The organism is Rhizobium sp. 18055 (genome assembly GCF_902706285.1).
In the GTDB taxonomy this organism is placed as follows: domain Bacteria; phylum Pseudomonadota; class Alphaproteobacteria; order Rhizobiales; family Rhizobiaceae; genus Rhizobium.
In genome coordinates, this window is the sequence record NZ_CACSKD010000004.1 from 288358 (window position 1) to 346028 (window position 57671).

The following is a 57671-nucleotide window of genomic DNA, read 5'->3' on the forward strand; positions in this document are numbered from 1 at the left end:
TCGCTGGAGTATGAAGGGCGCGTCTATCATTTCTGCTGCGATGGTTGCCGCACGAAATTCGAGGCCGCACCTGAGGATTATCTGACCGCCAGGGACCCTGTCTGCGGCATGGCAGTCGATCGCGCCAGCGCCCGGCATTTCCTGAGACACGAAGGCGACAAGCACTATTTCTGCTCGGCGGGCTGTAAGGCGACGTTCGAAGCCGAACCTGCGGCCTATCGCGATGGCAGCAAGCCGGCTGCCAAGCCCGCGCCTGCGGGCACGCAATACACCTGCCCGATGCATCCCGAAGTCATTCGCGATCAGCCCGGTGATTGCCCGAAATGCGGCATGGCGCTGGAACCGATGGGCATTCCGCCCGCTGACGAAGGCCCGAACCCGGAACTGGTGGATTTCACCCGTCGGCTGTGGATCAGCGCCGCCCTGTCGATCCCGCTGCTCGCCATCACTATGGGGCCGATGATCGGGCTTCCTATAGGTGGGTGGATCGGCGAGCCGCTATCGACCTGGATCGAACTGCTGCTTGCGACGCCTGTCGTGCTCTGGGCGGCACTGCCGTTCTTTCGCCGTGCCTGGGCTTCCGTCGTCAATCGCAGCCCCAATATGTGGACGCTGATCGGTCTCGGTGTCGGAGCCTCCTATCTCTACAGCGTCGTCGCGACGCTTGTGCCCGGCATCTTCCCGCATACGTTCCGTGGGCATGGAGGTGCTGTTCCTGTCTATTTCGAGGCCGCCGCGGTCATCGTGGCGCTCGTCTTCGTCGGTCAGGTCCTGGAATTGAAAGCACGCGAACGGACCGGATCGGCCATCCGCGCGCTGCTGGATCTAGCACCGAAAACCGCGCGGCGTCTGAGCGCAGATGGAACCGAAACAGACGTGCCGGTCGATGACATCGTGGTCGGCGATCGGTTGCGGGTCCGGCCCGGCGAACGTATTCCGGTTGATGGCAAGGTCAGCGAGGGCCGATCGACGATCGACGAATCGATGATCTCAGGCGAGCCGATGCCTGTGGAGAAGGATCAGGGCGACAGCCTCACCGGCGGCACCATCAACAGGAACGGCATGCTTGTGATGACCGCGGAAAAGGTCGGCGCCGATACCACGCTGTCGAGGATTGTCGATATGGTCGCCAAGGCGCAACGTTCGCGTGCGCCGATCCAGGGCGCCGTCGATCGCGTTTCCGCCTTCTTCGTTCCCGCCGTCGTCGCTGCAGCTGTCGCCGCTTTCCTGGTCTGGTCTTTCGTCGGGCCGGAGCCGCGGATGGTTCATGCGCTGCTGGCTGCCGTTGCAGTGCTGATCATCGCATGCCCCTGCGCGCTGGGGCTGGCCACGCCGATGTCGATCATGATCGCCACCGGCCGCGGTGCCCATGCCGGCGTGCTGATCAAGGATGCCGAGGCGCTGGAGCGTTTCGCAAAGGTCGATACGCTGATTGTCGACAAGACAGGGACGCTGACGGAAGGCAAGTCGAAGCTGACGGATGTCGTTGTTTTCGATGGTTTGGCCGAGGAACAGCTCCTGCAGCTTGCCGCCAGTCTGGAGCGGGGGTCGGAGCATCCGCTGGCCGAAGCCATCGTCGCCGGCGCAGAAGAGCGGGGCGTCACCCTGCTCGATGTGACCGGCTTCGAATCCGCGACCGGCAAGGGCGTCCGCGGCACGGTTGGAGGCAAGGGCGTCGCGCTTGGCAATGCTGCGATGATGGCTGATCTCGACATCGATGTCGCCGCGCATGGCGAGCGACTTCAGTCGCTGCGCGACGAGGGTCGGACGGTGATGTTCGTTGTCGTCGACCGTCGCCTCGCGGGCTTCGTGGCCGTTGCCGATCGCATCAAGCCGACGACGGCGGCAGCCATCAAGGCGCTGCACGACAGTGGCCTGAGGATCATCATGGCCACAGGCGATAATGAACGCACGGCGCGCGCCGTGGCCCGTAGCCTCGGGATCGATGATGTCCGCGCCGACATCCTGCCGGAGGGCAAGAAGGCGCTGATCGACGAGTTGCACGCCAGGGGTGCCGTGGTCGCCATGGCGGGTGACGGCATCAACGATGCGCCGGCGCTTGCCGCCGCCGATGTCGGGATCGCCATGGGCACGGGTGCCGACGTGGCGATGGAAAGCGCCGGCATCACGCTGGTGAAGGGCGACCTCAACGGCATCGTCAGGGCAAGACGGCTGGCGGATGCGACGATGCGCAATATTCGCCAGAATCTCGGCTTCGCCTTCGGTTACAATGCGCTCGGCGTTCCGCTGGCAGCCGGCGTGCTCTATCCGGTGTTCGGGCTGCTGTTGTCGCCGATGATTGCGGCCGCCGCGATGAGCCTGTCGTCTGTCTCGGTGATCAGCAATGCGCTGCGGCTGCGGTTCGCCAAGCTATAGGAGGATGCGATGAACATCGGTGAAGCATCGGAGCGCTCCGGCCTGCCGTCGAAGACCATACGATATTACGAGGACATCGGCCTGATCCGCCCCGACAGGGGCGGGAACGGCTATCGCGAGTATGCGCCTGCCGATATCCACAAGCTGCGCTTTCTGCAGAAGTCCCGCGGCCTCGGCTTCTCGGTCGAGGAATGTCGGCAGCTGCTTGCGCTTTACGAGGACAAAAGCCGCGCGAGTGCCGATGTGAAAGAGCTGACTCAGGCCAAGCTCTCAGAGATCGATCGCAAGATCCGTGAACTGACAGAGCTACGCCGCACGCTGGAGCATCTGGTTCACGCCTGCCATGGCAATGATCGGCCGGATTGCCCGATTCTCGAAGAACTTTCCACGACGGGCGGTGCCGCATAAAAATTTCGCGGCCGCGGGAATAAAATAACGCGTGGCTTCGTATACTCAATTATGGAACGGAAAGAACGCCCATTCGATGTCATCGGTCAGCTCGCAGCGCTCAGGCGCTACGCTCGCTCGCTTGTGCGCAATTCGGATGATGCCGAGGATCTGGTCCATGATGCCTTGGTCCGGGCATTCGAGAAGAAGCAGAGCTTCCGCAGCGGAGGTAACCTTCGTACGTGGCTGCTCTCAATCGTGCATAACGCTCACATCGACCGCGTCCGGCAGGGACGTTCGCTGACACGACGGCACGATGAGGCCGCCGTCGAAGCGGAGCAGTCCCTGCCGGCCGGCCAGGAACATGCCGTGCGCCTGCAGCAGGTGCGCAACGCCTTCTTCCATCTTCCGGAAGAGCAGCGCGAGGCGCTTCATCTCGTGGCGATCGAAGATTTGTCCTACCAGGAAGCCGCAGCAGCGCTTGGCGTTCCGATCGGCACATTGATGTCGCGCATCTCACGCGCCCGCGCTCAGCTCCGTGAGTTCGAGGAAAAGACGCCGCGTGCATCGCATTTGAGAGTGATCGAAGGAGGCGGCAGTGAAGCCAGTTGATCCAATCATCGACGCCGATCTCGACGCCTATGTCGATGGCGAGCTTGATGTTGCGCGCCGTATTCAGGTCGAATCCTACCTGTCCGAAAATCCCGAGACAGCCGCAAAGGTGATGGCTGATCTCAGCATGCGCGGTGAACTTCGCCTTGCGCTGGCCAACGAAAGTGCCTTCGGCCGGGCGGAAACGCGCGACGCGGCGCGCCGTCTCGAGCGTGGCCTCGCCTATGGGCGAATCTTACATGCGGTTCAGCGGATTGCCGCCGTTGGCGTTCTTGTCGCTGCCGGCTGGGTTGCGCACACGTCCTTCGGCGCGTTTACGGCGACCGAGGTGGCCGCCTCGGTGCCGGCCCCTGCCTATGTCGAAGACGCGGTCAGGGCGTACAGGACGACGCTGGTGCGCCAGTCGGCGCAGACGCCTTTGGTGGCAGACTACAAGCCTGAGGAAATCCGGGCAGCGACCGGCATCGTCATGCCGCAGCTTCCGCAGGACTGGACCATATCGGACGTGCAGATATTCCCGTCGGCCTTCGGGCCTTCGGTCGAGATGGCTATCGTCACGGCAGACAAGAAGCAGTTGTCGCTGTTTGCCGTTCGGCCGGGCGTCTTTGCCGTGAAGTCCGTCAGTCATATCGCACTGGATAATGCCGAGACCGCCTACTGGCAGATCGGCGACGTCGCCTATGCGCTGGTGACGGCAGACCGCTCCATCACACTGGATCAGGCAGCCGACCGGCTTGCCCGTACCCTTTACTAGTTCAATCGAGGAGAGCTCCATGAACCCGATCAATCAGCAGCGTTACGGCGCAGCCGTTGGCTCGCAGGCACTTTTTGACGAAGGCCTTCGCCAGCACATGCTGCGCGTCTACAACTACATGGGCATCGGTCTGGTCATCACCGGCATCGTCGCCTTCATCGTCGGCAGCACGCCGGCGCTCTACGTGCCGATTTTCCAGTCGCCGCTTAAGTGGGTGGTGATGCTGGCGCCGCTCGCCTTCGTGTTCTTCTTCTCGTTCAAGATCCAGACGATGTCGGCAGGCGCCGCACAGATGATGTTCTGGGCCTTCTGCGCCGTCATGGGCCTGTCGCTGGCCTCGGTGTTCCTGGTCTTCACCGGCACCAGCATCGCGCGCACCTTCTTCATCGCTGCGACGATGTTCGGCTCGACCAGCCTGTATGGCTACGCCACCAAGCGTGATCTGTCCCGCATGGGCTCGTTCCTGATGATGGGTCTGATCGGTGTGGTGATCGCCAGCGTGGTGAACATCTTCATGGGCTCGAGCGCGCTGCAGTTTGCGATCTCGGTCATCGGTATCCTCGTCTTCGTCGGCCTGACTGCCTACGACACGCAGAATATCAAGGAACAGTATTCCGAGAACTACGATCAGGAATCGAACCAGAAGCTGGCCGTCTTCGGCGCTCTGTCGCTTTACCTGAACTTCGTCAATATCTTCCAGCTGCTGCTGAACTTCACCGGCGAGCGGGAATAGAAATACGGCGCTTCTGGGGGCAAAGGAAGCGCCAGAACGCCCGGTCCTCACTCTGTGACAGGATGCGTGGATCGGGTGTTCACCAAAGGAAAGCGGCCGGGCTGATGTCCGGCCGCTTTTCTGTTTGCTGAAAGGCTCTAAATAATCCCCCAGGCACGGTAGCGTCCGCGTCCGGTGATCTCGCGGATGCCGATATCGTTCAGCAGATTGAGCGCCCCGCGGCTGCTGAGCCTCAACTCGCGCGCGACCATGGCCGACGATACCATCGGCCGCGACAGCACGAATTGTGCAAGCTCCGGCAGGCTGCTGTTGGAGCGCCTATCCTTGAAGCGCATTTCCATCTGGGTTTGAGCAAGCGACAGGCGGTCCATTTCCTTAAGGCCGAGATCGGCACTCTCCAGCATCGCCTCAAGGAAGGATTGCAGGCGTGTCAGACGCTGCCGGGAACGCCGTCGTTCGTGGCGAACGGTCTTGAGGCCTGCGAAGAATGAAAACAGATGCGAGGTGACCTTGCCGCGCTGCCTGAGATAACCAGCGACCAGCAGGCCGCCCAGCCAGTGCTGGCGCCGCAGCGGTTCGATCTGCTCCCACGCGTCAAACAGCAAGGCCGCACCGAGCGTTGGCGGCAATTCATCGGCGATCGCAATGACGCTTTGCCACTCGCGCAGGCGTGCGGCCTCATCCCATTCCTCGTCGTCGAACAGGCCCACTCTGTCCTGGTTCTGGTCCGGGCTTGGCTTCAGCGGTGCGACAACTACCTGCGGTAAGCCTCTTGCGAGATCATCCAGCAGGCGGCTCGACCGCGCCAGAACGGCATCGATTTCGGCCAGCTCCGCGGTTAGAAGTGCATCCGGCTCATGGTCGTCTTGGTCGTGATCGGGATAGGCACTCTTGGATTCCGGTGCTCTGTCCTGCTCGCCGCCGATCCCGGTCAGAACGCTGATACCCGCATCGCTCAAGGCCCAAAGTGCCTCGCTCGTCCATATCCTGCGGCGGGCGCGCAGGATCGCATGGGCAATCGTCAGTTCATGGCTTGGTGCGCGCACATCCATATGGGCATCGTGGAGCACCAGATCCTCCAGATGCACGAGTTCGCCGGCTACCCACATGGCGCCGATCGCATCGAAGAAATGACGGCGCTCGGAAAAGCCGGAGGCAATCGAGGATCTCAAGGCGCGCTCATCCAGCCGCGCCAAGGCGTCTTCGGCCCGGACGAACAGCGGCAACAGCGCTTTCAACAGCGCGGTGTCGATCTCGTAAGTCGTTGTCATGCTTTCCGGGCCGCAAGCATGTCCGGCTATTCCCACATTATGCAGCCGGCGAAGTGCCGTTGCTGATGATTTAGCGTTCGGTAGGCTATCCCCTGCAATTGCCGAGGGTATGCCGAAACAGCCGCCAAAAGATCGCATGATTCGAAAATCGCAGCAATCTTCAGCGTCGATCTGTCGCCGGTTGGCGAGCACCGACTTGATCCATGCCCTTGCAGCGCCGGGCTAGGTGCGCCAAAAGCAGGGGAAGTTGATCAGGAGAGCCGACGTGCGCCACATCTACATCATCGGCATCGGAACCGGAAATCCCGAGCACGTCACCATCCAGGCGATCGGCAAGATGAATGCCGCCGATATGATCTTCCTGCCGACCAAGGGCACGGAGAAGGAGGGGCTCGCTGCGGTTCGGCGCGAGATCTGCGATCGCTTCATCACCAGCGCGAAAACGCAGGTTGTCGAGTTCGCCATTCCTGTCCGTCAAACGTCCGACCGCAGCTATATCGAGAGCGTCGATCAGTGGCATGCGGCACTGGCACAGACCTATGTCGGACTGATCAATGATCTGCCCGAGGACGGCATCGGCGCCTTTCTGGTCTGGGGTGATCCGAGCCTCTATGACAGCGTCATCCGCATCGTCGAGCGTGCAAGGCAGCTTGATGCCGCGAGCTTTGATTTCAGCGTCGTGCCCGGCATTACCAGTATCCAGGCGCTGGCGGCGAGCCATCGTATTCCGATCAACATGGTGGGGAAGCCTGTCGAGATCACCACCGGGCGTCGGCTGGTCGAGCACGGCAATCGGGCCGAAAGCACCATCGTCATGCTGGATGGAGAGCAGGCATTTTCCAGGATCGAGGATCCCGACGCCGAGATATTCTGGGGCGCCTACCTTGGTACAGACGATGAGATCGTGCGCGCCGGGCGGCTTGGTGACGTGGCCGACGACATCATCAGGACGCGCGCGGAAGCGCGGGCGCGGCATGGCTGGATCATGGATATCTACCTGCTCCGCAAAGGCCGCGATTTCGACGACCTCTGATACCCAGGCGATGATTTTGCCCTGTGCGCCGCGATCATATAAGCACGGAGCGGAAGGAACCGATGAGATGGCACTCGGCAAGCAGATGGAAACGGACGTGACGGAGGCCGCTGCCCAGCCGTTTGCGCGGCGCGGCGCCTGCCCGACGCTCGCCCAACCGATGCAGACCGGCGACGGATTGCTGGCGCGCCTGCGTCCGCAAGGCGGCATCCTGACAATTCGCCAGTTCGAACAGCTTGCGCATGCGGCACAGCGATATGGCAACGGGCTGCTCGAGATCACGGCGCGCGGCAGCCTGCAGATCCGTGGTCTCAGCCAGGAGACCGTCGAGCCGTTCGCTGAAGCAGTGGACGCGGCCGGTATCATCGTGCCACCCAACCCGGTGATCGAACTGTCGCCGCTGCACGGTGCAGAGTTCGGAGATGTGGCAGGCGCGGCTGCGATGGAGCAACGGCTGCGCACGCAGCTGGCGGAGCTTCTGCGCTCGCCCGGGCTGGCGCCGAAGCTTGCGGTCATCATTGAAGGCGGCGGGCGTTTCGGCCTAGCTGACGTCAGTGCGGATATCCGTCTGCTGGCTGTGTCAGCAGATATCTGGCTGGTGGCTATCGCTGGAGACGGACACGGCGCCTGTCCCATTGCAGTCGGCTCCGCCGATGAGGCTATCGATACGGTGGGTACACTGCTCCGGCTGCTGCTCTCTATCGGCTGGCAAAGGCGTTGCCGTGATATCGAGCACGAGCAATTGCTGTCGGCATTTCCGCAGACGCGCGCCGCGCCGATCGCCGGTCCTGAAGCCGGCAAGGGGGCCTCGATCGGCATTCACTACACCGCCACCGATCAGGCGGTTATCGGGCTGAAGCCAAGGTTCGGGCAGCTGGCCGCCACTGATCTCCTGGCCTTCCTGAGTTCGGCTGAAGGCCTGGGCATCAGGGAAGTCCGGCCGGCTCCCGCCCGCGGTTTCTTCCTGAACGGCCTGACACGCGAGACCGTGGCGGTGGTTCGGCAACTGGCTGAACGGCACGGCCTATCGGCCAACGGCGAGGACATTTCCTCTCATATTGCGACCTGCGCGGGGGCGGGTGCTTGTGCGTCCGGTTTCTATGCGACGAAGGCTGTTGCTGAAGCGGTGATCGAACGATGCCCCGATGTGCTGGATGGCTCCCTTGTCCTGCATCTGTCAGGCTGTGCCAAGGGTTGCGCCCATCCGAAGCCCGCGCTCACGCTTGCCGGAACCTCTAACGGCTATAGTCTCGTCCTCGATGGCCTCGCCTCCGATGCGCCCGACACACAGATTGCTGGCAGTGAAATCAATTCCGCTATAGAGAGGCTCGCCCGCCTCATCAAAAACCAGAGACAGGCCGGCGAATCTGCTAGGGCCTGCCTCGGGAGGTTGGGCAAGGATAACGTCACGCGAGCGCTGCGACAGGAATAGGAATGCCAGACTACGATTACATCCACAGCGGCGACGCCATTTACGAGCGGTCCTTCGCGATCATCCGCAGCGAGGCCGATCTGTCGCGATTTTCCGCTGAGGAAGCCGATGTTGCTGTCCGCATGATTCACGCCTGTGGCCTGGTTGAGGCCGCGCAGCATTTTGTGTTTTCACCGCATTTCGTCAGCGCTGCCCGCTCTGCTCTGCATGCCGGCGCCCCGATCTTCTGCGACGCCGAGATGGTGGCGCATGGGGTTACCCGCACGCGGCTGCCGGCCAAGAACGCGGTGCTTTGCACGTTGCACGACCCCCGCACGCCTGAACTCGCCAAGGAGACCGGCAACACCCGTTCGGCTGCCGCCCTTCATCTCTGGAAGGATCGTCTCGCCGGCAGCGTTGTCGCCATCGGCAATGCACCGACAGCGCTCTTCCACTTGCTGGAAATGTTGCGCGACGGTGCGCCGAAGCCGGCAGCGATCATCGGCATGCCCGTCGGTTTCGTCGGTGCGGCGGAATCCAAGGATGCGCTGGCCGAAAATTCCTATGGTGTTCCCTTTGCGATCGTGCGCGGCCGCCTCGGCGGCAGTGCCATGACTGCCGCCACGATCAATGCCCTGGCGAGGCCAGGTCTATGAGTGGCGCTGGTCGTCTTATCGGTGTCGGCACCGGTCCCGGTGATCCGGAATTGCTGACGGTCAAGGCCGTCAAGGCGATCGAGGCCGCCGATGTGATTGCCTATTTCGCCAAGCGCGGCAGAGGCGGAAACGGCAAGGCGATCGTCGAGCATCTGATCAAGCCGGATGCGGTTCTCGTGCCGCTCTTCTATCCCGTCACCACGGAGATCGAGAAGAACGAAGCCGAGTATCGGCATCAGATTACCGATTTCTATGAGCAGTCTGCCGAGACTGTGGCCGCTCATCTCGATGCCGGACGCACGGTCGCCGTGCTGAGCGAAGGCGATCCGCTATTTTACGGCTCGTACATGCATCTGCATGTGCGCTTGGCCAATCGTTACCCCACAGAAGTCATCCCCGGCATCAGCGCCATGTCCGGCTGCTGGTCGGTTGCCGGCATGCCGATTGTTCAGGGCGATGATGTGCTGTCCGTTCTGCCCGGAACCATGGCCGAGGGCGAACTCGAGCGTCGGCTGTCCGATACGCAGGCTGCGGTGATCATGAAGGTCGGGCGCAATCTGCCGAAGATCCGCCGTGCGCTAGAGGCATCGGGGCGTCTGGCCGAAGCGGTCTATGTCGAGCGAGGCACCATGGCCAATGCGGCGATGGTCAAGCTTGCCGACCGCCCAGACGGCGACGCGCCGTATTTTTCGCTGGTGCTTGTGCCCGGCTGGGAGAGCAACCGATGAGCGGCCGGCTTTTCGTCATCGGGACAGGTCCGGGCAATCCGGATCAGATGACGCCGGAGGCCCTTGCCGCTGTTTCGGAAGCGACCGTCTTCTTCGGTTACGGACCCTACCTGGATCGATTGAGCCTCAGGCCCGACCAGACGCGCCAGGCATCCGATAATCGCGAGGAACTGGACCGCGCCGGCGCTGCATTGCGCGCTGCATCGAAGGGGTCTGTCGTCTGCGTCGTATCGGGCGGCGATCCCGGCGTCTTTGCCATGGCCGCTGCCGTCTGCGAGGCGATCGACAATGGCCCGGACGAATGGCGCGATATCGATCTCGTCATTCTGCCGGGGATTACCGCCATGCTGGCGGTGGCAGCCCGCGTCGGTGCGCCGCTTGGCCACGATTTCTGCGCCATTTCGCTGTCCGACAATTTGAAGCCCTGGGCGACGATCGAAAAGCGCCTCAGGGCCGCAGCAGAGGGCGGCTTCGTCATCGCTCTTTACAATCCGATCAGCAAGGCGAGACCCTGGCAGCTTGGAAAGGCTTTCGAGCTGCTGCGCGGGCATCTGCCGGAGACCGTGCCGGTGATCTTCGGCCGCGCCGCCGGGAGGCCGGACGAGCGCATTTCCGTTCAGCCGCTTGGTGCAGCCGATGCCGCAACGGCTGACATGGCGACATGCGTGATCATTGGTTCTGTGGAGACCAGGGTAATCGGACGCAACGGTAAAGCCGATATCGTCTACACGCCGCGGTTCAGCCTGGGGGGAGCAGGTGATTGATCGTCGCCAAAGCCGCCTCGACCGTTTCGACCGCAGGCATGGCGGGAGCCGCAGCGCGGCTGACCATGATCACCTCGATGCCAAGCGCGCGCGCCGCCGCGATCTTGGCATAGGTCGCCGCGCCGCCGCTGTTCTTGGTGATGACCGCATCGATCCGATGCTCTTGCAGCAATGCCGTTTCGCTTTCGACGTCGAAAGGGCCACGGTCGAGAATGTAGCGGGCGTTGGTCAGCACGATTTGAGGATCGACCGGATCGACGCTTCTGATCAGGTAGAAATGCTGCTGTGCAGTCTCCGCTCGGTAGGCTTCCTGGCGACCGATGGCGAGGAACACCCGACGATGGCTTCGTCCGAGCGCTGCGACGGCATCCTGAATGCTGGCGACGTGCCTCCAGTTGTCGCCCTGCTGCGCTATCCACGGCGCGCGGCGAAGGCAGAAGGCCGGAATGCCGGTCTTGGCCACTGCCTCGGTAGCATTCTGCGACATTCGTGCCGCGAAGGGATGGGTGGCATCGACAAGCAGATCGAATTGCCCCTGACGCAGGAAGGCCGCCAGGCCATCCGCTCCGCCGAAGCCGCCGATGCGGGTGGGCACAGGCTGGGGCGACGGTTTCTCGGTTCGTCCAGCCAGCGACAGCAGCACATCGTAGCCCGGATGGGCAGCAAGGGCCCTGGCCAGCGCGCTGGCTTCAGTGGTGCCGCCAAGCATCAGAATGCGGATATTGCCCATGCCTGATATGTCTTCCGCTCCCGGCCAATGCTGGCTGACTATTATCGGCATCGGCGAAGATGGTCCAGCCGGACTGGGCGATGAAGCGAAGCGCCTGATTGCCGCCGCGACCGTCGTGTTCGGCGGCGCTCGCCATCACGCATTGATGGGCGGGATCATTACCGGCGAATGCCTGCCATGGGAAAGCCCGTTTGAGCGATCGATCGAGGCGATCGTCGCACGCCGCGGTTCGCCCGTCGTCGTGCTCGCTTCCGGAGATCCGTTTCTCTACGGCGTTGGTGCCACGCTTTCGCGCAGCGTCAAGGCCGCCGAGATACGCTGCATTCCGTCCCCTTCCTCGTTCAGTCTCGCGGCGTCGCGGCTCGGCTGGCCATTGCAGCATACAACCTCTATTTCCCTGCACGGGCGCTCGCTCGACCTCATCCGTCCCCATCTGCATCACGGCCGCCGTATCATTGCGCTGACATCGGATGCGCAGACGCCGGCGCAACTGGCCGCGCTCATGACGGCCAGCGGCTTTGGCGGCTCGCAGGTGCAGGTTCTCGAGGCGCTCGGAGGCGACAGGGAGCGGCTGCGCGGCTGTCGCGCCGATGCATTTGAGCTGACGGAAATCGATCCGTTGAATGTCTGCGCCATCGATGTCGTGGCGGGGCAGGGCGCTCGGGTGCTCGCCTTTACCCCCGGGCTTGACGATGCGCTCTTCGAACATGATGGCCAGATCACCAAGCAGGAGATCAGGGCGCTCACCTTGGCAGCCCTGGCACCTCGCCATGGCGAACTGCTTTGGGACATCGGTGCCGGCTCCGGCTCGATAGGGATCGAATGGATGCTGTGCGACCCGTCCCTGCGCACCATCGCCATCGAGCAATCGACTGAGCGGGCTGAGCGCATAGCGCGCAATGCTGCTGCCTTTGGGGTGCCGGGCCTGTCGGTCATAGACGGTGTCGCGCCGCTGGCGCTTCAGACCCTGCCTGAGCCGGATGCCATCTTCATCGGTGGCGGGGGCAGCGAGGACGGCGTTCTCGCGGCAGCCGTTGCGGCGTTGAAGACCGGTGGCCGGCTGATCGCCAATGCGGTGACGCTGGAGATGGACGCCAAGCTGCTCGCCGCCCATGCCGAACTGGGCGGAACACTGACCCGGATCGATATTGCACGCGCCGCGCCGATCGGGAACATGACGGGATGGCGTCCGGCTATGCCGGTGACGCAGTGGCGCTGGACGAAAAGTTGAGGACAAAGACATGACCGTTCACTTCATCGGCGCCGGCCCGGGTGCTGCAGACCTCATTACCGTGCGCGGCCGCGATCTGATCGGCAAATGCCCTGTGTGCCTCTACGCCGGTTCTATCGTCTCGCCGGACCTGCTTGCCTACTGCCCGGAAGGCGCGCGCATCGTCGATACCGCGCCGCTGTCACTCGATGAGATCGAGGCAGAGTATCTGCGCGCTGCAAATGCCGGCGAGGATGTGGCGCGGCTGCACTCGGGCGACCTGTCGGTCTGGAGTGCCGTCGCCGAACAGATCCGCCGCTTGGACAAGCATGGCATCGCTCACACGATGACACCAGGCGTTCCCGCATTCGCGGCGGCTGCCGCCGCGCTCGGACGCGAACTCACCATTCCGGGTATTGCGCAGAGCCTCGTGCTCACCCGCGTCTCCGGCCGCGCGTCGCCAATGCCGAATGACGAGACATTGGCAAAATTCGGCGCGACGGGTTCGACGCTTGCCATCCACCTGGCCATTCACGCATTGGGTCAGGTGGTCAGCGAGTTGACCCCGCTCTACGGCGGGGAATGCCCTGTTGCGATCGTCGTCAAGGCGAGCTGGGCGGACGAGCGGATTGTTCGCGGCACGCTTGGCGATATCGAAGCCAGGGTTGTCGCCGAGCCGATCGAGCGGACCGCGATCATTTTTGTCGGCCCCTCATTGTCTGCGGCGGATTTTCGCGAGAGCTCGCTCTATGATCCCACCTACCAGCGACGTTTCAGGGGACGCGAATAGATCGCGGAGGCGCATCTCGCGTCCGTCACGCCTTGCGGGAAATTTTGACGACGACTGACAAGGGAATATGCGCAATTTTCGCGACGTGCAGATGCCGTTTGATCTGCAGCCCTGTGCCTCGGCCAGATTGACCCTGCATGAAGCCTGGATGACGATCGACATCAGCCAATTGGATTAAAATCGTCTGGTCATTTCAGTCCGGCTGGCATCGGGTCAACGCTGGTTTCCAGGCGACTGTATTGCATTGCATCGGAAAAAGACGATTTTACGCAAGTAAATCTCGAATTAAATCTCACGATATTAATTATTGTGACGAAAGCATATTCCATCAATTGGCGATTTTCCGGATTAATATTTATTCAAATATCTGATCTGTAGAAATAAATACTATTTATCATCAAGTAGATGTATAATACTATATACTAGGAGTTTGCGACTTAATACAGAAGAAATATTTTGTATTGATTATCATTACTCATATATGTAGGTTATTAATAAATAAGAAACCACGTAGCGCAAGTCGTTAAATGGGACGAACTACTTCAGTGAAATAATACACGTGAATGCCTCCCGAGTATCGCAAGTTCATTGCGAATGGTCACCTCTAACACTATTGGGTATGAGGCTGGTATGAATTACTTACCTTCGGAATTTGAGAGTGGGCGCACCCCTGTCAACAGATTGCAGGCCGTGGCCGGCTCATCATCCAGAGCACTGAGCGAGCGGGCGAACACAGCCGCCGCCGATGATACTGATCGGTGCTTGCTGATCATCGATTCGAGAACGCTCGAGCGAGAGTGCCTTGCCACCACATTGACACGCAATGGCCTTGGCATGACGGCGCTTGCCGTCGGCTCGGTCGCCGAGTGGCGTCGGAAAAAGGACCCGCGGCAGCGTGTGAAGGCTGTTCTCCTCAATATCGCGGGCCGAACCACAAGCGACGGTTTGCTGTGCGGAGAGATCGCGAGCATCGCCGCCGAGCTTGCGCCAGCGCCTGTCATAATCCTTGGTGACGGAGACAATCTCAGTCAGACGTTGAAGGTTATCGAACAAGGTGCCCGCGGCTTCATTCCGACATCGGTCGGGATCGAGGTTTGCGTTGAAGCGATTGCTCTGGCTGTCGCCGGGGGTACTTTCATCGTCGCGGGTAACAATTTCGCCGCATCGATGGCGGTCGATAGCGCGCCGAGACAGAGGGAGCTGTCGCGCATGTTCACGCTGCGGCAGGCCGAGGTCGTGCAGGCTTTGCGCAAAGGAAAGGCGAACAAGATCATCGCCTATGAACTCAATCTTCGCGAAAGCACGGTGAAGGTTCATATCCGCAACATCATGAAGAAGCTCAAGGCAACCAACCGCACGGAAGTGGCCTACAAGCTGAACGACCTGTTCCAGAGCGACACGCGCTGGAATGCGCCAGCCGAGTAGTGCCGATCGCATCGTCAGCGACGGCGTTTGTCGATTAGTCTGGCAATTGGCGATGGCTTTGCGCCTGGTCTGAATGGTGGGAGGTCTCCCTGCGGCCGAGGATCTGCCGAAACCCACGCGCGGAGAACGGCTGCAGTAACTGCGCCAGAAAGCCATCGGCGATGCGCCCGCTTATGCCGATGTCGGCTGGTGGCCGTCGTGCAGGGTTGAAATAGGTTCCGAAAACATGATCCCATAAAACAAGGTTCTCGCCGTAATTGGTGTTACCCTCTGCCAGAACACGCGAATGATGCCACCGGTGCAGGCTTGGCGTGCTGAATATCCAGTCGAGTGGCCCGGTTCGCACGTCGATGTTGCAGTGGGTGAGCAGGCCGATGAAGGCTGTAACCGCACCGATCCACAGAAAGACTGGCAAGGGCGCGCCTAGAAGATAGAGCGGAAGCTGACTCAGTGCGATCTTGAAGAGTGAATCAACGAGATGGAAGCGGCCGGTATTGATGACCCAAAGCCGCTCAACGCTGTGATGCAGCGCATGAAAGCGCCAGAGCGTGAGGATTTCGTGCGCAGCTCTGTGTGCGACGTAAAGGCCAAGCTCGGCAATGACCAGCCCCAGAACCACTTGTAGCGGCAGGGGCCAGCCCGTCGGCCAGAGCTGCGTCACGCCGGTCATCATCGGGTGAGCGACTGTTGCAACGGCCATTGGCGCCGTTGCGCCGAAGGCTGCGGCGATCTGGACGCCGCCTTTGTTGAGCAGCGTGTGTGCGAGGTCGTTCACCGTTTCGCCATCACGGCGCAGCCATTGCTGTTCGAAGGGCATCACTCGTTCGATCAGTGCAACCACTATCACAACAGACAGATAGACCGCGTTGAACCACAGGAGAGGCGTCGTCGTTGCGAACGACACGCCGGCCCCCACCAGTCCGGCGACAAACAGCGCTGGCCAGACAATCCAGGAAAGCATTGAATAAAAAGGCGCGGTGCTCTTGTTGGTCACGTACCACCTCCAGCAAAAATCAGCGTCCGTTTAGATACACCAAGATTGTCTCTCCGAAGCAACATCTGTCGATCGCCACCATAACAATGGCGTGTCAGCCAAATCTCGCATTGTCGTTCAGCCTGCTTCTTGCTAGGTGCTTTAGCGTCGTCAATCATGACGTGTCGCAGGCTGAAATGCTCTCTCGTTCTTCTGGTCAATCACCGAATCCGCTTGTCGGGATCGCTCTGTCGTGCTCCGGCTATTCGCTGTTCGCGATCCAGGATGCCATCGTCAAATGGCTCGTTGCAGACTATTCTGTACCGCAGATCCTTTTCATTCGCAGCGTCTTCATCGCCGCAGTCGCCGGTTTCATGGTTCGCCGGTTCAGGCACCCTTCCATTCTGAAGAGCGCGCACCGGAAATCCGTCATCCTGAGGGCGGGTCTGATGCTCGCTGCCTGGATGTCCTATTACACGGCGGCAAGGCATCTGGGTCTCGCCGAGATCACGACCATGTATTTTTCCGCGCCAATTATCGTGATTTTCCTGTCTATCTTCGTGCTGAAGGAAAATGTCGGCCCCATGCGCTGGTTTGCCTGCATTGCCGGCTTTATTGGCGTTCTGCTCGCTGCCAACCCAACCCATGCGCCGAGCCTGCTGCCGACGGCCATGGTTCTGTTCGCCGGTTTCTGCTGGGCCTGGAGTACTGTGCTGATCCGGCTCGTGAGCCGTACCGAAAGCACGTTGAACCAGATGATGGCGACAAGTTTCATGTTTGCCATCGCCTGCGGGGTCATGCTGCCATGGTTGTGGAAATCGCCGGATATGACCGGATGGGCTCTGATGTTGGGTCTTGGCGTCATCTCCGCGGCCGGCCAATATCTGCTGTATGAGGGTTTTCGCCATGCGCCGGCATCGACGCTTGCCCCGATGGAGTACAGCGGCCTGGTCTGGGCCTTTCTCTACGGCTATCTCATCTGGTCGGAAGTCCCGACCGTCAACGTGGTCGCTGGCGCCGTGTTGATCGTCTCTTCGAGCCTCGTGCTGGTGTGGTGGGAGCGTCGCCTTGTGATTGCCAACCGGCGTCTTGCGGCCTGAATTCAATCATCCGCCCAAGGGTAAGTCGAAGTATTGATGCGCCGCCTTGTCCGCATTGATTCGGCCCGTTTTGGGAATCACGACCATCTCTATATGCGCATGTTCTCACCTTTCCGCGGGATTTTCTGTGCCAGGGTGATCGTGTTTTGCGCGGTCGAGGGAGTTCGTCGGCGCATCAAGATCAACAGCGTAACGCGTTGATTGCTCATCGGCTTTGAGGCCGGGAGAACACGGCATCATTTTATATCGGTTTTAGTTAATTGCTGACTATTGCACCTGCGACTTTTTGCGCTTAGCTTTATTTCGTCGCAATAACAAAGCAGCTTAAGGAAATATCGTCTGGTAGGGCTTCCTCCGGCCGCAAGTATAATATCCGGAAAGTTTAATTATCCGGAACGTTAATATGCGCTAAGACGGGGACAAAAATGCAAATTGAACTGCAGTTTATGCCTGTCTCCACCGAAGTGGGGGCTTCGATACTTGAAAATGACAATCCGGTAGTAGGGTGGGAGTGGTGCAGGAGTTCTATTGGTGGCCCTGATTTCGGCTCTGGCAAGTATGCTTCCGCGGTGTTTCCTGCTGTTGACGACCTTCAAATCACCATCCAGCAATCATCCGAACTTTCGTTGCGGGCGGTCCGACATGCCCCCCTCCCTGGGTTGTGGGGTCTCCAGATCGCAGAGGCTGCCTTTGATGTTTTGAGCGCACCGAACCTGCCAGATGACACGTTGACGATTGCCTGCCGGTTTTGCGGGGAACCCGGCAGCCTTGCCGCTTGAAACAGTCCGGCGGCTGCAGACTGTGCAGGCGTATCGACGTGTCTAATCAAGCAGATGAATGAACAAATGCGGTTTGGCGACGAAGGGTTGCCCTGTGCGCCGACAATGAAAGGTCGAAGATGATGCCGTGGAAGAGTGAGCGGAAACGCAGCATCACATTTCGCAAGCGCCGTCTGCGTGACGAAGCGTTCGCCTGGAACATGCAACCTTACCGGGAAACGGGACCGCGAGTCATGACCTGCATGGCCCTTGTCATGCCGACGCAACGGGGCTCCGGGCTGGATCGTCTTCACAATTGGGTGGTGCTCGTCAGTACCGAAGGCAGGCAGGGTTACCAGCGCGTGAAGCGCAGCGCGGACATCCTTGATGAAGACGATAGCCACTTCGACGAATGAGTTACGCCGCGACGAACGGTTAAAGGCAGATGCCGAAACCCAGCGAAGGCAATGGCGAACTGCACGGATGGTATGACATTGCCACTGTAGGGCGTCATGTCGCCAATAGATGCCTCTTCTCCGAGACCAATCCAACGCCCTCCCCCCTGGTTTGCGCCGCTGCGTCAACACAGGTTCTTTCCGGAACCGTTTCGGTGTGTCACATAAGGTCGGCAACCCATAGCAATCGGGAGGATGATCGTCGGGATGAGGGGAATTCGCCAACTGGCCAAGCATCTCGATATTTCCATCGGGACCGTGTCACGGGCGCTCAATGGCAAGCCTGATGTCAACGAAGAGACGCGTAGGCGCGTGCTGGCTGCCGCCGAAGAGCTCGGCTATGTGGCGAACCAGTCGGGCAGGAGCCTGCGGCAGGGGACGACCAATGTCATCGGCCTGATGATCGAGTCGAGCAAGGAAACCGTCGAAAATTCCGACAACTTCTTCCTCGGCCTGACGGGCGGCCTCCAGAGCGTGCTGTCCCGCCACAAGCTCGATCTCGTGATGCTGCCGTGCCCTAGCGACGAAGACCCGCAGGAATATCTGAAGCGCATGGTAGCGCGCCGCGTCGTCGATGCGCTGATCATCTCCGCCACGCAGCGCATAGACAAGCGCATCGATTTCCTGGCCAAGGCCAAAATCCCCTTCGTCGCCCTTGGCCGAAGCTCGTCTGGCGGCAATTACAGCTGGATCGATCTCGATTTCGAGGGCGTGGCTGCCTGCGCGGTCGATCGGCTGGTTGCCAAGGGACATCGGCGCATCGCCATCGCGGCTCCGTCGAACGACGTCAATCTCGGCTATATCTTCGTCGATGCTTACCGTCGTTCGCTCGAGCGGCATGGCATCGCCTATGACCCGGCGCTGGTGATCCGGGTGAAATCGAGCGAGCAGGGTGGCTATCAGGCCGGTCATGAACTGGTTCGGCTCGATCCCCGGCCGACGGCGATCATCCTGATCTACGAACTGATGGCGATCGGGCTTTACCGGCGGATGGTCGAATCGGGCGTCGTGCCCGGTCGCGATCTTGCCGTCATCGGTTTTCGCGAGGAACCTCGCGCCAGGTTTCTCCAGCCGGCACTGACCTGCTTTCGCATGTCGCTGCGCGATCTCGGTGCGGAACTCGCCGAGACCCTCCTCGCCACCATGCCCGCCTATGCCGAGTTTTATCCGGCGGGTGCGCGCAACACCATCTGGCCGCTCGAACTCGTTGCCGGCGAAAGCGACGCCTTCAGCCTCGATACCTGAATTTCCCGAAAGCCATGCCCATGCAACCCCGCGATTTCCTGACCGATCTCTTTTCCGCCGCCGTTCGCGCTGCCGATCCGCTGACCGGTATCAAGGCCCACCTGCCAGCTAGGCCGAAGGGCAGAACCGTGGTCATTGGTGCCGGCAAGGGGGCCGCCCAGATGGCGCAGGCGCTGGAAACGGTCTGGGATGGCCCCCTCGAGGGCATCGTCGTCACGCGATATGGCTATGGCTGCGAAACCCGCAACATCGAGATCATCGAGGCGTCGCATCCTGTCCCGGACAGCGCCGGGCTGATTGCATCACGACGCCTGATCGATGCGGTCAGCAATCTCACGGAAGACGATCTGGTCATCGCGTTGATCTGCGGCGGCGGCTCCGCCCTGTTGCCGTCGCCGCCGCAAGGCCTGACGCTGACGGATGAAATTGCCATGAACGAGATGCTGCTGGCCTCTGGCGCCCCCATCTCGTTGATGAACGTGGTTCGCAAGCATCTCTCCACGATCAAGGGCGGACGGCTTGCCGCGGCAACCAAGGCCCGTGTGGTCAGTCTGATCGTTTCCGATATTCCCGGCGACAACCCCGCCTATGTTGCATCCGGACCGACAGTGGCCGATCGATCGACCCGGCATGATGCCCTGGAGATCATCCGGCAATACAAGATGCCACTCCCGCAAGTCGCTCTCGATTTTCTGGCCTCGCCTGCCGCCGATGCTCCGAGCCCCGATGATCCGATATTTGCCACCCACGAGCACCACGTGATCGCGTCGGCGGGCGTGTCGTTGGAAGCTGCAGCAGCGCAGGCGCGGGCGCAGGGAATAACACCTGTCATTCTCTCTGATGCCATCGAAGGTGAATCTCGGGATGTCGCGCTGGTGCATGCGGCGATTGCCCGCGAGGTGCTGGTGAAGGACAGACCCTTTGCAAAGCCCGTCGTGATCCTCTCCGGTGGCGAGACCACGGTGACGCTGCGGGCTAAGGGCGGCAGGGGAGGACGCAACGGCGAATTTGCCTTGGCCATGGCGCTGGCCATCGAAGGCCACGACATGCATCTCCTGGCAGCCGATACCGATGGCATCGACGGCTCCGAAAACAATGCCGGCGCCTTTGCGGACGGCAAGACGATCGAGCGCCTGCGCGCAGCAGGCCTTGATCCGCGCCGTCTGCTCGATGGCAATGACAGCTATAGCGGTTTCGCTGTGATCGGCGACCTGTTCGAGACAGGCCCGACCGGAACCAACGTCAACGACTTCAGAGCCATCCTGATCAGATAGGCACACGAAACCGGCCGCGTGGCGGTTCTTGCGGTTCAAGTCGTTCGGATGGCAAAAAGACGGCGAAGATTTTTTCCGCTGCGCTGCAACATGGGTGGCGTTAAAGCCCCGCATTTGCAGATGTTTTCCGCAGCAATTTCGGGTGAATCCGTCGGGATTGACAGCGAGAAACGTTTCCGCTTAGTATCGTAAACGTTTACGGGACATGTTTCGGGAGGAAAACCGGAAACTGTCCACGGGAGGAAATCGTGACATTGAATGCCGTTCTCTGCGGTTGTGGAGCCATGTCCAAGGGCTGGTTGCGCGCCATCAAGGAAACCCCGGCTCTCGCGGCCGAAATCGAGGTCAAGGGCCTCGTTGACGTCAATCCTGCGGCTGCCAAAAAGCTCGCCGAGGAATTCGGTTTGAGCGGCGCCGCTGTTGGCACCGACCTCGCCGACGTCATTGCCAGATCAAACGCCGATATCGTCTTCGACGTGGTTATTCCGACCGCGCGCTTCAATGTCGTTTCGACGGCACTGAAGGCCGGTTGCCATGTACTTTCTGAAAAGCCGATGGCGACATCGCTTGCCGAGGGTGCGGCGCTCATCGATCTCGCAGCCGATACCGGCAAGATCCACGCCATCATCCAGAACCGCCGTTTCATCTCGGGCGTGCGCCGAATGCGCCGTTTTGTCGAAAGCGGCGCCATCGGCGAGCTCACCGGCATCCACTGCGATTTCTTCCTGGCGCCGCATTTCGGCGGTTTCCGCGAGGAGATGGAAAACGTGTTGCTGCTCGACATGGCGATCCACACTTTCGACGCCGCCCGCTATGTCGCCGACAAGAAGCCGCTTGCCGTCTATTGCGTCGAGCGCAATCCGAAGGGCTCCTGGTACCAGCACGGTGCTTCGGCCAACGCTACCTTCGAATTCGCCGATGATGTGGTGTTCACCTATCGCGGCTCGTGGTGTGCCGAAGGCGAGCGCACCAGCTGGGAAAGCCAGTGGCGCCTTGTCGGCTCCAAGGGGATGCTGACCTGGGACGGCGAAGAGGGCTTCAAGGCCGCGGTGTCAGGCAAGGAGGCGGGGCTGTTGCACGGGCTCACGCCTGTCGAGGTGCCAGCCCCTGCCAACGACGAGGAAACCCACGGTCACGCCAGTGTCATCGCCAGCTTCGTGGAGGCGATCAGGACAGGCAAGCGGCCGGAAACGGCAAGTTCGGACAACATCAGAAGCCTTGCCATGGTCTTCGGCGCGATCGAAAGCGCCAAGACCGGCCAGCGCATTGAAATTTCAGCATAAGGATTGAGATTGTGAGCAACCCCGCCAAGTCCATTCGCGTCGGAACCATGGTCAGCGCCTCCAAGGGTGGCGCCGACAAGCGCATCGGCCAGATCGCCGACATGGGTTTCGAAAGCTTCGAGCCCTTCTTCTGGCAGACGACCAACGGTCAGGATCTTGCCGAACTCGGCAAGCGTTCGCTGGAGGCCATTGGCGACCGCGATATCACCATCTCGACGCTCGGCATGTTCGGCAATCCGCTTGAGACCACGGATATCGACCTCGACACGCTGCAGGGCTGGAAGGATTGCATCGACAACGCCCATCATTTCGGCGCCACCTGTGTAGCCGGCTTCACCGGCCGTATCCGCGGCAAGGTGCTGACCGATAGCCTGCCGCGCTACAAGGAGATCTTTAGCGAGCTTGCCAAGCGCGCCGCCGACAAGGGTGTCAGGATCGCTTTCGAGAACTGCGCCATGGATGGCAACTGGGCGACCGGTGACTGGAACATTGCGCACAACCCCGACGCCTGGGAACTGATCTTCAACGAGACGCCGGACGATAACATCGGCATCGAGTGGGAACCTTGCCACCAGATGGTCTATCTGATCGATCCGCTGCCGCAGATCCGCAAGTGGGCGTCGAAGATTTTTCATGTGCACGGCAAGGATGCAACAATCCGCTGGGATGTCATCAAGGAGCATGGCATCTTCGGTAAGGAGAAGTTCGTGTTCATGCGCACGCCCGGTTTCGGCGACAGCAACTGGACGGACATCATCTCCGAACTGCGCCTTGCCGGCTGGTCCGGTTCCATCGATATCGAAGGCTGGCATGACCCTGTCTATCGCGATGCGCTGGAGATGACCGGACAGGTCTATGCAATGAACCACTTGAAGCATGCCCGGGGTGGCGATTTCGTCGTCGATCCGGTTTGAGACTATCGCGGTCGGCGAGGAGGAATTGCCGGCTACCGATCAGGGATAACCACAAAGGAGGAGAACTATGGGTATCCGCAAATCTGCAATGGTCGGCGCTCTGGCGCTGGCAGGCGTGTCGCTCTTCGGTCTTGCCGCCAAGGCCGAAGATGTGACCTTGACGCTCTGGTCGCTGGATAGAGATATTCAGCCGGCGCCGAACCTGATCAAGGAATTCAACGATCAGAACAATGGGATCAAGATCGAATATCGTCAGATCCAGTTCGACGACGTCGTCAGTGAATCGATGCGTGCCTTCTCGACCGGCAAGGCGCCCGACATCATCGCCATCGACAATCCCAACCATGCGATGTTTGCGTCCCGCAAGGCATTCGTCGATCTGACGGATATGATCGCGAAATCGACGGTCATCAAGCCGGAGAACTATTTCCCGGGGCCGCTGAAATCCGCCACATGGGACGGCAAGATCTACGGCGTGCCGAAGGCGACGAACACCATCGCACTGTACTACAACAAGGACATGTTCAAGGCCGCAGGTCTTGATCCGGAAAAGCCGCCACAGACCTGGGACGAACTGGTCGCCGACGCCAAGAAGCTGACGGACCCGTCGAAGAACGTCTACGGCCTGACCTTCTCGGCCAAGGCAAACGAGGAAGGCACCTTCCAGTTCCTTCCCTGGGCGCAGATGGGCGGCGCAACCTACAAGACGATCAATGCCGATGGTGCCGTCAAGGCGCTGACTGTCTGGAAGCAGATCATGGACGAGAAGCTCGCTTCTCCCGATACGCTGACCCGCAGCCAGTGGGATTCGACAGCCACGTTCAATGCCGGCAATGCGGCAATGGCGATCTCCGGCCCTTGGGAAATCGACCGCATGCTGACCGATGCCAAGTTCGACTGGGGTACGGCGCTGCTGCCGATCCCGCAGGAAGGCGCGCCGCGGTCTTCGGCTATGGGTGACTATAACTGGGCGATTTTCTCCAGTTCCAAGCATCCGGCAGAAGCGTTCAAGGCACTCGAGTTCTTCGCCTCCAAGGATGACACGATGTATCAGAAGTTCGGCCAGCTTCCGGCCCGCTCCGATATCGCCATCCCGGCCACGGGCAACAAGCTGAAGGACGATGCGCTGAAGACCTTCGTCGAGCAGCTGAAGTACGCCCAGCCGCGTGGCCCGTCACCTGAATGGCCGAAGATCTCCAAGGCGATCCAGGATGCCATCCAGGCTGCGCTGACCGGCCAGATGGCGCCAAAGGATGCGCTCGATCAGGCTGCCGAGAAGATCAAGGCCGTCGAGAACTGAAGCATCCGGGACAAGCGATGCGCAAAGCCGTCAAGGCGCATGCGTCCGGTTGTCCCCATTCCGCCCCGATGGCCCGTCATCGGCCATCTCACCGTTTCCTCCCGGCAGGGGCTGTCTTCCGCGCAAGCGCCAGGCAGCCCCGTTCGGAGCTTCAGGGGTATTCATGAAGAGGCTCTTTTCCAGCATTACCGACGGACGTGGTTTCGACATCACCCTCGTCGCCTTTCCGCTCATCTTCCTGTTCGTGCTTGCAGGACTGCCGCTGGTCTACAACATCGTGATGAGTTTCCAGGAGGTTGACATGTTCAGCCTCGGTACCTTCGTGCGCCCCTTCGTCGGCTTCAAGAATTATATCGACCTTTTCCAGCAGCCGGAAACGCTGCCGATCATCTATAACACCTTGCTGTTCGTGGTCGGCTCGATTGCCGGTCAGTTCCTGATCGGCTTCGGTCTGGCGCTGTTCTTCTGGGTGAATTTTCCCGGTGCGTCCTGGCTGCGCGGCCTTTTCCTGGTGTCCTGGGTCATGCCTGGCCTCGTTGTCGGCGCCATCTGGAACTGGGTGCTCTCGGGCGACTTCGGGGTGCTGAACTTCATCCTGCGCGAAAGCGGATTGATCGAGGGAAACATCTTCTGGCGGTCGGACCCCAATTTCTCTCTCTGGGCGGTGGTCATTGCCAATATCTGGCTCGGCACGTCCTTCAACATGATCCTGCTGTCGGTCGGCCTTTCCGCCATTCCCGGCGATCTCTACGAGGCTGCCGAACTCGACGGTGCCAATGCCTGGCAGCGCTTCTGGACGATCACCCTGCCAATGATGCGCTCGACCATCGGCGCCATCGTCTCGCTCGGGTTGATATTCACCTTGCAGCAGTTCGACCTGTTTGCGGCGATCACCGACGGCGGTCCGAACAATTCGTCCAATGTCACCCAATACTGGGCCTGGGACCTTTCCTTCCGGCAATATGATTTCGGCAAGGGCGCCACGATCTCGGTCATCATGATCGTCTTCGTGATGTTCGCATCGATCGTCTATGTCCGGTCGACAAAACATGAGGTGCGCGGATGAGCGAGACGTCACGCAATCGCCTGATGCTGTTCATCGGGCTCGTCATGGCGGCGATCTACCTGTTCCCGCTCTACTGGATGTATATCACCGCGCTCAAAACCGGCTCGGAAATGTTTGCCAACCCGCCCAGCTTCTGGCCATCGTCGCCGCAATGGGGAACCTACGCCTATGTCTGGGAAAGCCGGAACATGGGGCGCTACCTCTGGAACTCGGTGGTCATCGCTTTCGGATCTGTCGCGCTGATCACCTTGCTCGGCGTAGGCTGTGCCTATGTGCTCGCGCGCTATCGCAATGCCTGGGTGGATATCGGGCTTTTCCTCATTCTTATGCTGCAGGTTCTGCCGGCATCATTGATGATCACGCCGATCTTCGTTGGCTTCTCGCAGTTCGGCCTGCTCGACTATCCGCGCTTTGCGGTCATTCTGGCCATTGCCGCCAAGAGCATGCCGTTCTTCGTCGTTCTGGTCCGCGCCACGTTCATGGCCGTACCCATGGAACTCGAAGAGGCGGCTCTGGTGGATGGCAACTCCCGTTTCGGCGCCTTCTTCAACATCGTGCTGCCGCTGGCCCGTAACGGTATCCTCGTCAGCGCCATCCTGATCTTCATGCAGGCCTTCGGCGAGTTCGTCTATTCCAAGTCGATCATCCAGGAAGCCGAGCTTCAGCCGGCAAGCGTTGGTCTGAACTCCTTCATGGGGCCAAACACCAGCGAGTGGAACAACATCATGGCCTATGCCACGATGTATGTGACACCCGTGCTTGCCATCTTCGTTCTCTTGCAGCGCCGCATCGTATCCGGCCTCACCTCTGGAGCCCTCAAATGACCAATCAGATCGAGCTCAGCGGCGTCAACAAGCATTACGGTGCCTTCCACGCTCTCAAGAACATCAACCTGTCGATCGCCAAGGGCAGTTTCGTGGCGCTGGTCGGCCCTTCCGGCTGTGGCAAGTCCACGCTGCTGCGGTCGCTTGCCGGCCTGGAAAGCATCTCCGAGGGCGATCTGAAGATCGCCGGTGAATTGATGAACAACGTGCCGCCGCGCAAGCGCGACGTCGCCATGGTGTTCCAGTCCTACGCGCTCTATCCGCACATGACGGTCGAGGAAAACCTGACCTACAGCCTGCGCATCCGCGGCGTTGCCAAGGCCGAGGCCAAGAAGGCGGCAGCGGAAGTGGCGGCAACAACCGGTCTGTCCGACCTGCTGAAGCGCTATCCGCGCGAACTGTCGGGCGGTCAGCGCCAGCGCGTCGCCATGAGCCGCGCCATCATCCGTCATCCGAAGGCGTTCCTGTTCGACGAGCCGTTGTCGAACCTCGATGCGGCGCTTCGTGTCCACATGCGCAAGGAGATTCGTCTGCTGCACGATCGCCTCGGTGCCACCTCCGTCTATGTCACCCACGACCAGATCGAGGCGATGACCATGGCCGATCATGTCGTCGTCATGCGCGAGGGAATCATCGAGCAGCAGGGCAAGCCGCTGGAGCTCTACGATACGCCGGCCAACAAGTTCGTCGCCGGCTTCATCGGCTCGCCGGCGATGAATTTTATCCCGGCTATCGTTGCCGAAGATGGCAAGAGCCTGGCGATCGATCTCGGGACGGTGAAGCACAAGCTCCTCAGCGAGCGGCAGCTACAGCCGGGCCGCAAGCTGATCGCCGGCATTCGCCCGGAGCATATCGGGGTGACCGGACCGGGACAGGGGACATTCGATATTCCGGTTGCGGTTGTTGAATCAACGGGCTCTGCCGCGTTTATAACCGCGGCCACGACACCAGAGCTGACGATCGTCGAAACCGGCCGCGGCACGGCGCGTGGCGGCGAGACGATCGGCGTGATCATCGATCCAGCGCAACTGCATCTCTTCGACGAAGCCAGCGGCATCCGCATCTGAAGGGACGGGCAGCGACCGCCCCAGCGGTCGCTGCCCGTGAGATTACCGCCCGCCTTCGAGTTTGCGGTGGCGCTGGTTGGTGCCGCCGGTTCCGTAGGGATAGTCGAACGGCTGCGGCGCACTGATATCGGTAAGCCTGCTCATCTCGTCGTCCGAGAGGCTGACCTTGGCAGCACCGAGATTGTCGGCAAGCTGCTCGGGCGTGCGTGCGCCCAGGATGACAGACGTAACCGCCGGTCGTGCAGCCGTCCACGCTAGCGCCACCTGCGCCATGCTGCAGCCACGTGACTTGGCGATTGCCTCGACCGTCTCGATGATCGCCCAGGTGCGCTCCATGGCGTTGCGCTGCTCGTAGGATTCCATCCCGCGCTTCGGGTTCTCCCCGAGGCGGGTGGCGCCGGTCGGCATCTGATCACGCCGGTATTTGCCCGTCAGCCAACCACCGCCGAGCGGCGACCATGGCAAAAGGCCCATGTCGGCATCCTGGCAGGCAGGTACGATTTCCAGTTCGATATCACGCACCAACAGGCTGTATTGCGGCTGCAGGGTCACCGGCCTTGTATAGCCTCGGGCCTTGGCAATCTCCGACGCCTTGGCGATGTGCCAGCCGAGATAGTTTGAGAAGCCATAATAGCCGATTGTGCCGTTGGCGACGGCGTCGTCCAGGAAGCGCAACGTTTCCTCGATCGGCGTCAGGGCGTCCCATGCATGCATCTGGTAGAGGTCGATGTGATCGACGCCGAGGCGCTTGAGCGAATCCTCCAGCGCGATATTCAGATGCCGCCGCGAGAGGCCAATGTCATTCGGCCCGGTGCCCATCGGGAACCGCCCCTTGGTGGCAATCACCGCCTGGCGGGCTTCGGTCGGGTGTGTCTTCAGCCAGCGGCCGATGATGTCTTCCGAGACGCCGGCGCTGTAGACGTCGGCGGTGTCGATGAAATTGCCGCCCCAGGCGAAGTAGTCGTCGAGTATCTTGTGCGAGGCCGCTTCATCGGCCTCGGCACCGAAAGTCATGGTGCCAAGGCAGAAGGGGGTAACGATTGTTCCGCTTGGTCCGAGCTTGCGATAATCCATTGAACATCCTCCATGTCGATATGGGTTTTCGGGTCGCCGGCCTTCAGGTCGCCGATCCGGCTGCTGTCGTCTCCTCCAGAACGGTTTCCGGAATGTCGTCGAATGATGCGTAGTTGAGGTCGTAGAGCCGCGCATAAAGCTTGCGGTTCGCCATCAGCTGCTGGTGGCTGCCGCTTTCGACCAGTTCACCGTTCTGCAGCACGATGATCCGGTCGGCTTCCCGGATGGTTGCCAGCCGGTGGGCGATGACCAGTCCGGTGCGGCCTTCAAGCAGTTTTACCAGCGCTTTCTGGATCAGCATCTCCGTATAGCTGTCGATATTCGCGGTCGCCTCGTCGAGCACCAGGATCTTCGCGTCGGCCACCAGTGCGCGGGCAAACGAGAGAAGTTGGCGCTGCCCGAGCGACAGGTTGCCGCCGCGCTCGCCGAGCATGCTGTCATATCCATCCGGCAGCCGCATGATGAAATCATGCGCGCCGACTGCTGTGGCTGCCTCGATCACCTTCTCCCGTGTTGCCTCCCGCTTGTGATAACGGATGTTCTCGAACACGGTTCCGGTGAACAGGAACGGCTCCTGCAGCACCATGGCGATCTGGTCGCCAAGCGAATCCTGCGTCAGGGCGCGGACATCGTGGCCGCCGACCAGAACCTGCCCCTGTTGAACGTCGTAGAAGCGGTGAATCAGCGACATGCAGCTGGACTTGCCCGAACCGGTCGGGCCGACAAGTGCGACTGTCTCGCCCGGGTTGACCTTGAAGCTGACATGCTTGAGCACCGGGTGCTTCGGGCTGTAGCCGAACACCACGTCGCGAAACTCGACCGAGCCGTCCATCTCCTTCGATAGGGCGATGGCATCAGGCGCGTCCTTGATATCGACAGGCACGTCGAGCACCTCGGTCAGGCGCTGGCCGGACGCCATGGCGCGCTGCATGACGGAGTACTGCAGGGTCAGCGACCGGATAGGGTCGAAGAAGCGCTGGATGTAGAACAGGAAGGCCACCAGTACGCCGACGTCGAGCGCCTGGTTCAGTACGCGGGCGCCGCCGACCACGATGACCAGCGCCATGGCAACGCCGGTGAGCGAATCGACGATCGGCACCATGACCTGCGCATAGCGCGCCGCCGTCAGGTGGGTCAGCAGGTTGGCCTTGGCCTTGTCGTCATAAAGGGTGAAGTTGACGCCCTGTCGATCCATGCTCTGCACTGCGCGCACGCCATGGATCGCTTCGGCGAGAGCACCCGCGGCGACCGAGTTCGTCTCATGCGCTGCCATGAACGACTTGCGCGCCAATGGCAGCCAGAAGAGGCGGACGATGAACAGGATGGGCAGCACCGATAGCGTCAGCAGCCCGAGCTTCGGGTCGAGATAGAGCATCACGCCGACGATGCCGAACAGCAGCGTGATATCGCCGACCGACAACACGGAGGTTTCCAGAAACTCCTGCATCGAATTGACGTCGCCCTGCAGGCGCGACATCAGGCGGCCAACCTCGGTCTTGTCCATGAACGACAGCGACACACGCTGCAGATGGGCGAACATCTGACTGCGGATATCAAAGAGCACATTCTCGGCGACGCCACCGACAAGCGTTTCCTGCGCATAGCTGGCCGCGTAGTTGATCAGGATCACCACCAGGAAAAGCACGATCGACCAGGTCAGTGCCGAATAGCTGCCATCGCGCTGCATGCCGTGGTCGATCGCATAACGGATGATCAGCGGAATCATCAGCTGCATCAGCGTGAAGGTCAGCACGGCGCATACCGACAGGATGACCTCGCGGCGATACGGCCGCACGAAGGCCCATATGCGCTTGACGACATTGCCATCGAAGGCCTTGCCGAACATCTCCTCCTCGACGCGGTGTGATCCGACGACGGCACGCGGTGGGCGGCGTCCATCCTCGCGAACGTCGGAACGTTCGGTTTCCAGTTCCTCGGCCATGCTGTCCTCCCTATGCACTCACGGCTTCGTCGCCGGGCCGCACCTGCAGATCGTAGAGCGCCTTGTAGCGCCCGCCAGCGGCCAGGAGCTGGTCGTGGCTGCCGCGTTCGACGATCTCGCCGTCCTCAACGAAAAGGATCTGGTCGGCATGCATCAGCGAGCTCAGCCGGTGGGCGACGATGATGGTCACCCGGTCGGCCGCATATTTGCGCATGGCAGAGCGAATCCGCTGTTCGGTGGCGGCGTCGATCGCCGCCGTCGAATCGTCGAACACCATCACGGCCGGCTTCAGCATCAGCGCGCGGGCAATCGAAAGGCGCTGCCGCTGGCCGCCGGACAGCGAAACGCCGCGCTCCCCGACGACGGTGTCGTAACCTGTCGGCAGGCCAAGCACGTAGTTGTGCAGCTGCGCGCTTTCGCTGGCGCCGGCGATCCGGCCCTCCTTTGCCCAGGGGTCGCCATAGGCAATGTTGTTTTCGATCGAGGTCGTGAACAGGAACGAATCCTGCTGCACGATCGCCACCGAGCGGCGCAGAGACTGCAGTGTCGCCTTGCGAACATCCTCTCCGTCAATGGTGATGCGGCCGCCGGTCACATCGTAGAAACGCGGGATCAGGTGCGCGAGCGTCGATTTTCCGCTGCCGGGTGGGCCGACGATGCCGATCGTCTCGCCCCGCTTGGCCTCGAAGGAGACGTTGCGCAGCGCCTGCTGCGTTGGCGTGCTCGGATAGCTGAAGCTTACATTCTCGAACCTCAGCGTGCCGTCTGCCACCTCGAGTTCGCGTGCATCCGGCGCATCGCGCACGGCGATTTCGAGATCGAGCAGTTCGAACAGTCGTGTACCGCAGGTCGATGCGCGGGCGAAGGCGTTGACCATCAGGCCAAGCTGGCGCACCGGCATCTGCAGGATGGTCATGAAGGTGAGGAAGGAAGCGAGCGTGCCGACGGTGATCTGGCCCGATATGACCTTGCCGCCGCCGACCCAGAGCACCAGACCCATGGCGGCGAAGAAGGAGAAGGTCATGGCGCTGGTGTTGATCACCCGGATGCCGACGCGCTGATGTGCGAGATCGAGCGCATTCTTCGATGCAGCTTCGAACTTGGTCATTTCGTAGACCTGCGCTGCAAAGGCGCGGACGACGCGGATGCCGCCGAGGTTTTCTTCCATGATCCGGGTCAGCACCGAGAGCCGCTCCTGCAGCACCAGCCATGTGGCCCGCAGCCGAAGCTGTGTGACCGAGGACCGCCAGCCGACAAAGGGAACGAAGCTCAGCGCCAGAAGGCCCAGGACCACATCTGTCGATAGCAGCATATAGGCGCCGATGCCGATCAGCATGGCGAGCAGTATCATGCGGACCAGTGCGGTCGAGAAGTACATCCGCACGCCTTCGAGATCGAGCAGGCCTATGGTGATCAGGTCGCCGGAATGAACGCTGTCGTGAAAGCTGAACGAGAGACGCTGGATCTTCTCGTAACAGGCAATGCGAAGCTCATAGCCCATGTGGTGGCCAACGCTTTCGCTGTAGTAGTTCTGCACCATGGTGAAGATGCCGCGCAGCACGCTGGCGCCAAGCAGCAGCAGGGCTGTCGTCAGCAGCGCATCCTGCGCTGCGAGGCCGGCGGCTCCGCCGGCGACAGCCGCCTGGGTATGATCGACAGCGCGGCCGAGCAGGCGGGGGATCATCAGCTGGAACGTCGATGCGACAAGCGTTGCGCCGATGGCGAGGCCCGATTGCCAGGGATGGCGAAAGGCCATGACGGTGATGCGAACCAGCGTCGAGAGGCCCTTGCCCCATCCCGCCGCAGTCGCCTTTGCCATCGAAGCCGAAGGCTTCGCTACACGGTTCAAAGCATCGCTGCTCACGGTTTCATTCCCAAATAGAGGTGGTGCCAGAATAGAGGTGTGATCGGCGCAGGTCCGAAGGGACGACAAATCCATGGTGGGATTGGTTAGCGTGCTTACCTTTGACGATTCGAACGGCGCCTTCAAGTAAACAATTCACCAACTGGTTATTTTATCGTGAGGGTTCTCGCGGCGTGTGGCCGGAAATGAAAATGGCCCGCTTTCGGCGGGCCACAAAGTCTTTTTTCTATCGAAACCTGCGGGAGGTCAGGAAGCCTTGATGGCGGCCTCGTCGGCTGCTTCGTCGGTTCTGCTCGAGAAGTAATTGGCCAGAAGTGCGCCGGATATGTTGTGCCAGACGCTGAAAATAGCGCTGGGAACGGCGGCAACCGGGGAGAAATATGCATTGGCAAGTGCAGCGCCAAGGCCGCTGTTCTGCATGCCGACTTCGATGGCGATTGCCTTGCGCTTGGCAAGCGACAATCCGAAGACCTTAGCGGCGGTGAAGCCGAGGAGGTAGCCGAGGCCATTGTGAAGAACAACGACGGCGAAGATCAGCAGGCCGGACTGCGCGATCGCGCCCTTGCTGGCGCCGACGACAGCCGCGACGATCAGCACGATGCCGATGACGCTGACCAGCGGAAGAACCGGCACTGCAGACTTGACGACCGATGGCAGGAGTTTCTGCAGGGCAAAGCCGAGCGCCAGCGGTACCAGCACGACCTTGACGATGCTGATGAACATGGCCATCCCATCGACTGGAAGATACTGGCTGGCGAAGAGCCAGACCAGGAACGGCGTGACGAGCGGCGCTGCTAGCGTGGTAACGCTGGTGCAGGCGACGCTGAGCGCGACGTCGCCCTTGCTGAGATAGGTCATGACGTTGCTCGATGTGCCGCCGGGGCAGCAGCCGACGAGGATGACACCCGCGGCCACTTCGGGCGACATCGGGATGACCTTGGTCAACAGCACGGCCAGAAGCGGCATGATCAGGAACTGCGCGACCACGCCGATGCCCACTTCGTAGGGCCGCTTCACGACTTCGCGAAAGTCATCGACGGAGATGGTCAGGCCCATGCCGAACATGATGATGCCGAGCAAGGTGACAATGTAAGGCGCCACCTGCTTGAACACGTCAGGAAAGACGTAGCCGAGCACGGCAAAGACGATGACCCAGATTGCGAACGTCTTGCCGACGAATGCAGATAATGATGAAAGAGCTTTCACGTTGACCTCCCAAGAAAAATATTCCCCGCCTTCAGGGGTGGCGTCCTCGCTGTCAAGGTCGCTACGGGTGATTTTAGTCCCGTTTGGGTATGACTGCGCTTGTTTGAGCAGCCGAAGTGGCGCGATCGGCGGCTTTCGCGGGTGATTGCGGTTGTGAGGCTGGAATTGCTTGCGCGCCAGCGCGAATGGCGGGCAGGCGATCGGAGGTCGTGACGGTACGTAATGGCGAATATTCATGCGGCGAATATTTCCCTTTACGTACACGTCATATGTTCGCCCAATTTATCTCGTTCAACGCGAACCGCTAGTCTGAGCTTGCCTCGCGGCACGGATCATCGTGAGCCCCCTGCGAGGCATCTCGGCTAGCACCACATTGACCATGATCCTTCAAGGGGTCTGTGATTGCGGGGCGCGTCGGAGAGATCGCTGGAGCATGGGCTGAGCCGGATGCTCAATCGGCCGCCTTCATCGCGGCCCGCAGGGTATCGTTGATCCGGTCCTGCCAACCGGGCCCATCTTCCTGAAAGTGGGCGAGCACATCGCTGTCGATCTTGATCGAAACCATTTCCTTGGTGTTTGGAATGGCAGGCCGTTCCACGGCAGGTGCCGCAGGTTTCTTCACGGGCTTGAACAGCGCCTCGGCAGCGTCCATCGCATTGACCGGGCGGCGTGGTGTCGTGGCCATCGTCAATTCCTTCTTGCGTTTGCAATTCTCGGTGCGTGGTGATGCCTGAGGCGACGGGAGCTGATGTGGAAACGCGCCGGCGTCGATTGCCTGAGGCCATACCGATATCATGGCTGTTTATCTTGCCGCCCGCGGCTGAGGAAGGGTGAATCGACCGACCATGCAGACTCCGCCTTCTCACAAGAAGGCATGAAGGGGTACCTACGCAACAAAAAAGGCCGCGCCCGGAAGGCGCGGCCGATATCGATACCGTCTTGATCAGGCAGCTGCTGGATAACGCGAGGCGTACCAGTTGCGGAACAGCTTGTACTGGTTTTCAAGGTGGCGGCGCTGGGAAGCGCTGAGCACGTCGCTCTCATTGAAGTGGAGCGAATAGCGGTCGTCGCCGTTCAGCACCATCAGATACTTGTAGTGCAGCACCAGATCCGGGCCTTCGTCGTATGTCGACAGCACCATCAGGGCTTCTTCGAGTTCCAGCGCTTCGCGGCGTGCTTCAGCATTGCCCGTGGCTGCCTTTTCGCACAGCGCCACGAGATGCAGGACTTCCTTGGGAAGCGCATTGCCGATGCCGGTGATCGCGCCGCCGGCACCGCAGTTGACGAAGCCGTGGTAGACGCCGGTATCGACGCCGATCATCAGGGTCAGGCCATCGTCACCAGCGGTGATGTTCTCGGCGGCATAGGTCATGTCCTGCTTGCCACCGAACTCCTTGAAGCCGACGAGGTTGGAAAAGCGCGCGCGCAAGTCGAAGAAGAGGTCGGCGCGGGTGGCGAAACCGTAATAGGGGCTGTTGTAGATGACCGCGGGCAGATCCTTGCCGGCTTCGAGAACAGCCGAGAAGTGGTCGCGCTGGGCTGCAACCGACGATCCGCGCGACAGGACGCGTGGAATGACCATCAGGCCCTTGGCGCCGACCTTGGCGGCATGCGCCGCATGGCTGACGGCCGACTGGGTGTTGATGGCCCCGGTGCCGACGACGACAGGAACACCGGCTTCGGCTAGGCGCTTGACGCCTTCCTGGCGCTGTTCGTCGGTCAGGAGCGGCCAATCGCCCATCGAACCGCAATAGACCACGCCGGACATGCCCTGTGCGACAAGCTCCTTGCCCTTCTCCACCAGCGCATCGAAGTTGGGGCTGCGGTCTGGATTGCAGGGCGTCATCAGCGCCGGGATGCAACCTGTAAATACTGAACTCGTCATCGTCTGTTCCTCGCCATCTATAGCCACAAAACCAGGTGCGCACCACAATCGCCGCCCTGTTGAAAGCACATCTAGCACCTCGCCGACTGTTTGTCGACAAATAAAATACAAAGCTTCCGAAGCGCACAATGTTACGTCTGCCCTCAGACGTTCCGGTGACCGCGGTTCGGCATGCTATAGCGTCAGTCGCGCCGTCTGCCGGCTATCGGCGGTGATATAGGAACGGATCTGGCTGACGATCTGGTCGGCATGGGCTGCGGCAAGCGCATCGGCGCCATCGATGTCGCGGCTGATGATTGCCTGGATCATATCCTCGTGCTCGCCAATATATTGACGGGGAAGCACATCGCTGAACGAGGAATAATAGAGCCGCAGAATCCGGCGTCCCTCGTCCAGCAGGCGCGTGAACAGCTCGGTATAGTAACGGTTCCGGCCCGCCTGGGCGACGGCGACATGAAAGTCACGATTGGTCGCGATCATGCCCAGCACGTCGCGGCTCTCGACCGCATTCTCGAAACTCTTCTGCAGCATCCTGATCGCCTCGATGTCGCCGGCAACATGGTTGGCCGCGGCAAGCCGCGTGGTTACCCGATACATCAGCGTCAGGGCATCGAAGAATTCCGACAGGCCAAGGAAATCGATGTTTGAGACGATCGTAGCCCGGTTGGTCAGCGTCGTGATCAACCCCTCGGCCGCCAACCGTACCAGTGCCTCGCGGATCGGTGTTCGCGACAGCGAAAACCGATCGGACAGCTGTTGCTCATCGATCGGGCTGCCGGGCGAAAGCTTGAGCTCGATGATCTCGTTGCGCAGCGTCTCGTAGACTGTCGACACGCCATAGCCGCGCTTGTGTGTCAGCTGCTTGTCCTTATCCTCCGCCAAGCAAGTCCTCCTCCGCCAGATGTGGACCATATGCGGGCTTTGCTGATCTCCGGCCTAACGCAAACGGGACGTAGGTTCAAATAGTATATTCTCTGTAGACAACTGAAGCGGCGAAGACATCCTCTTGAAGAGAACGACGACCGAGTGGGCTCAGACGCCACCGGGGTTCGCAACCCATATCCACTCTATGGCTTGATCTTGAAGATCTCGTCGCCGACGAAGACGATGATGTAGCGGCCCTGTTCGGCAGCCTCGACGGCCCATTGCCGCAGTTGCGTGGCATAGGGTTCCTGCTTCCAAGCCGCGGGGTAGGCGGGATCGACAAGCACGGTGATCTGCTGGCCCTGGCCATAGACCATCATGTTTGCAATCGCCGGCTCCCATTCGGGGCCAAGCTGCAGATTGATCATCCAGGAACAGAGAAAGTCGCGACAGAGTTGCGGTCGGCTGTCGTAGATCGAACAGCCTTGGCCGGCTGTACAGTTTACGCACCAGGCGTTCGCCGGTTTCGAAAGCTCATCGATTTCGGGCAGCCGGCAGCACAGCGTGCAGGTGCCGCATGTGCGCTCTTGTAGCGCGGCAGTTGGCGCGGGGCTACCGATCATCGCTTCGGGGCCATCGTCACGGCGGCACCATAGGCCTCACGCAATGTGTTCGCCTCTGCCGCGCTTCGGTCGGCTGCCTGGTGCAGAAGCGTGGAGGTGTAGCCGTGCGCGTGCGTTCCTTCGATCAGGGTGACGTCGGAATTACCGGGATTGTCAGAGCGTTCGAACCATTCGACCGGATGCTGCAGAAAGTTCATCTCGAATGCTCTGTTGGTGACGCCGTGGCCGACGATGATGATGTTGTCGTTGCCATTGCCGGCATCATGCATCAGCGACTGCAGGAATAGACGCACCCGTTGGGCGACATCCGCACGGCTCTCGCCGTCGGGCGGTCGTGCGTAGAACTTGCCGCTATTGCTGCGCAGCCTTGCCCACTTGTCGAATTCGTCGGGAAACTTCTGTCGCTGTTCGGCGCGATCGTAGATTTCGGTGAACAGGCCGAAGTCCTGTTCCCGCAGCAGATAGTCCTCGCTGATGTTGCCAACGCTTTCGGCCGGCAGCGCTTCGAGCAGGGCGTCCTTGCTCTGCCGTGTCCTCAGGAAGGGCGAATACCAGATCCGCAGCTTCTGGAAACCCGCGCGCGGTACTCCCTCCAGATGCAATGCAATGGCGCGACCGGCGGCCAGCGCCTGCCGATGGCCCCATAGCGTCAGCGGTACGTTGTGGTCGCCGAACTGGCCGTAGGCCTGCTCGTTGAGATTGCCGAGGGATTCGCCATGGCGAACCAGAAAGATACGCATCCGCCATCCCGTGTTGCCAGATATGGATTCGTCCTCATCATGAACGCCAATGGCACTTCGGGCAACGTTGTCGAATGTCAGGCGTGAACGGTCGGTCCGCAGCCGGCATCAAGTCCGGCGCCGCCGCAACTCGCTGCGCAGTACCAAGATGAGAAGCCCTGTCAGCATCGCCGCAAGCACAAACCATGTGATTGCATATTGAAGGTGGCTGTTCGGGAAAACCACCTGCGTCAGGCCGCCTGTCGGCAGTCCGCCCGGATTGACCGTTGCATCGGCATCGATGAAATAAGGTGCAATGTCGGGAACGCCGCGCTTTACTGCCATGGCCGCAACGTCACGCGAGTACCAGCGGTCGTTGGCCGGGTCGTTCGACTTGATGAACGTGCCACCCGGCTCATCGAGACGCAACAGGCCGGTGATCTTCACCGCTCCGCCTGTCTGGCCTTCGAGGCGTGAATTCGGATCGCGCTTGTCTGTCGGAACGAAACCGCGATTGATCATCACCGACGTGCCGTCGGCGAGCGTCAGCGGAGTGATCACCCAATAGCCGGGGCCGAGCGCCGTCGATGCGTAGACCAGGCTCTCCTTGTCGTTGCGCAGGGTCCCCTCTGCCGTCACGCGGCGGTATTCGTCGTTCTCACGGCTGATGTTGCCCCAGTCCGCGCGGGGAGGGGCGGAAACGGGCTCGGCATGAACGCGCTGATCGACGCGCGCTATCAGGTCCAGCTTCCATGCGCGACGCTCGACCTGCCAGACGCCGAGTGAAAACACCGCGCAGATGACAAAAATGAGGAAGCCGCAGAAGATCGTCAATGCGATCGCTGAACGCTGTTGTGGAGCTTTGTCTGAGGGGGAATTGGTCACGATATAAAACCACAACGGGCGGCGTTTCCGCCGCCCGTCCATTGTGCCGGTTAAGGCATGTTTTTCATCATTTCAGGGTTCATCGGCATCATGTTGGTGTTCAGATGATGCATGACCCAGAGCGAACCGGAGAGCGCAATAACGACAAGCAGGATCGTGAAGATCAGCGCCATCATCGTCCAGCCGCCTTCCGAGCGCGGGTTCATGTGCAGGAAGAAGATCATGTGGACCACGATCTGCACTGCGCCGAGACCCATGATAAAGGCAGCGGTGATCGCATGGCTTTCGAAGACGTCGGCCATGACGAGCCAGAATGGAATGGCTGTCAGGATGACCGACAGGACAAAGCCGATCATGTAGCTCTTGAAGGAACCGTGCGCTGCTTCATGCCCGTGGCTGTGACCATGATGGGCTTCGTGAGCATCCTCATGTGCGGGTGCGTGCGAACTCATCCGAGTACTCCCATAAGATAGACGATGGAGAAGACGCCGATCCAGACAACGTCAAGGAAGTGCCAGAACATCGACAGGCACATCAGTCGGCGCTTGTTTTCCGGGATCAGGCCATGCATCGAGACCTGCGTCATCAGCGTGATCAGCCAGATGATGCCGAAGGTTACGTGCAGGCCGTGCGTGCCGACCAGCGTGAAGAACGCCGACAGGAATGCACTGCGGTTCGGGCCGGCACCTTCATGGATCAGGTGGACGAACTCATAGAGTTCGAGCCCGATGAACACCGCGCCGAACAGGCCGGTGATCGCAAGCCAGAACAGCGTTTCCGCCTTCTTGGCCCGCTCCATCTGCAGCATGGCGAAGCCATAGGTGATGGAGGAGAGCAGCAGCATCGAGGTGTTGATTGCCACCAGCGGCAGATCGAAGAGATCTGCCGGCGATGGACCGGCCGCATAATTGCGGCCGAGAACGGCGTAGGTTGCGAACAGGATCGCGAAGATCAGGCAGTCGCTCATCAGGTAGAGCCAGAAGCCCAGCATGGTGCTGCCTTCAGGATGGTGCTCTTCCGTCATGTAGAATACAGGCTTTTCGGCCATATCGATTGCAGTCTTGCTCATGGTCTTACACCTGCTCGGCAAGCAGCGTGGTGCGCTTGCCTTCCGTTTCAACGACCTCTTCCACAGGAATGTAGAAGTCGCGCTTGTAGTTGAACGTATGGCCGATCGTCACGACGAGCATGGCGACAGCGGAGACCACGACGAGCCACCAGATGTACCAGATCATCGCGAAGCCGAAGACCACGCTGAGTGCACCGAGGATGACACCGGTTCCGGTGTTCTTCGGCATATGGATCGGCTTGAAGCCTTCGATCGGACGAACGTGACCGCGAGCCTTCATGTCGTACCACGAGTCGTGGTCGTAGATGATCGGCGTCAGGGCGAAGTTGTAAGCCGGCGGCGGCGAAGATGTCGACCATTCCAGCGTACGGGCGTTCCATGGATCGCCTGTGGTGTCGCGCAGTTCCTCACGCTTGAGATAGCTGACGACGAGCTGGATCAGGAAGGAGCCAATGCCGAGGGCGATCAGGAACGCACCGAAAGCAGCGATGATGAACCAGATCTGCAACGACGGGTCTTCGAACTGCGACATGCGGCGGGTGACGCCCATCAGGCCGAGAACGTAGAGCGGCATGAAGGCGAGGTAGAAGCCGACCAGCCAGAACCAGAAGGACATCTTGCCCCAGAACGGATCGAGCTTGTAGCCGAAGGCCTTCGGGAACCAGTAGGTCACGCCAGCCATCAGACCGAACACCACGCCGCCGATGATGACGTTGTGGAAGTGGGCGATCAGGAACAGCGAGTTGTGAAGCACGAAGTCGGCAGGCGGGATCGCCAGCATGACGCCGGTCATGCCGCCGATGACGAAGGTCACCATGAAGCCCAACGTCCAGAGCATGGGCACTTCGTAGCGGATACGGCCGCGATACATCGTGAACAGCCAGTTGAACATCTTCGCCCCTGTGGGGATGGAGATGATCATCGTGGTGATCCCGAAGAACGAGTTGACGCTCGCACCCGAACCCATCGTGAAGAAGTGGTGCAGCCACACGAGGTAGGACAGAATGGTGATGACGACGGTGGCATAAACCATCGAGGCATAACCAAACAGGCGCTTGCCGGAGAACGTCGCGACGACTTCGGAGAAGATGCCGAAGGCAGGCAGGACGAGGATGTAGACTTCCGGGTGACCCCAGATCCAGATGAGGTTCACATACATCATCGGGTTGCCACCAAGGTCGTTGGTGAAGAAGTTCGTGCCGGCGTAGCGGTCGAGCGACAGCAAGGCGAGGGTCGCGGTCAGGATCGGGAAGCTGGCGACGATCAGGACGTTTGTGCAAAGCGACGTCCAGGTGAAGACAGGCATCTTCATCAGGGTCATGCCAGGTGCGCGCATTTTCACGATCGTCGCGATCAGGTTGATACCTGACAGCGTCGTTCCGATACCGGCAACCTGCAGGCCCCAGATATAATAATCGACACCGACGCCGGGGCTATACTCGACGCCTGAAAGCGGCGGATAGGCCAGCCAGCCGGTGCGGGCGAACTCGCCGACGAACAGCGACAGCATGATCAGGATCGCGCCGGCGGTCGTCATCCAGAACGAGAAGTTGTTCAGGAACGGGAACGACACGTCGCGGGCGCCGATCTGCAGCGGAACCACAAGGTTCATCAGACCGGTCACGAACGGCATGGCCATGAAGAAGATCATGATGACGCCGTGCGCCGTGAACACCTGGTCGTAATGGTGCGGCGGGAAGATGCCGGGATTGCCGTTGAAGGCCATCGCCTGCTGTGCGCGCATCATCAGCGCATCGGAAAAGCCGCGCAGGAGCATGACCAGAGCAAGAATGACATACATGATGCCGATCTTCTTGTGGTCGACGCTCGTCAGCCATTCCTTCCAGAGGTAGGTCCAGAGTTTGAAGTATGTGACGATACCGAGGACGGCGATCCCCCCGAGCATCACGGCGCAGAAGGTCGCGACGAGAATAGGCTCGTGGTAGGGGAAGGATTCGATCGTCAACCGGCCGAAGATCAACTTCAGAAGGTCAGGATTGGAAAACATGGAGTAACCCGTTCATTGGTGTCTTTTAGACGCAAAGCGCCAGGTTGAATTATTTGGTCGGCGCAGGCGTGCTCGCGTCAGATGCTGGCATCGTGTGGCCGTCGTGCTGCATGGTCATGCCGGGCATGGTCGCCATGCCGGGCGTGGCTTCCATGCCGGGCATGTTTTCCATGCTGTCGGCGCCATGAGCCGGCGTTGCGCCTGCGTCAGCTGCTTCAGGAAGGTGGATGCCGTCGATCGGCTCGCCTTCGAATTTCAGCTTGTCGCGGTTCTCATGGCTTTCCTTGCCGGCGCCGCCCATCATGTCGATATGCATCATCTCGTTCATGCACATCTTGCCTGGGGTGGCGCACATGTTCAGGATGGCGTTGAACAGATCCTTGTCGGCCGTCGCGAAATAGTGAACCGGCTCACGCTCGCTCGGACGCTCGAGCTTGAGATAGGTATCGCGGTTCAGTGCGGTGCCCTGGTTCTTGACCTGAGCAACCCAGCTGTCGAAGCCCTGCTTGTTCATGCCGTGGAACTTGAAGCGCATGTGGGAGAAGCCGGCGCCGCTGTAGTTCGCGGAGAAACCGTCATACACGCCTTCATTGTTGATGACTGCGTGGAGCTTCGTCTGCATGCCGGGCATGGCATAGATCTGGCCTGCAAGGGCCGGGATATAGAATGAGTTCATCACTGACGATGCGGTGATCTCAAAATTGATTGGAACATCGACGGGCGCCGCCAGCTCGTTGACGGTGGCGATGCCGAGTTCGGGATAGAAGAACAGCCACTTCCAGTCGAGCGCCACGACCTGAACGGTCAGCGGCTTGACGTCGGCAGGGATACTGCGCTCAGCATCGATCCGGTCAAGCGGACGGTAGGGGTCGAGCTTGTGTGTGGTGATCCAGGTAATCGCACCAAGCACGATGATGATCGCGAGTGGAGCGGACCAGATGACCACTTCGAGCCGCGTGGAATGATGCCATTCCGGATCGTAGGTGGCGGCTGTGTTCGACTGGCGATAGCGCCAGGCGAAGAACAGCGTCAGACAAATCACCGGAATGATGATCAACAGCATCAGCAGCACTGATACGATGATCAGGTCGCGCTGTTGCATGGCGATATCGCCGGAAGGCGACATGACCACCAAATTGCACCCTGCGAGCGCCAGAAGCAGCGGCAGAATGACGAGATGGCGGGAAAACTTTGACAGTTTTTGCACGTCTTTATTGCTCTTGTTGTTTCGTCCCATCCGCGACTAAAGCACTGTAACTGGTAGCAACATGAGGTGTTTGGTCGCAGTGCAGCAGAATTGCCGCAACGCGGGATACGACGGACCGAGCCGTAAGTCAAAAAATTGAATCAGTGGCACACGCATTTTGTTCATCGAACCACATTTGCGTAGCCAATATAGCCTCGCTACCGGCTTCGACCACCTCTCTCGTGGGAATTTCAGGTGTCTGCGGTCGATTTTTTCAAATAGTTCTAATTTTCGGACGTGGTGATGAACTATTTGCATCGCCCGGACTTGATAAGCGTGGCAGTTCGTTCAAAATCTCTGTGAGGCGCTTTGCCGCAAGCGCCTTAACGAGGGAGGCGTTTTGAATAATGGCTAATGCACCAAACTATGGCCCATCGTCCACATCGATGGAACGCGACGCGAGACAGATACATGCTGACAAACCGGTATCGCCGGGCAGCATCGCAATCGGCGTCGTCATTGGGCGTACGTCCGAATTTTTCGATTTCTTTGTATACGGACTTGCATCCGTATTGGTTTTTCCGCAGCTCGTTTTTCCGTTCGCACCAGATCGGTTGACGGCTACGCTTTATTCCTTTGCGGTATTCTCACTGGCATTCTTGGCCCGTCCGGTCGGTTCGGTCGTGTTCATGACGATCGACCGTTTGTACGGTCGGGGCACCAAGCTGACCATCGCCCTGTTCCTGCTTGGCGGATCGACAGCATCCATTGCGTTCTTGCCGGGCTATAATGAGATCGGCGTATGGTCGATCGCGCTTCTGGCGCTATTCCGGCTGGGGCAGGGCTTTGCGCTCGGCGGCGCCTGGGATGGGCTGGCGTCTCTCTTGGCACTGAACGCACCAAAGAACCATCGTGGATGGTACGCGATGATCCCGCAGCTCGGCGCACCGATCGGGTTTGCGCTGGCGAGCCTGCTCTTCGGCTATTTCGTCGCCAACCTGTCCCCAGAGGATTTTCTCAGCTGGGGCTGGCGCTATCCGTTCTTTGTGGCTTTTGCCATCAACGTCGTCGCGCTCTTTGCTCGTCTGCGCTTGGTCATGACCACGGAGTTCGGCACGGCGCTTGAACAGCATGAACTGGAGGCCGCGCCGATCCGTGACGTCATTCGCGTTCACGGCAGGGACATCCTCATCGGTGCCTTCGTGCCGCTGGCAAGCTTCGCGATGTTCCACCTTGTCACCATCTTCCCGCTCGGCTGGATGAGCCTCTATGGCGATCAGCCGATCGGTGCCTTCATGCTGGTGCAGACTGTGGGCGCGATGGTGGGGATTCTCACGATCATTGCCTCCGGGCTGATGGCCGACCGTATCGGCCGGCGCGGGCAGCTGGCGGTCTGTGCCGTGCTGATCGCAATCTTCAGCTTTGTGGGGCCGATCATGCTCGGCTCCGGTTCCAATGGTCACGATGCCTTCGTCATTATCGGCTTTGGCGTTCTCGGCCTTTCCTTCGGCCAGGCAACCGGCTCGATATCGTCGCGCTTCGGCCGGGGATACCGTTACACCGGCGCCGCGTTTACCTCGGATCTGGCCTGGCTGGTCGGTGCCGGGTTCGCGCCGCTTGTCGCGCTCAGCCTCTCCAGCCGCTTCGGCCTGACCTTCGTTGGCTACTACCTGCTGTCGGGTGCGATCTGTACGCTGGCTGCCCTGGCTTTCAGCAGGGCGCTTGAACAACGCGATTAACGGGGCTCAAGACAAACGAAAACCCGCCTGAAGGTCGTTCGGGCGGGTTTTTTTGTGTTCGACGGGCAATCTCAGATTGCCGGCTCCGGCTTCTTGGCAGCGCGTGCCGCTGTGAGTTCAGCCGTCGTGTGGTTGAGGCGATCGGCCAGAACGCGCATGATCTCGACGGCCATCTCTGGGAAGTCGCTCAGCAGCTTCAGGAAGTGCTCCTTGCTGATACGCAGCACTTCCAGCGCGGAGGTGGCGCGCACGGTCGCCGTTCGCGACACGTCACAGAGGATCGCAATCTCACCGACGATGGAATTGGGTTCGACATCGGCAACCTTGATATCGCCGGCGGGGGAGCGGACAAGAATGTCTGCAGTGCCTGATAGCACCACGTAGGCCGCATCACCCGGATCGCCCTGGCGGAAAAGATCCTGACCGGCACTGTATGTCATGCGGTCGGAGGTGAATGCCAAAAGCTTGAGCTTGGCCGGTGCAATCCGCGAAAAGATTGGCACGCGCCGCAGCATTTCGACTTCGTCTCTCAACAGCATGAGCTTATTGACTCCCTACGCATCTGAGATGCGCTCGCTAGAATTGTATGCGTCCCTTGGCAGGACGTCACTGTTGTAGCCCCTGTACGATATTACGATAACAGTTCCTTGAACATACCGTTTTGTTCCGAAAGTTCCGGAAAATTGCCCGCTTCGACCAGGCTTCCCCGGTCGAAAAGCAGGATTCGGTCGAACAACGCCGCAAGCTTGGCGTTGGACAGCACCCAGACGATGGCCGGGCGCTCGCCTTCGTGATGCAGCCCGTTGACGACGTTGTTGGTGATCTGATCCTGCACACGCTGGTCTAGCGCCGACAGCGGCCGGTTGAATATGATGTAGTCCGAGCGGCGCAGCAGTGCGCGCGCCATGTTGAGCTTCTGCCGCTGAACCATCGTCAGGCGCTTTCCGCCCGATCCGACGTCGAATTCAAGGCCGATCGACAAAACATCGTCGAACAGGTCGAGAGAGTCGAACAGATCGCCCATGATCGCCCGGATGCTCTCCGAAGCATCCGCGCGCTGGTAGGCGATGCGACCGAACAGAACGTTGTCCATCAGGCTCGCGGACGAGATGAAATGCGCCGGATCGTAGCGCTCGATCACAGCTGCGAGATCATCCGGAATGTTCTCGTGGAACTGCTTGCGCGCGCTGACGATCTTCGCCGTCAAATCGTCGGTCAGAAGACCGAAACGGTGCCGGGGTTCGATATAGGCAAAGCTCAGCCGGATAATCGCCGAGCGGTCTTCCGGCGTTGCATCGTCGAATTTCCGGCTGCTGAGTTTCTGGAGCAGCGCCTGATAGGTCGGAATATCGTCCGCCGTCATGAAAGTCAGCTGCTGGAAGAAGGGATGGTCCGGCGGCAAATCATGGAAGAGTTCGACGGCGTTCTCTGCAATCTCGAGACCCATGGCGTAGAGGTCGTTGCTCAATCCCGTCTTGCGGAACAGCGCCTGGAAATATGGATGAGCGGCCAGGCGGCGATTGTTCATCACCGGTCGCTTCATCGAGCCGAACAGCAGATTCTCGCCGACCGTTGCCTGTGGGTTGTAGGCATCGAAGTCGAATGGCACGACGATATTGCCGAGTTCCGACTGCTGCATCTTCTCGCGAAGCGCCGCGCGCAGATCGACAATGTGTTCGGCAAGCTTCAGGTGGACGCCTGTATCGACCGTCGAGCGGAGGGCGAGATCAAGGATATCCTGCGAAATCATCACGGCATCGAGAACCGGACGGATCGTCGTCAGGATGTCGTCTGGACCGGTCGCGCCTGCTGCGTGGTAGTCGACCCAGTCGCTGTTCGGATCAAGCGTCGGGTTGCCGGCCTTCACCGCTTCGATTGCGTGCCACTTCGCTTCCAGGGCGGTCTGCTCGTCGTAGTCAGGCTGGATCAAAGGCGCATGCTTGAGGCCATAAAGAAGGTTGTCGCGCAGCGTGCCCTGGAAGAAATAAAGGTCCGATGAGGCGTAAGAAATCCGTCGACCGGTGACTGATTCTGGCAGTTCGAGCAGATCCTTGCCGTCGATTGTGATGCGGCCGGAATCCGGCCACACAACCCGCCCCAGCGCCTCGGCAAAGGCTTCGGCACCGCTCGAGTTCGGGCCGACCACCGCAACCGTCTCGTTCGGTTTGATCTCCGCCGACACGTGATCGATCAGTTTTGCACCACTGTCGTCGCTGACAGCAAGGCTGGTAATGATGATCGGCGCTCCAAGCCGGACAACCCCGTCGAGTGCAACTTCCTGAATACGGTCGTCGATCAACGGCTCCACGTTGAACTGCTCGTAAACCTGCTGGTACTTGACCTGCACGTCCTGGCGCATCTGATCCCAGTCGATCAGCTCTTTCAGCGGACCGGGCAGGTCCTTGTAGGCGCTGATCACGGCCACCAGCTGGCCGATATCAAGGCGACCTTCCAGCGCGAGATAGCCGCCGATCGCATAAAACAGGAAAGGGGTGACCTGGGCCAGGAAGTTGTTGAGGAACTTGACCAGGAATTTCCACTGGTAAAGGTCGTAGCGGATCGAGAAGATCAGCCCGAGCCGGGCTGCGATATCGGCGCGCTCGAGGTTCGAGGTGTCGTTCCCGTGGATCGTGCCGATGCCATCGACGATTTCGCCGACACGCCCGGAAAGTTCGCGCGCCGTCAGCTGGCGCTGGCGGCCAAGTTCGAGCAGGCGCTTGCGCATCCTGGGGATGACGACGGCCTGAACACCGACAATGCCGGCCGCGATCATGCCGAGCCAGAAATTCTGTACGATGATGAAGGCCAGCGCCGTCAGCGCCTGGCCGCCGAGAAGTGCGGGCGCCACGAAGGCATCGCCGGTAAAGCCGCCCATCGGCTCCACCTCGTCCTTGATCATCGTGGCGATCTCGGCGGATTTCACGCGCTTGAACTGGTTCGGAGGAAAGCGCAGGACGCGATCGATCAGCTGAAAGCGGATCCGCCGCAGCATGCGCTCGCCAAGCCGGCCCTTGTAGGTGTTGATGTAGAACTTGAAGAGGCCGTTCAGGACCACGAGCGCCAGGAACACCAGGCTCAGCGCCATCAGCATCTGCTCTCTGCCAAGCTGCAGGCCCTGGAAGAGCTCGACTTTTCCGATCAAAGGAAAGGTATAGGACAGATGCATAAAGGTTTGCGTGGCGCCTTCACCCTCAAAGCCGGAACCCTGAATTGGCCCGTTGACGATCTGCTTCGGCAGATCGAACGACAGGAAGTAGGGGATCATCGAGAAAGCAACGACGGTCAGAATCCACAGCTGCTGCAGCCGCGTGTTCGACCAGATGTAGCGCGCGAGGCTTTTTTCCATTGCTAACCGTCAATTGTCTGGAAAATTTGAAACATCGATCCTGCACGAGGGGTAATGTGTACCGAGAACAGGAGGATGCTACCGGATCGCATAACAAAAACAACGCGAACCAGCGTGCATTGTTCAATGCCGATTCCCGCGCGAGTCTGTTTTATATCATAGGAATTTCATAAAGGGCGAGAGTTTCAGACAAGTATCGCGCGAATGATTTGCGCCGTTTTTCGCGCGCCATCGAGATCGAGACCGGCAACGGCGCGCCTTGGCGAGGCCAAGGCCGTCTTGACGGCTGCTGCCACAAGCTCGTCTGTTAGCCCCTCTTCAGGCAGCAGATCTGCCAGACCAAGCCTTGCAAGACGCTCGGCTCTGACCGTCTGCTCCGTCTCTCCACCTGCTACAAACGGAATGAGAACAGGGCGGCAATCGGTTCGCAGCAAATCGCCGACGGTGTTGTAACCGGCCTGCGAGATGGAGACGCGCGCGCTGCCAAGCAGCGATGGGAAATCCTTGCGAAACCGGACAAGCGTGACGTTTGACGGTATCGTCTCGGAAAGCGCGGCAAAATTGGTTTCCGGCAGGTTCGGGCCGCTGATCAGAAGCCAGCGAAGATCGCCTGGCAGCATCTTCGCCGCTCCAGCGGCAGCTCTGAGCAGATCCATGCCGACCGCACCGCCACCAGCGGATGCGATGATATCGAAGGTCTCGGATGCGTCTGCCGGTGGCGGCGGCGCCACGATGCCGGTGTAGGCGATCTTGTCGGCGATCTGCGACGTCAGCGGGAAGGTATCCTCCAACCGAACGAAGGTTGGATCACCATGAACGAGGACGGTATCGAAATGCGCTTGCACCAGCCCAACGGTCTCCGCGTCGCGACCGGCCTTGCGGTTCTCCTGGAGAATATCGCGCACCGAGCTTAGAAGCTTGGGCCGCGGCTGCGCCGCCTCGATCGCGCTGATGAGCGGCAGGAGTTCAAAGCGCATCTGCCGCCGACCGAAGGGGAAAGCCTCGATGATGACGACGTCGGGCTGTGCGTCACGGAATGCCTGCAGCAGCAGATCGCGGCGCCGGTTGAGGAAGTCTTCACCGACGGCCACGCCATGCTCGTCGGCAAGACCCGAGAAGCCGGCATTGCTGGCAACCACGGGCGGGAGCGCCACCGTCTTTAGCCCGGCGGCCGGAAAGCCGGCGACGGGCAGGCCGCCGGTCACCACAGTCACATCGAAACCGTCATCCTGCAGCGCATTGGCGATCCGGCTGGCGCGTGCGATATGGCCGATGCCGAGTAGGTGCTGGACATAGAAGAATATCCGTGGCGCGCTCATGATGCCTTCTGCCATTCAGCCTGGAACAGCTGGCTTAGCTGGCCGATGCTTGCGTGGTAATCAAAATGGCCGCGAACCCGCGCCTCGGCAGCATCGCCCAGTCTCCGCCGCAGTGCCGGGTCGCGAATGGCTGTTTCGAGCGCTGCGGCAAGAGCGTTGGGATCGTCTGGCCCGACCAGAAGCCCGTTTTCACCATCAACCAGCAATTCTGGAACCCCCGAGACGGAGGTCGAGATGCACGGCAAGCTTTGGCTCGACGCCTCGACCAGCACATTGGGCAGGCCGTCCCGGTCGCCATTGGCGGCGATGCGGCAGGCGAGCGCGAACAAATCGGCGCGGCGGTAGTGGTCGAGCACCTCCTCCTGGGCCAGCGCACCTTTCCAGGTGATCCGCTCGGAAAGGCCGAGTTTTCCGGCCAGTGCTTTCAGCTTCGGCAACTCATCGCCGCCGCCGATGTGCTCAAAACGCCAGTTCAGATCGTCAGGCAGGAGTGCCAGGGCCCGAAGCAGCGTGTCGTAACCCTTCTTCTCCACCGCGCGCCCGACGCTGAGCAAGAAGACAGGTTTGTCCGGATCGCTGCCATTCTGGCCCGATCGTTCTCCGGCGAAATGGCCGAAGCGTGCAAGGTCGAGACCGTGATAGCTCAGGTGTACCGCATCCTTTCGCGGCGTCAGCGTGCGCATGTGCTCGTAGCCGTTGCGCGTGCAGGTCACGGCCCAGCGAGCGCTTGCCAGCTTCTCGGTGAGTTCCCAGTCGGGCGACGTCCAGATGTCCTTGGCATGCGCGGAGCAAGTCCATGGCACGCCGGTCAGCAAACTTGTGTATTCGGTCACGGATGCCGGGGTGTGGATGAAGTGCGCATGCAGCCACTGGCCTTGGTCAGGCCATTCGTGCGCCAGCACCATCGCCTGACCAAGGCGGCGGAAGCGATTGCGCGAGATGTCGCGCGGCAGATCCCTGAAGAAGCGCCTCATGAGCGCGCCGAAGCCCGGCTTGCCGAAGCTGGTGGCCAGGCCCTTGAGCACGCGCAACGGCTCTTCGTGGAGATACTCCGGAAGATAAACGACGCGTGCCTTGATTTCGTCGTGTACCGGATGGCGCTTCTTGTCGGTCGGCCTGCGCATCGAGATTAGCGTGAGATCGAAGCCGGCCTTTTCCAGCCCAAGCAGTTCCTGCGCGATGAAGGTTTCCGAAAGGCGCGGATAGCCCTTCAGCACGACCAGTAGCTTGCGACGGTCCGACAATGATGCGACCTTCACTCGGCGCTGACGACGGATAGGTGGCTGCCGCGGTTATCCAGCCAGCTGCCGACGGTTTCGGAAATATGGTTCAGCCCTTCAAGGCGCATGCTGGAGCCGCTCTTCGATGGCGGTTGCTGCTGCGGAAGTCGCTTCAGAGCCGCGGCCATGACAGCGGCGTCGGCGGACGCATCGGGCAGCAGCATTTCCACCAGACCCAGTTCGCTGGCTCGCTGGGCACGCAACAGCTGCTCCTCGCGCGGCTTGACGCGGGGCACGATCAGCGCCGGCTTGTCGAAGGAGAGAATTTCGCAATAGGTGTTGTAGCCACCCATCGCCACCACGCCAGCTGCGCCGGCGATCAGTTCCTCCATGTTGTTATCGAACTCGATAACCTTGATGTAGGGGATCTTCGCACCCTTCTGGGCCAGCGTCGTCCGCTCTGCAGCCGGCATGTAGGGGCCCAGCACCACCAGTGCCTTCTGCTGCAGCGTCGGGTCCTGTTCATAGGCGTTCATGACGTCGTGAACGAGATCCGAACCATCGCCGCCACCGCCCGTCGTCACCAGGATATAGTTGTCGCTGCGGGCATTGATCGAGGTGTTGTTGGTGGACACGCTGCGCTGCAGGAAGCCGACGAAGTCCATCTTGCGGCGAACGCTTGGCGGCACATCGAGGCCGACCAGCGGATCGTAGAAGTCGGGCGGGCCGTAAACCCAGATCGAATCGTAATAATGATCGATCTTCTGCATGATTCCGTTCTTCTTCCACTCGGCATCGAGCAGGTGCGGCGCATCCATGATTTCGCGTAGGCCAAGCACCAGCGTCGTGCCGCGGGCCTTCAGATAGCTCAGCGTCTCCTCGACTTCGCCCTTGAGGCCCATCGGCTCCTTGTCGACGATGAAGATGTCAGGCTGGAACGTTTCGGCCGTGTGGCGAATGATCGATTCGCGCATCTTCAGTGTGTCCTGAAGATCGATATGGCTGGCCAGGGAGGTGTATTCACCGTTGCGCAGCTTGATGACGCTCGGCACCTTCACGAAATCGACGCGCGCGCGATAATCGAAAGCACCGGCGATCGTAGCGCCTGAGACGATCAGGATGTTGAGACCGCGATAATCTTCGACCAGCGCATGGGCGATGGTGCGACAACGGCGCAAATGGCCGAGCCCGAACGTGTCGTGGCTGTACATCAGGATTCGTGCATCTTCCAGGCGTCGCGCCATGGACATTCCTTCCGGGCTATTCATCATCTAGCACCGCCGCTTTCAACGACGTATCGGACAGATCGCATGGGACCAACCGCTTGCCGTTATTTGTAGGGGTCTGCCGCATCGCGCAAGCCGTCTCCCAGAAAGTTGAACGCCAAAATCACCAACACCACAGGTATAATCGGGAAAAGCAACCAAGGATAGAATGCAATAACGCTTACGCTCTTTGCCTCCGTGAGCAGGATACCCCAGCTGGTGATCGGCGGTCGAAGTCCGAGCCCGAGGAAACTCAGCGCCGTCTCGCCAAGGATCATGCTGGGGATGGAGATCGTGGCCGAGGCAATCAGGTGCGACATGAAACCGGGCACGAGATGCCTGCCAATCACACGCGAGGTACTGGCGCCCATCAACTGGGCTGCCTGCACATAGTCTTCCTCGCGCAAAGCCAGCAGCTTCGAACGAACGGCGCGAGCCAGACCAGTCCAGTCGATGATCCCGAGGATCACCGTGATCCCGAAATAGATGACGATCGGGCTCCACGTCACGGGCATGATTGCCGCCAGCGCCATCCACAGCGGCAGGCTCGGCAGCGACTGCAGCACCTCGATCAGGCGCTGAACGATCAGATCGAACACGCCGCCCCGGTAGCCGGCAAGCCCGCCGATGACGATCCCCAGGCAGAAGCTGATGGAGATGCCGATCAGGCCGATGGTCAGCGAAATGCGGGCGCCGTAGAGGATGCGCGACAGCACATCGCGCCCCAACCGGTCCGTTCCGAGCAGGAACATCTGGCCACCGACCGCCGGGCAGACGAAATGCAGGTTCGAGTCGATCACGCCCCAGAATTTGTAGGCGTCGCCGCGGCAGAAAAAGCGGATCGGCTGCACGTCGTCGGGCTTGTCGTTGTAGAAGCGATGCAGCGTGTCGAGATCCAGCGACATGGCGCGGCCATAGACGAATGGACCGACGAAGCTGCCATCGTGGAACAGGTGGACGCGCTGCGGCGGCGAGTGAATGAAATCGACATTCTTGGTGTGCAGGCCGTAAGGCGCCACAAACTCGACGACCACGATCATCAGGTAGACCGCAATCAGGAAAATGCCGGAGACCAGGGCAAGGCGGTGCTGCTTGAACTTCCACCACATCAGCTGTTTCTGCGATGCGAGGTGGATGCGCGATTGCGCCGAAGTCATTGTCTCTGTCGCCATCGGATCGAACGGCGCGGTCGAAACATAATGCGGCATCGGTCCGCCGGGTGGGGGCAAGGGCGACATTATTTGGTGCTCCTGCCTTGCAGGCGAATACGCGGGTCAAGGAAACCGAGGGCAATATCGGAAATCAGCACGCCGATCACGTTCAGGAAGGCCAGGAACATCAGGAACGATCCGGCAAGATACATGTCCTGGCTCTGCAGCGCCTTGATCAGCATCGGCCCGGTGGTCTCGAGCGACAGCACGATGGCAACGATCTCGGCGCCCGAAATGATCGACGGCAGGATCGAGCCGATATCGGCGACGAAGAAGTTCAGAGCCATGCGCAACGGGTATTTCAGCAGGGCGCGCAACGGATGCAGGCCCTTTGCGCGGGCCGTCACCACGTACTGCTTCTGCATCTCGTCGAGCAGATTGGCGCGAAGTCTTCGGATCATGCCGGCGGTGCCGGCAGCGCCGACGATGATGACAGGGATCCACAGATGCGACAGGATCGAGCGTGCCTTTTCCCAGCTCATCGGCTCGGACAGGAACTTCTGGTCCATCAGGTGGCCGATCGAGATACCGAACCAGATATTGGCGAAATACATCAGGATCAGCGCCAGCATGAAATTCGGGATCGCAATGCCGAGCAGGCCGACCAGCGTCAGGCCGTAATCGCCCCAGCTGTACTGATGCGTGGCCGAATAGATGCCGATCGGGAATGCGATCAGCCAGGTCAGCAGAATGGTCGAAAACGAGACCAGGATCGTCAGCCACAACCGGTCGCCGACCACTTCAGACACCGGCAGCTGATATTCGAAGGAATAGCCGAAATCGCCGTGCAGCATGCCGCCGACCCAGTAGAAATAGCGCACCACGGCCGGCTTGTCGAAACCGTATTGTTTGCGAAGCTCCTCGATTTCCTGCAGGTTGGCGCTTTCGCCCTGGGCGCGCAGCTCGGCAATCTGGCTCTCGAAGAAATCGCCCGGCGGCAATTCGATGATGGTGAATACCAGCGCCGAAATAATGAAAAGCGTGGGCACCATAGCGGCGATACGCCAGAGGATATATCTCAGCATCGCTCAGGCCTCCTTGAACCAGAAGGTGTCAGGCATGTAGATCCCGAGATAGGAGGTCGGGTCGAAGCCATAGAGGCCGTGCTCCGGCACGTTCTGCAGCCTCGCCGATTTGAGGATCGGCTGCAGCGTGCTGTTGATCAGGCCGATGGAAAACACCTGCTGGGTATAGAGCGACAGCATCTGATGCCAGATCGCCTCGCGCTCCTCAAATCGCGCAGTAGCACCCCATTTGTCCAGCAACGTGACAAGCTGCTCGACTTCGGGCAAGTCAGGCGCGGTGCCACCCTGTCCCGCCGAGAGGTAGTACATGCCCCAAAGCGGCCATTGCAGCTGATCATCGACCGTCGGCGCCAGCTGGCCCGGCGACATGTCGGCCGTGGCAACGCCATTGTCGATGCCGAACCAGATCGACATCATGATCCGCCCGCTCATCGCGCGATCACGGAACACGTCGCGTTGAGAGGTGCGGGTATAAAGCGCAAGGCCAACCTCGCGCCAGTGATCGCGTACCAGTTCCAGCACGTCGGTATCGAGGTTGCTTTCGCCGGCTGTTTCCACTGTGATTTCAGCCCTGCGCCCGTCAGGGAGCAAACGGATACCTTCGTCATCGCGTTCGGTCAGCCCCAACTCGTCGAGCAGCCTGTTCGCTTCAACAGGATTGTGGTCGATGAAGGCATCGGCATACTCCTGTTTGAACAGCGGGCTCTCGGGCAATACGGTGTCGGCACTCGGCTTGCCGAGGCCGTAGAAGGCGACCATGTTGATCTCATGCCGGTTGACGGCAAGCGAAAGCGCCCGTCTGAAGCGCGTCTCGCGGAAAAGCTTGCGCCAGACGTCGTCGGCACAATTGAGGTTGGGCAGCAAAGCGACGCGAGACCCGCGCACTTGCTTCCAGAGGTTGACCTTCACCGGAAAGCGCTTTTCGGCATCCTTCAGATAGGTGTAGTCGTTGAAATCGACGCCCGTTGCCTGCAGGTCGGATTCACCGGCCCCCGCCTTGGCGGCGATGATCGATGACGAGCTGACATTCATGATGAACCGGTCGATATAGGGCAACTGCACGCCGTTTTCGTCGATCCGGTGAAAAAACGGATTGCGAACGAACACAAACTGTTCAGCCGGCGGTGGCGTCGTGTTGACCCACGGATCAAGCGAAGGCAGTTCCGGATTTTCAGGCCGGGAAGCGCGCGACATCTTGATATGGAGGTCCGCCCACTTCTTGACCCGGTTTTCCTTCATCAAGGCGGAAAGACGGAAGTCGTCCTGGTACTTCTTGTGAAACTGCTTGAGGTAATGCCCGGGTCCGGAAATCATCAACGGCAGCGGGCCGGCAATCGCCGGCAGGAAATTCGGGTTCGGCCGGTCCCAGCTGTAGCGCACCGTCAGTGGATCGAGCACCTCGAAGCGCGGAAGGTTGCCATGCGGCCGCAATTCGCGCGCGCCGCCGCCCGGTGTCAGGTCCTTGTTGAGGATCACATCTTCCCACCAGTACCTGAAGTCGTCGGCGGTGAATGGCGAACCGTCCGACCAGCGATGGCCTTCACGCAGGTAGAAGGTGAAGACGGCGTCGTTCTCCGACGTGAAACCCATCAGAATATCGGGCTGGAACTGCAGCCTGGTGTCGTAGCCGACAAGCCTGGAATACCCATAGACGGTCATGTAGCGGATGTCTTTTGCGCTGCCGATGATGGTGCGCACGGTTCCGCCGTAGACGCCGGGCTGCATGCCCATCTCTTTCATATTGATGATCCGCGGATGCGTCGGCAGGCGCTCCACCATGGCTGGAATGCGGCCGGCCCGCAGCCAGTCGCGCAGGAATTCGGGCTCGATGTCCCTGTCAGCCGCGCCCTTGGCCAATGACGGGGCAATCGCGGCGCCGACCAGTCCGCCGATGAAGGTACGCCGCGTTACCATGCGCGCAACTCCTTGGCGTCGGCGCCCTTGCGGGCGCGCACGAAATGGCCGTTGCCGAGGTCGGCGTAGTCGAGTTCCGATGCGTCATCATGTTCGGCGGTGAAGGTGACGCCCCAGTTTTGCTTGTCGGCAGCACCATTCTTTCGCAGCGCCTCGAAATCGAGAGGGCGATCGAGATCAGGAAACGGCACTGCTGCCAGCAGCGACTTCGTATAGGGATGAACAGGATCGCGCAGGATAATCTCCCGTGGCGCGATTTCGACAATGCGGCCCTTGCACATCACCGCGATGCGATCAGCCATGTAATCGACGACGGCCAGATTGTGCGAAATGAACAGGTATGTGAGCCCCAGTTCCTTCTGCAGGTCCTTCAGCAGGTTGAGGATCTGCGCCTGTACGGAGACGTCGAGCGCCGAGACCGGTTCATCGAGAATAATAAGCTTCGGCCCGAGCGCCAGTGCCCTGGCAATGCCGATGCGCTGCCGCTGGCCACCGGAAAAACTGTGCGGATAGCGGTTGAGGTAGCGCCGATCGAGCCCGATGGCGCCCATCAACGCTTCGACCTTGCGATGGCGTTCGGCACTGTCGCCGCGGTCGTGGATCTCCAGTGGTTCGCTGAGGATATTGCGGACCGTCATGCGCGGTGACAGCGAGGAGACCGGGTCCTGGAACACCATCTGGATCTTGGTGCGCAGTTCCTGGAGATCGTCGCCGCTCACCGACAGGACATCGACGACATCCTTGCCATCATTGAAAATCACCGAGCCGCTGTCCGGCGTCATCGCCCGCATCAGGATCTTGCTGACCGTGGTCTTGCCGCAGCCGGACTCGCCGACCAGGCCGAGACATTCTCCGTTGCGGATGTCGAAGCTGACATCGTCCACCGCGCGCACGCCCACCGGTTCGCTGGTGCCGAACAGGCTGCGGTTGCGGGTCTTGAAGGACTTGGTCAGATTGTTGACCGACAGCAGCACCTCCGGCCCCTCGACCTCGCTCTTGGGCTTTTTCTTGCCGATCAGGGATTCGAGATTGACCGGCACATCGCGCAGTGCCTTCAGCCGTTCGCCGTCCTTCATGTCGAAATGCGGCACGGCTGCCATCAGGCCCTTGAGATAGGGATGTTGCGGATTTCGGAAGATCGATTCCACCGGTCCTGCTTCCATGATCTCGCCGTGATAGATCACCACGACTTCGTCGGCCATGTTGGCGACGACACCGAGATCGTGGGTGATCAGCAGCATCGCCATGCCGAGCTTGTGCTGCAGATCGCGAAGCAATTCGAGAATCTGGGCCTGGATCGTCACGTCAAGCGCGGTCGTGGGCTCGTCGGCAATCAGCAGTGCCGGCTTGCAGATCAGCGCCATGGCGATCATGGCGCGCTGGCGCATGCCGCCTGACAGCTCGAACGGATACATGTCGAACGTCCGTTTCGGGTTGGCAAAGCCGACCAGACCGAGCATCTCCTCCGTCTTCTGCCGGGCTTCCTTCTTGTTGGCGTCCGTATGGATCAGCAGCGACTCGCTGATCTGGTTGCCGACGGTGTGCAGCGGCGACAGCGAGGTCATCGGCTCCTGGAAGATCGTTGCCATGCGTCGGCCGCGCAAATCCCGCATCTCGGCACTGTCGCGCGAGTATTGCAGAATATCCGTGGCCTTCCCGTCCAGCGGGTCGGTGAACAGAATGCTTCCCGACGCCTCCGCCGGATTTGGCAGAATGCCCATGATGCTCTGGCTGATCACCGACTTCCCCGAGCCGGATTCGCCAACCAGCGCCGTCACCTTGCCGGGAAGAATGCGCAGATTTGCGTTCTTGACGACACGCAGTTTGTCGCCGAAAACCGAGAAGGAGATGTCAAGATTTTCAATGCGCAGCAGATCGGACGCGGACGCCATACCAATGAATTTCCCCAGTTTTCTTTGTTCCCGTTGCCATGACACTAGCGTACGGCAATCAGGGTGTCCAGTTGATGACGGACACGTTGAATCTGAGGGTATTTCAGCGGCTTCCGCTGTCCATCACCGGCTTTCCGGTGCTGCGTGTTCTACTGCATGAACTTATCCACAGCCGGCGGCTTGGCCTGCTTGCGAGCATCGCGGTGCAGCAAAATAACCTGTTCGGCTTCCGAGAGTGCATCCTGCGGCACCTCATGGAAGTTTTGTTCGGAATGC

The 57671-nt window shown here is 60.4% G+C and carries 52 protein-coding genes (2 of these 52 only partly in view); 25 read left to right on the forward strand and 27 right to left on the reverse strand.

What is annotated here, in order from left to right; translation table 11 throughout:
- The 5 genes in view from GVL52_RS09975 to GVL52_RS09995 are tightly spaced (at most 51 nt apart) and all read left to right on the forward strand, a layout consistent with a single transcriptional unit that may run on beyond the window.
- Positions 1 to 2376, forward strand: the 3' portion of a protein-coding gene (locus tag GVL52_RS09975; protein ID WP_160006362.1) for a heavy metal translocating P-type ATPase. It extends 120 nt beyond the left edge of the window; the window shows 2376 of its 2496 coding nt (coding positions 121–2496); the start codon falls outside the window, past its left edge; the stop codon is at positions 2374 to 2376.
- 9 nt (positions 2377 to 2385) lie between these two features.
- Positions 2386 to 2784, forward strand: a complete 399-nt coding sequence (gene cueR, locus GVL52_RS09980) for a Cu(I)-responsive transcriptional regulator (protein WP_160006364.1) — start codon at positions 2386 to 2388, stop codon at positions 2782 to 2784.
- 51 nt (positions 2785 to 2835) lie between these two features.
- Positions 2836 to 3375: a sigma-70 family RNA polymerase sigma factor gene (locus GVL52_RS09985; RefSeq protein WP_160006366.1), complete on the forward strand. Its 540-nt coding sequence runs from the start codon at positions 2836 to 2838 to the stop codon at positions 3373 to 3375.
- Positions 3362 to 4129, forward strand: coding sequence for an anti-sigma factor (locus tag GVL52_RS09990; RefSeq protein WP_160006368.1), 768 nt, complete (start codon positions 3362 to 3364; stop codon positions 4127 to 4129). The genes GVL52_RS09985 and GVL52_RS09990 overlap by 14 nt, the downstream gene beginning before the upstream one ends.
- A gap of 19 nt (positions 4130 to 4148) precedes the next feature.
- Positions 4149 to 4862, forward strand: coding sequence for a Bax inhibitor-1/YccA family protein (locus GVL52_RS09995; RefSeq protein WP_160006370.1), 714 nt, complete (start codon positions 4149 to 4151; stop codon positions 4860 to 4862).
- Positions 4863 to 4999: 137 nt separating this feature from the next.
- Here the strand turns inward: GVL52_RS09995 and GVL52_RS10000 are convergent, their stop codons facing one another.
- The gene (locus tag GVL52_RS10000; protein WP_160006372.1) at positions 5000 to 6133 is read right to left on the reverse strand and encodes an RHE_PE00001 family protein; all 1134 of its coding nucleotides are present in this window, start codon (positions 6131 to 6133) and stop codon (positions 5000 to 5002) included.
- Between the two features lie 265 nt (positions 6134 to 6398).
- On the opposite strand from GVL52_RS10000, the gene cobF reads away from it, so the two are divergent.
- The 5 genes from cobF to GVL52_RS10025 all read left to right on the forward strand — a co-directional run bounded on the left by cobF (position 6399) and on the right by GVL52_RS10025 (position 10725).
- Positions 6399 to 7166 (forward strand): precorrin-6A synthase (deacetylating), encoded by a 768-nt coding sequence (cobF, locus tag GVL52_RS10005; protein ID WP_160006374.1) that lies wholly within the window; start codon positions 6399 to 6401, stop codon positions 7164 to 7166.
- Positions 7167 to 7233: 67 nt separating this feature from the next.
- Positions 7234 to 8598: a precorrin-3B synthase gene (gene cobG / locus GVL52_RS10010; RefSeq protein ID WP_160006376.1), complete on the forward strand. Its 1365-nt coding sequence runs from the start codon at positions 7234 to 7236 to the stop codon at positions 8596 to 8598.
- 2 nt (positions 8599 to 8600) lie between these two features.
- Positions 8601 to 9233, forward strand: coding sequence for a precorrin-8X methylmutase (locus GVL52_RS10015; RefSeq protein WP_160006378.1), 633 nt, complete (start codon positions 8601 to 8603; stop codon positions 9231 to 9233).
- Positions 9230 to 9961 (forward strand): precorrin-2 C(20)-methyltransferase, encoded by a 732-nt coding sequence (locus tag GVL52_RS10020; protein ID WP_160006380.1) that lies wholly within the window; start codon positions 9230 to 9232, stop codon positions 9959 to 9961. The genes GVL52_RS10015 and GVL52_RS10020 overlap by 4 nt, the downstream gene beginning before the upstream one ends.
- Positions 9958 to 10725 (forward strand): precorrin-3B C(17)-methyltransferase, encoded by a 768-nt coding sequence (locus tag GVL52_RS10025; RefSeq protein ID WP_160006382.1) that lies wholly within the window; start codon positions 9958 to 9960, stop codon positions 10723 to 10725. The genes GVL52_RS10020 and GVL52_RS10025 overlap by 4 nt, the downstream gene beginning before the upstream one ends.
- Here GVL52_RS10025 and GVL52_RS10030 read toward each other — a convergent pair.
- Positions 10700 to 11455, reverse strand: coding sequence for a cobalt-precorrin-6A reductase (locus GVL52_RS10030; protein WP_160006384.1), 756 nt, complete (start codon positions 11453 to 11455; stop codon positions 10700 to 10702). The genes GVL52_RS10025 and GVL52_RS10030 overlap by 26 nt on opposite strands.
- Here GVL52_RS10030 and cbiE point away from each other — a divergent pair.
- The 3 genes from cbiE to GVL52_RS10045 all read left to right on the forward strand — a co-directional run bounded on the left by cbiE (position 11454) and on the right by GVL52_RS10045 (position 14880).
- Positions 11454 to 12686, forward strand: a complete 1233-nt coding sequence (cbiE, locus tag GVL52_RS10035; RefSeq protein ID WP_160006386.1) for a precorrin-6y C5,15-methyltransferase (decarboxylating) subunit CbiE — start codon at positions 11454 to 11456, stop codon at positions 12684 to 12686. The genes GVL52_RS10030 and cbiE overlap by 2 nt on opposite strands.
- A 10-nt stretch (positions 12687 to 12696) precedes the next feature.
- Positions 12697 to 13455 carry a precorrin-4 C(11)-methyltransferase gene (cobM, locus tag GVL52_RS10040; RefSeq protein WP_160006388.1) on the forward strand — a complete coding sequence of 253 codons (759 nt, stop codon included), beginning with the start codon at positions 12697 to 12699 and terminating at the stop codon, positions 13453 to 13455.
- 630 nt (positions 13456 to 14085) lie between these two features.
- Positions 14086 to 14880 (forward strand): response regulator transcription factor, encoded by a 795-nt coding sequence (locus tag GVL52_RS10045; protein ID WP_160006621.1) that lies wholly within the window; start codon positions 14086 to 14088, stop codon positions 14878 to 14880.
- A gap of 34 nt (positions 14881 to 14914) precedes the next feature.
- Here the strand turns inward: GVL52_RS10045 and GVL52_RS10050 are convergent, their stop codons facing one another.
- On the reverse strand, positions 14915 to 15874 hold the full coding sequence (locus GVL52_RS10050) for a sterol desaturase family protein (RefSeq protein WP_160006390.1): 960 nt from the start codon (positions 15872 to 15874) through the stop codon (positions 14915 to 14917).
- A 176-nt stretch (positions 15875 to 16050) separates the two neighbouring features.
- Here GVL52_RS10050 and GVL52_RS10055 point away from each other — a divergent pair, with 176 nt between their 5' ends.
- The 11 genes from GVL52_RS10055 to GVL52_RS10105 all read left to right on the forward strand — a co-directional run bounded on the left by GVL52_RS10055 (position 16051) and on the right by GVL52_RS10105 (position 27139).
- Entirely contained in the window at positions 16051 to 16953 is a 903-nt protein-coding gene (locus GVL52_RS10055) for a DMT family transporter (protein WP_160006392.1), read from the forward strand.
- Between the two features lie 425 nt (positions 16954 to 17378).
- The gene (locus GVL52_RS10060; RefSeq protein ID WP_160006394.1) at positions 17379 to 17732 is read left to right on the forward strand and encodes a hypothetical protein; all 354 of its coding nucleotides are present in this window, start codon (positions 17379 to 17381) and stop codon (positions 17730 to 17732) included.
- Between the two features lie 119 nt (positions 17733 to 17851).
- The gene (locus GVL52_RS10065; protein WP_160006396.1) at positions 17852 to 18127 is read left to right on the forward strand and encodes a hypothetical protein; all 276 of its coding nucleotides are present in this window, start codon (positions 17852 to 17854) and stop codon (positions 18125 to 18127) included.
- A 246-nt stretch (positions 18128 to 18373) separates the two neighbouring features.
- Positions 18374 to 19411, forward strand: coding sequence for a substrate-binding domain-containing protein (locus GVL52_RS10070; RefSeq protein ID WP_160006398.1), 1038 nt, complete (start codon positions 18374 to 18376; stop codon positions 19409 to 19411).
- A gap of 14 nt (positions 19412 to 19425) precedes the next feature.
- Complete coding sequence (locus GVL52_RS10075) at positions 19426 to 20685, forward strand: glycerate kinase (RefSeq protein WP_160006400.1); 1260 nt, start codon at positions 19426 to 19428, stop codon at positions 20683 to 20685.
- Between the two features lie 248 nt (positions 20686 to 20933).
- Positions 20934 to 21968, forward strand: a complete 1035-nt coding sequence (locus GVL52_RS10080; protein WP_160006402.1) for a Gfo/Idh/MocA family protein — start codon at positions 20934 to 20936, stop codon at positions 21966 to 21968.
- Positions 21969 to 21979: 11 nt separating this feature from the next.
- Complete coding sequence (locus GVL52_RS10085) at positions 21980 to 22882, forward strand: sugar phosphate isomerase/epimerase (protein WP_160006404.1); 903 nt, start codon at positions 21980 to 21982, stop codon at positions 22880 to 22882.
- 67 nt (positions 22883 to 22949) lie between these two features.
- A complete protein-coding gene (locus GVL52_RS10090; protein ID WP_160006406.1) occupies positions 22950 to 24182 on the forward strand; it encodes a sugar ABC transporter substrate-binding protein in 1233 nt (410 codons plus the stop codon).
- A 163-nt stretch (positions 24183 to 24345) separates the two neighbouring features.
- Positions 24346 to 25248 carry a carbohydrate ABC transporter permease gene (locus GVL52_RS10095; RefSeq protein WP_160006408.1) on the forward strand — a complete coding sequence of 301 codons (903 nt, stop codon included), beginning with the start codon at positions 24346 to 24348 and terminating at the stop codon, positions 25246 to 25248.
- A complete protein-coding gene (locus tag GVL52_RS10100; protein ID WP_160006410.1) occupies positions 25245 to 26072 on the forward strand; it encodes a carbohydrate ABC transporter permease in 828 nt (275 codons plus the stop codon). The genes GVL52_RS10095 and GVL52_RS10100 overlap by 4 nt, the downstream gene beginning before the upstream one ends.
- Positions 26069 to 27139: an ABC transporter ATP-binding protein gene (locus GVL52_RS10105; protein ID WP_160006412.1), complete on the forward strand. Its 1071-nt coding sequence runs from the start codon at positions 26069 to 26071 to the stop codon at positions 27137 to 27139. The genes GVL52_RS10100 and GVL52_RS10105 overlap by 4 nt, the downstream gene beginning before the upstream one ends.
- Before the next feature lie 42 nt (positions 27140 to 27181).
- On the opposite strand, the gene GVL52_RS10110 is transcribed toward GVL52_RS10105, so the two are convergent.
- The 14 genes from GVL52_RS10110 to cyoA form a co-directional block, all read right to left on the reverse strand.
- Positions 27182 to 28213 carry an aldo/keto reductase gene (locus tag GVL52_RS10110; protein WP_160006414.1) on the reverse strand — a complete coding sequence of 344 codons (1032 nt, stop codon included), beginning with the start codon at positions 28211 to 28213 and terminating at the stop codon, positions 27182 to 27184.
- A gap of 43 nt (positions 28214 to 28256) precedes the next feature.
- A complete protein-coding gene (locus GVL52_RS10115; RefSeq protein WP_160006416.1) occupies positions 28257 to 30155 on the reverse strand; it encodes an ABC transporter ATP-binding protein in 1899 nt (632 codons plus the stop codon).
- A 10-nt stretch (positions 30156 to 30165) separates the two neighbouring features.
- Positions 30166 to 31974, reverse strand: a complete 1809-nt coding sequence (locus tag GVL52_RS10120; RefSeq protein WP_160006623.1) for an ABC transporter ATP-binding protein — start codon at positions 31972 to 31974, stop codon at positions 30166 to 30168.
- Between the two features lie 291 nt (positions 31975 to 32265).
- Positions 32266 to 33225, reverse strand: coding sequence for a bile acid:sodium symporter family protein (locus GVL52_RS10125; protein ID WP_160006418.1), 960 nt, complete (start codon positions 33223 to 33225; stop codon positions 32266 to 32268).
- Positions 33226 to 33676: 451 nt separating this feature from the next.
- Positions 33677 to 33910 (reverse strand): BrnA antitoxin family protein, encoded by a 234-nt coding sequence (locus GVL52_RS10130; RefSeq protein ID WP_160006420.1) that lies wholly within the window; start codon positions 33908 to 33910, stop codon positions 33677 to 33679.
- Between the two features lie 258 nt (positions 33911 to 34168).
- Positions 34169 to 35110, reverse strand: coding sequence for a dihydrodipicolinate synthase family protein (locus tag GVL52_RS10135; protein ID WP_160006422.1), 942 nt, complete (start codon positions 35108 to 35110; stop codon positions 34169 to 34171).
- A 174-nt stretch (positions 35111 to 35284) separates the two neighbouring features.
- Positions 35285 to 35992, reverse strand: a complete 708-nt coding sequence (locus GVL52_RS10140) for a GntR family transcriptional regulator (protein ID WP_244619138.1) — start codon at positions 35990 to 35992, stop codon at positions 35285 to 35287.
- A gap of 185 nt (positions 35993 to 36177) precedes the next feature.
- Positions 36178 to 36402: a hypothetical protein gene (locus GVL52_RS30845; protein ID WP_244619139.1), complete on the reverse strand. Its 225-nt coding sequence runs from the start codon at positions 36400 to 36402 to the stop codon at positions 36178 to 36180.
- 191 nt (positions 36403 to 36593) lie between these two features.
- Positions 36594 to 37337 (reverse strand): histidine phosphatase family protein, encoded by a 744-nt coding sequence (locus GVL52_RS10150; protein WP_160006428.1) that lies wholly within the window; start codon positions 37335 to 37337, stop codon positions 36594 to 36596.
- A gap of 108 nt (positions 37338 to 37445) precedes the next feature.
- Positions 37446 to 38201, reverse strand: coding sequence for an SURF1 family protein (locus tag GVL52_RS10155; RefSeq protein ID WP_280179099.1), 756 nt, complete (start codon positions 38199 to 38201; stop codon positions 37446 to 37448).
- 50 nt (positions 38202 to 38251) lie between these two features.
- Positions 38252 to 38653, reverse strand: a complete 402-nt coding sequence (gene cyoD, locus GVL52_RS10160; RefSeq protein WP_160006432.1) for a cytochrome o ubiquinol oxidase subunit IV — start codon at positions 38651 to 38653, stop codon at positions 38252 to 38254.
- Positions 38650 to 39270, reverse strand: coding sequence for a cytochrome o ubiquinol oxidase subunit III (cyoC, locus tag GVL52_RS10165; RefSeq protein ID WP_160006434.1), 621 nt, complete (start codon positions 39268 to 39270; stop codon positions 38650 to 38652). The genes cyoD and cyoC overlap by 4 nt, the downstream gene beginning before the upstream one ends.
- 4 nt (positions 39271 to 39274) lie before the next feature.
- Positions 39275 to 41278, reverse strand: a complete 2004-nt coding sequence (gene cyoB, locus GVL52_RS10170) for a cytochrome o ubiquinol oxidase subunit I (RefSeq protein ID WP_160006436.1) — start codon at positions 41276 to 41278, stop codon at positions 39275 to 39277.
- A gap of 49 nt (positions 41279 to 41327) precedes the next feature.
- Entirely contained in the window at positions 41328 to 42485 is a 1158-nt protein-coding gene (cyoA, locus tag GVL52_RS10175) for a ubiquinol oxidase subunit II (protein WP_160006438.1), read from the reverse strand.
- A gap of 386 nt (positions 42486 to 42871) precedes the next feature.
- Between cyoA and GVL52_RS10180 the strand changes: the two genes are divergently transcribed.
- Positions 42872 to 44203 (forward strand): MFS transporter, encoded by a 1332-nt coding sequence (locus GVL52_RS10180; RefSeq protein ID WP_160006440.1) that lies wholly within the window; start codon positions 42872 to 42874, stop codon positions 44201 to 44203.
- Between the two features lie 71 nt (positions 44204 to 44274).
- On the opposite strand, the gene GVL52_RS10185 is transcribed toward GVL52_RS10180, so the two are convergent.
- The 10 genes from GVL52_RS10185 to GVL52_RS10230 all read right to left on the reverse strand — a co-directional run.
- A complete protein-coding gene (locus GVL52_RS10185; RefSeq protein WP_160006442.1) occupies positions 44275 to 44742 on the reverse strand; it encodes a cyclic nucleotide-binding domain-containing protein in 468 nt (155 codons plus the stop codon).
- Positions 44743 to 44834: 92 nt separating this feature from the next.
- Positions 44835 to 47549 carry an ABC transporter ATP-binding protein gene (locus tag GVL52_RS10190; RefSeq protein ID WP_160006444.1) on the reverse strand — a complete coding sequence of 905 codons (2715 nt, stop codon included), beginning with the start codon at positions 47547 to 47549 and terminating at the stop codon, positions 44835 to 44837.
- Between the two features lie 185 nt (positions 47550 to 47734).
- Positions 47735 to 48868, reverse strand: a complete 1134-nt coding sequence (locus GVL52_RS10195) for a glycosyltransferase family protein (protein WP_160006446.1) — start codon at positions 48866 to 48868, stop codon at positions 47735 to 47737.
- Complete coding sequence (locus GVL52_RS10200; protein WP_160006448.1) at positions 48865 to 50112, reverse strand: glycosyltransferase family 4 protein; 1248 nt, start codon at positions 50110 to 50112, stop codon at positions 48865 to 48867. Before GVL52_RS10200 ends, GVL52_RS10195 begins: the two co-directional genes overlap by 4 nt.
- An 11-nt stretch (positions 50113 to 50123) precedes the next feature.
- Entirely contained in the window at positions 50124 to 51332 is a 1209-nt protein-coding gene (locus GVL52_RS10205; RefSeq protein ID WP_160006450.1) for a glycosyltransferase family protein, read from the reverse strand.
- An 86-nt stretch (positions 51333 to 51418) separates the two neighbouring features.
- The gene (locus tag GVL52_RS10210) at positions 51419 to 52591 is read right to left on the reverse strand and encodes an ABC transporter permease (RefSeq protein WP_200847798.1); all 1173 of its coding nucleotides are present in this window, start codon (positions 52589 to 52591) and stop codon (positions 51419 to 51421) included.
- On the reverse strand, positions 52591 to 53589 hold the full coding sequence (locus GVL52_RS10215) for an ABC transporter permease (protein WP_160006452.1): 999 nt from the start codon (positions 53587 to 53589) through the stop codon (positions 52591 to 52593). The genes GVL52_RS10210 and GVL52_RS10215 overlap by 1 nt, the downstream gene beginning before the upstream one ends.
- Before the next feature lie 3 nt (positions 53590 to 53592).
- A complete protein-coding gene (locus GVL52_RS10220) occupies positions 53593 to 55503 on the reverse strand; it encodes an ABC transporter substrate-binding protein (RefSeq protein WP_160006454.1) in 1911 nt (636 codons plus the stop codon).
- The gene (locus GVL52_RS10225; RefSeq protein ID WP_160006456.1) at positions 55497 to 57395 is read right to left on the reverse strand and encodes an ABC transporter ATP-binding protein; all 1899 of its coding nucleotides are present in this window, start codon (positions 57393 to 57395) and stop codon (positions 55497 to 55499) included. The genes GVL52_RS10220 and GVL52_RS10225 overlap by 7 nt, the downstream gene beginning before the upstream one ends.
- A 149-nt stretch (positions 57396 to 57544) precedes the next feature.
- Positions 57545 to 57671: the 3' portion of an adenylate/guanylate cyclase domain-containing protein gene (locus GVL52_RS10230; protein WP_160006458.1), read on the reverse strand. Its footprint extends 1217 nt past the window's final position; 127 of the gene's 1344 nt are visible here — the last part of the coding sequence; its start codon lies off the right edge, out of view; its stop codon occupies positions 57545 to 57547.

Coding starts and splice junctions, on each gene's coding strand:
- GVL52_RS10015 (WP_160006378.1), top strand. CDS start 8,601: ATGCCAGACTACGATTACATCCACAGCGGCGACGCCATTTACGAGCGG.
- GVL52_RS10045 (WP_160006621.1), top strand. CDS start 14,086: ATGAATTACTTACCTTCGGAATTTGAGAGTGGGCGCACCCCTGTCAAC.
- GVL52_RS10120 (WP_160006623.1), bottom strand. CDS start 31,974: ATGGCAAAGGCGACTGCGGCGGGATGGGGCAAGGGCCTCTCGACGCTG.
- GVL52_RS10070 (WP_160006398.1), top strand. CDS start 18,374: ATGAGGGGAATTCGCCAACTGGCCAAGCATCTCGATATTTCCATCGGG.
- cbiE (WP_160006386.1), top strand. CDS start 11,454: ATGCCTGATATGTCTTCCGCTCCCGGCCAATGCTGGCTGACTATTATC.
- GVL52_RS10205 (WP_160006450.1), bottom strand. CDS start 51,332: ATGGCGCGACGCCTGGAAGATGCACGAATCCTGATGTACAGCCACGAC.
- GVL52_RS09985 (WP_160006366.1), top strand. CDS start 2,836: ATGGAACGGAAAGAACGCCCATTCGATGTCATCGGTCAGCTCGCAGCG.
- cyoB (WP_160006436.1), bottom strand. CDS start 41,278: ATGTTTTCCAATCCTGACCTTCTGAAGTTGATCTTCGGCCGGTTGACG.
- GVL52_RS10075 (WP_160006400.1), top strand. CDS start 19,426: ATGCCCATGCAACCCCGCGATTTCCTGACCGATCTCTTTTCCGCCGCC.
- GVL52_RS10185 (WP_160006442.1), bottom strand. CDS start 44,742: ATGCTGTTGAGAGACGAAGTCGAAATGCTGCGGCGCGTGCCAATCTTT.
- GVL52_RS09995 (WP_160006370.1), top strand. CDS start 4,149: ATGAACCCGATCAATCAGCAGCGTTACGGCGCAGCCGTTGGCTCGCAG.
- GVL52_RS10110 (WP_160006414.1), bottom strand. CDS start 28,213: ATGGATTATCGCAAGCTCGGACCAAGCGGAACAATCGTTACCCCCTTC.
- GVL52_RS10060 (WP_160006394.1), top strand. CDS start 17,379: ATGCAAATTGAACTGCAGTTTATGCCTGTCTCCACCGAAGTGGGGGCT.
- GVL52_RS10225 (WP_160006456.1), bottom strand. CDS start 57,395: ATGGCGTCCGCGTCCGATCTGCTGCGCATTGAAAATCTTGACATCTCC.
- GVL52_RS10000 (WP_160006372.1), bottom strand. CDS start 6,133: ATGACAACGACTTACGAGATCGACACCGCGCTGTTGAAAGCGCTGTTG.
- GVL52_RS10105 (WP_160006412.1), top strand. CDS start 26,069: ATGACCAATCAGATCGAGCTCAGCGGCGTCAACAAGCATTACGGTGCC.
- GVL52_RS10190 (WP_160006444.1), bottom strand. CDS start 47,549: ATGGAAAAAAGCCTCGCGCGCTACATCTGGTCGAACACGCGGCTGCAG.
- GVL52_RS10130 (WP_160006420.1), bottom strand. CDS start 33,910: ATGGCCACGACACCACGCCGCCCGGTCAATGCGATGGACGCTGCCGAG.
- GVL52_RS10025 (WP_160006382.1), top strand. CDS start 9,958: ATGAGCGGCCGGCTTTTCGTCATCGGGACAGGTCCGGGCAATCCGGAT.
- GVL52_RS10150 (WP_160006428.1), bottom strand. CDS start 37,337: ATGCGTATCTTTCTGGTTCGCCATGGCGAATCCCTCGGCAATCTCAAC.
- GVL52_RS10195 (WP_160006446.1), bottom strand. CDS start 48,868: ATGAGCGCGCCACGGATATTCTTCTATGTCCAGCACCTACTCGGCATC.
- GVL52_RS10215 (WP_160006452.1), bottom strand. CDS start 53,589: ATGCTGAGATATATCCTCTGGCGTATCGCCGCTATGGTGCCCACGCTT.
- cobM (WP_160006388.1), top strand. CDS start 12,697: ATGACCGTTCACTTCATCGGCGCCGGCCCGGGTGCTGCAGACCTCATT.
- GVL52_RS10135 (WP_160006422.1), bottom strand. CDS start 35,110: ATGACGAGTTCAGTATTTACAGGTTGCATCCCGGCGCTGATGACGCCC.
- GVL52_RS10220 (WP_160006454.1), bottom strand. CDS start 55,503: ATGGTAACGCGGCGTACCTTCATCGGCGGACTGGTCGGCGCCGCGATT.
- GVL52_RS10210 (WP_200847798.1), bottom strand. CDS start 52,591: ATGTCGCCCTTGCCCCCACCCGGCGGACCGATGCCGCATTATGTTTCG.
- cyoC (WP_160006434.1), bottom strand. CDS start 39,270: ATGAGCAAGACTGCAATCGATATGGCCGAAAAGCCTGTATTCTACATG.
- GVL52_RS10090 (WP_160006406.1), top strand. CDS start 22,950: ATGGGTATCCGCAAATCTGCAATGGTCGGCGCTCTGGCGCTGGCAGGC.
- GVL52_RS10065 (WP_160006396.1), top strand. CDS start 17,852: ATGATGCCGTGGAAGAGTGAGCGGAAACGCAGCATCACATTTCGCAAG.
- cobG (WP_160006376.1), top strand. CDS start 7,234: ATGGCACTCGGCAAGCAGATGGAAACGGACGTGACGGAGGCCGCTGCC.
- GVL52_RS10030 (WP_160006384.1), bottom strand. CDS start 11,455: ATGGGCAATATCCGCATTCTGATGCTTGGCGGCACCACTGAAGCCAGC.
- GVL52_RS30845 (WP_244619139.1), bottom strand. CDS start 36,402: ATGATCAATCTGCAGCTTGGCCCCGAATGGGAGCCGGCGATTGCAAAC.
- cyoD (WP_160006432.1), bottom strand. CDS start 38,653: ATGAGTTCGCACGCACCCGCACATGAGGATGCTCACGAAGCCCATCAT.
- GVL52_RS10180 (WP_160006440.1), top strand. CDS start 42,872: ATGGCTAATGCACCAAACTATGGCCCATCGTCCACATCGATGGAACGC.
- cueR (WP_160006364.1), top strand. CDS start 2,386: ATGAACATCGGTGAAGCATCGGAGCGCTCCGGCCTGCCGTCGAAGACC.
- GVL52_RS10100 (WP_160006410.1), top strand. CDS start 25,245: ATGAGCGAGACGTCACGCAATCGCCTGATGCTGTTCATCGGGCTCGTC.
- GVL52_RS10095 (WP_160006408.1), top strand. CDS start 24,346: ATGAAGAGGCTCTTTTCCAGCATTACCGACGGACGTGGTTTCGACATC.
- GVL52_RS10055 (WP_160006392.1), top strand. CDS start 16,051: ATGCTCTCTCGTTCTTCTGGTCAATCACCGAATCCGCTTGTCGGGATC.
- GVL52_RS10115 (WP_160006416.1), bottom strand. CDS start 30,155: ATGGCCGAGGAACTGGAAACCGAACGTTCCGACGTTCGCGAGGATGGA.
- GVL52_RS10020 (WP_160006380.1), top strand. CDS start 9,230: ATGAGTGGCGCTGGTCGTCTTATCGGTGTCGGCACCGGTCCCGGTGAT.